Origin of the sequence: Roseateles sp. (assembly GCF_039929605.1) — a bacterium.
GTDB lineage: Bacteria > Pseudomonadota > Gammaproteobacteria > Burkholderiales > Burkholderiaceae_C > Pelomonas.
The window spans coordinates 1-49,366 of record NZ_JBDSQX010000066.1 but is presented as its reverse complement, the minus strand read 5'-3'; the positions used below and the strand labels follow the sequence as shown (position 1 = coordinate 49,366).

General features: G+C 68.3%; 41 protein-coding genes and 3 pseudogenes. 18 read left to right on the top strand and 26 right to left on the bottom strand.

From position 1 onward, the window contains the following. Together ABIS05_RS09310 and ABIS05_RS09305 are read right to left on the bottom strand one after the other, a co-directional pair. A partial coding sequence (locus ABIS05_RS09310) for a single-stranded DNA-binding protein (protein ID WP_348009477.1) occupies positions 1 to 393 on the bottom strand: 393 nt, incomplete at its 3' end. Positions 394 to 1,256: 863 nt separating this feature from the next. Next, positions 1,257 to 1,421: a hypothetical protein gene (locus ABIS05_RS09305; RefSeq protein ID WP_348009476.1), complete on the bottom strand. Its 165-nt coding sequence runs from the start codon at positions 1,419 to 1,421 to the stop codon at positions 1,257 to 1,259. Positions 1,422 to 1,508: 87 nt separating this feature from the next. Here ABIS05_RS09305 and ABIS05_RS09300 point away from each other — a divergent pair. The 10 genes and pseudogenes from ABIS05_RS09300 to ABIS05_RS09255 form a co-directional block, all read left to right on the top strand. Continuing rightward, positions 1,509 to 1,685 (top strand): annotated as a pseudogene (locus ABIS05_RS09300) (transposase); the annotation flags it as partial. 105 nt (positions 1,686 to 1,790) lie between these two features. Next, entirely contained in the window at positions 1,791 to 1,919 is a 129-nt protein-coding gene (locus tag ABIS05_RS09295; protein ID WP_348009475.1) for a hypothetical protein, read from the top strand. A gap of 15 nt (positions 1,920 to 1,934) precedes the next feature. Further along, positions 1,935 to 2,384, top strand: a pseudogene (locus ABIS05_RS09290) (substrate-binding domain-containing protein); the annotation flags it as partial. Between the two features lie 76 nt (positions 2,385 to 2,460). After that, complete coding sequence (locus ABIS05_RS09285) at positions 2,461 to 3,003, top strand: PEP-CTERM sorting domain-containing protein (protein ID WP_348009474.1); 543 nt, start codon at positions 2,461 to 2,463, stop codon at positions 3,001 to 3,003. Between the two features lie 275 nt (positions 3,004 to 3,278). Continuing rightward, positions 3,279 to 3,836, top strand: a complete 558-nt coding sequence (ssuE, locus tag ABIS05_RS09280; protein WP_348009473.1) for an NADPH-dependent FMN reductase — start codon at positions 3,279 to 3,281, stop codon at positions 3,834 to 3,836. A gap of 129 nt (positions 3,837 to 3,965) precedes the next feature. Then, positions 3,966 to 4,943 carry a sulfonate ABC transporter substrate-binding protein gene (locus tag ABIS05_RS09275; RefSeq protein ID WP_348009472.1) on the top strand — a complete coding sequence of 326 codons (978 nt, stop codon included), beginning with the start codon at positions 3,966 to 3,968 and terminating at the stop codon, positions 4,941 to 4,943. Next, a complete protein-coding gene (locus tag ABIS05_RS09270) occupies positions 4,940 to 5,893 on the top strand; it encodes an aliphatic sulfonate ABC transporter substrate-binding protein (RefSeq protein ID WP_348009471.1) in 954 nt (317 codons plus the stop codon). The genes ABIS05_RS09275 and ABIS05_RS09270 overlap by 4 nt, the downstream gene beginning before the upstream one ends. A gap of 1 nt (position 5,894) precedes the next feature. Further along, a complete protein-coding gene (ssuD, locus tag ABIS05_RS09265; RefSeq protein WP_348009470.1) occupies positions 5,895 to 7,067 on the top strand; it encodes an FMNH2-dependent alkanesulfonate monooxygenase in 1,173 nt (390 codons plus the stop codon). Between the two features lie 2 nt (positions 7,068 to 7,069). Next, complete coding sequence (ssuC, locus tag ABIS05_RS09260) at positions 7,070 to 7,837, top strand: aliphatic sulfonate ABC transporter permease SsuC (RefSeq protein WP_348009469.1); 768 nt, start codon at positions 7,070 to 7,072, stop codon at positions 7,835 to 7,837. A 1-nt stretch (position 7,838) separates the two neighbouring features. Next, on the top strand, positions 7,839 to 8,630 hold the full coding sequence (locus tag ABIS05_RS09255; RefSeq protein ID WP_348009468.1) for an ATP-binding cassette domain-containing protein: 792 nt from the start codon (positions 7,839 to 7,841) through the stop codon (positions 8,628 to 8,630). A gap of 39 nt (positions 8,631 to 8,669) precedes the next feature. Here the strand turns inward: ABIS05_RS09255 and ABIS05_RS09250 are convergent, their stop codons facing one another. Then, positions 8,670 to 9,032, bottom strand: coding sequence for a hypothetical protein (locus ABIS05_RS09250; RefSeq protein WP_348063243.1), 363 nt, complete (start codon positions 9,030 to 9,032; stop codon positions 8,670 to 8,672). A 132-nt stretch (positions 9,033 to 9,164) separates the two neighbouring features. Between ABIS05_RS09250 and ABIS05_RS09245 the strand changes: the two genes are divergently transcribed. Beyond that, positions 9,165 to 9,716, top strand: a complete 552-nt coding sequence (locus ABIS05_RS09245; protein WP_348009466.1) for a DNA-3-methyladenine glycosylase — start codon at positions 9,165 to 9,167, stop codon at positions 9,714 to 9,716. Here the strand turns inward: ABIS05_RS09245 and ABIS05_RS09240 are convergent. The 5 genes from ABIS05_RS09240 to ABIS05_RS09220 form a co-directional block, all read right to left on the bottom strand. After that, positions 9,687 to 10,598 carry a YihY/virulence factor BrkB family protein gene (locus ABIS05_RS09240; RefSeq protein WP_407074818.1) on the bottom strand — a complete coding sequence of 304 codons (912 nt, stop codon included), beginning with the start codon at positions 10,596 to 10,598 and terminating at the stop codon, positions 9,687 to 9,689. The genes ABIS05_RS09245 and ABIS05_RS09240 overlap by 30 nt on opposite strands. A gap of 173 nt (positions 10,599 to 10,771) precedes the next feature. Beyond that, positions 10,772 to 12,262, bottom strand: a complete 1,491-nt coding sequence (locus tag ABIS05_RS09235) for a tripartite tricarboxylate transporter permease (protein WP_348009464.1) — start codon at positions 12,260 to 12,262, stop codon at positions 10,772 to 10,774. A gap of 11 nt (positions 12,263 to 12,273) precedes the next feature. Beyond that, entirely contained in the window at positions 12,274 to 12,783 is a 510-nt protein-coding gene (locus tag ABIS05_RS09230; RefSeq protein WP_348009463.1) for a tripartite tricarboxylate transporter TctB family protein, read from the bottom strand. Positions 12,784 to 12,791: 8 nt separating this feature from the next. Next, complete coding sequence (locus ABIS05_RS09225) at positions 12,792 to 13,754, bottom strand: tripartite tricarboxylate transporter substrate-binding protein (protein ID WP_348009462.1); 963 nt, start codon at positions 13,752 to 13,754, stop codon at positions 12,792 to 12,794. 26 nt (positions 13,755 to 13,780) lie between these two features. Continuing rightward, positions 13,781 to 14,800: a porin gene (locus tag ABIS05_RS09220; RefSeq protein ID WP_348009461.1), complete on the bottom strand. Its 1,020-nt coding sequence runs from the start codon at positions 14,798 to 14,800 to the stop codon at positions 13,781 to 13,783. 129 nt (positions 14,801 to 14,929) lie between these two features. On the opposite strand from ABIS05_RS09220, the gene ABIS05_RS09215 reads away from it, so the two are divergent. Continuing rightward, the gene (locus tag ABIS05_RS09215) at positions 14,930 to 15,613 is read left to right on the top strand and encodes a response regulator transcription factor (protein ID WP_348009460.1); all 684 of its coding nucleotides are present in this window, start codon (positions 14,930 to 14,932) and stop codon (positions 15,611 to 15,613) included. 18 nt (positions 15,614 to 15,631) lie between these two features. After that, positions 15,632 to 17,044: a sensor histidine kinase gene (locus ABIS05_RS09210; protein WP_348009459.1), complete on the top strand. Its 1,413-nt coding sequence runs from the start codon at positions 15,632 to 15,634 to the stop codon at positions 17,042 to 17,044. Between the two features lie 12 nt (positions 17,045 to 17,056). Here ABIS05_RS09210 and ABIS05_RS09205 read toward each other — a convergent pair whose 3' ends face one another. Further along, a complete protein-coding gene (locus ABIS05_RS09205; protein ID WP_348009458.1) occupies positions 17,057 to 17,617 on the bottom strand; it encodes a hypothetical protein in 561 nt (186 codons plus the stop codon). Positions 17,618 to 17,742: 125 nt separating this feature from the next. Between ABIS05_RS09205 and ABIS05_RS09200 the strand changes: the two genes are divergently transcribed. After that, complete coding sequence (locus ABIS05_RS09200) at positions 17,743 to 18,075, top strand: thioredoxin family protein (protein WP_348009457.1); 333 nt, start codon at positions 17,743 to 17,745, stop codon at positions 18,073 to 18,075. Between the two features lie 235 nt (positions 18,076 to 18,310). Next, a pseudogene (locus tag ABIS05_RS09195) lies at positions 18,311 to 18,631 on the top strand (putative toxin-antitoxin system toxin component, PIN family); the annotation flags it as partial. A 584-nt stretch (positions 18,632 to 19,215) separates the two neighbouring features. Here the strand turns inward: ABIS05_RS09195 and ABIS05_RS09190 are convergent. The 3 genes from ABIS05_RS09190 to ABIS05_RS09180 all read right to left on the bottom strand — a co-directional run bounded on the left by ABIS05_RS09190 (position 19,216) and on the right by ABIS05_RS09180 (position 24,826). After that, positions 19,216 to 19,605, bottom strand: coding sequence for a hypothetical protein (locus tag ABIS05_RS09190; protein WP_348009456.1), 390 nt, complete (start codon positions 19,603 to 19,605; stop codon positions 19,216 to 19,218). 10 nt (positions 19,606 to 19,615) lie between these two features. Then, positions 19,616 to 23,848: an RHS repeat-associated core domain-containing protein gene (locus ABIS05_RS09185; protein WP_348009455.1), complete on the bottom strand. Its 4,233-nt coding sequence runs from the start codon at positions 23,846 to 23,848 to the stop codon at positions 19,616 to 19,618. 492 nt (positions 23,849 to 24,340) lie between these two features. After that, complete coding sequence (locus ABIS05_RS09180; protein WP_348009454.1) at positions 24,341 to 24,826, bottom strand: hypothetical protein; 486 nt, start codon at positions 24,824 to 24,826, stop codon at positions 24,341 to 24,343. A gap of 105 nt (positions 24,827 to 24,931) precedes the next feature. Here ABIS05_RS09180 and ABIS05_RS09175 point away from each other — a divergent pair, with 105 nt between their 5' ends. Then, the gene (locus ABIS05_RS09175; protein ID WP_348009453.1) at positions 24,932 to 33,511 is read left to right on the top strand and encodes a GH36-type glycosyl hydrolase domain-containing protein; all 8,580 of its coding nucleotides are present in this window, start codon (positions 24,932 to 24,934) and stop codon (positions 33,509 to 33,511) included. 71 nt (positions 33,512 to 33,582) lie between these two features. Here the strand turns inward: ABIS05_RS09175 and ABIS05_RS09170 are convergent, their stop codons facing one another. Further along, on the bottom strand, positions 33,583 to 33,786 hold the full coding sequence (locus tag ABIS05_RS09170; RefSeq protein ID WP_348009452.1) for a hypothetical protein: 204 nt from the start codon (positions 33,784 to 33,786) through the stop codon (positions 33,583 to 33,585). Between the two features lie 113 nt (positions 33,787 to 33,899). Between ABIS05_RS09170 and ABIS05_RS09165 the strand changes: the two genes are divergently transcribed. Then, on the top strand, positions 33,900 to 35,435 hold the full coding sequence (locus ABIS05_RS09165; protein WP_407074817.1) for a glycine betaine ABC transporter substrate-binding protein: 1,536 nt from the start codon (positions 33,900 to 33,902) through the stop codon (positions 35,433 to 35,435). Between the two features lie 8 nt (positions 35,436 to 35,443). After that, positions 35,444 to 36,244: a hypothetical protein gene (locus ABIS05_RS09160; protein ID WP_348009450.1), complete on the top strand. Its 801-nt coding sequence runs from the start codon at positions 35,444 to 35,446 to the stop codon at positions 36,242 to 36,244. A gap of 22 nt (positions 36,245 to 36,266) precedes the next feature. Here the strand turns inward: ABIS05_RS09160 and ABIS05_RS09155 are convergent, their stop codons facing one another. From ABIS05_RS09155 to bamA, 13 genes are all read right to left on the bottom strand, one after another. Further along, positions 36,267 to 37,784, bottom strand: a complete 1,518-nt coding sequence (locus ABIS05_RS09155) for a S1/P1 nuclease (RefSeq protein ID WP_348009449.1) — start codon at positions 37,782 to 37,784, stop codon at positions 36,267 to 36,269. A 77-nt stretch (positions 37,785 to 37,861) separates the two neighbouring features. Further along, a complete protein-coding gene (glgA, locus tag ABIS05_RS09150) occupies positions 37,862 to 39,322 on the bottom strand; it encodes a glycogen synthase GlgA (protein WP_348009448.1) in 1,461 nt (486 codons plus the stop codon). Further along, complete coding sequence (glgC, locus tag ABIS05_RS09145) at positions 39,319 to 40,581, bottom strand: glucose-1-phosphate adenylyltransferase (RefSeq protein ID WP_348009447.1); 1,263 nt, start codon at positions 40,579 to 40,581, stop codon at positions 39,319 to 39,321. Before glgC ends, glgA begins: the two co-directional genes overlap by 4 nt. A 181-nt stretch (positions 40,582 to 40,762) precedes the next feature. Beyond that, complete coding sequence (locus tag ABIS05_RS09140) at positions 40,763 to 41,932, bottom strand: DUF2325 domain-containing protein (protein WP_348009446.1); 1,170 nt, start codon at positions 41,930 to 41,932, stop codon at positions 40,763 to 40,765. 69 nt (positions 41,933 to 42,001) lie between these two features. Next, a complete protein-coding gene (gene hemP / locus ABIS05_RS09135) occupies positions 42,002 to 42,142 on the bottom strand; it encodes a hemin uptake protein HemP (protein WP_348009445.1) in 141 nt (46 codons plus the stop codon). Between the two features lie 126 nt (positions 42,143 to 42,268). After that, the gene (locus ABIS05_RS09130) at positions 42,269 to 43,039 is read right to left on the bottom strand and encodes an RNA methyltransferase (protein ID WP_348009444.1); all 771 of its coding nucleotides are present in this window, start codon (positions 43,037 to 43,039) and stop codon (positions 42,269 to 42,271) included. Continuing rightward, positions 43,036 to 43,746 (bottom strand): ribonuclease HII, encoded by a 711-nt coding sequence (gene rnhB, locus ABIS05_RS09125; RefSeq protein ID WP_348009443.1) that lies wholly within the window; start codon positions 43,744 to 43,746, stop codon positions 43,036 to 43,038. Before rnhB ends, ABIS05_RS09130 begins: the two co-directional genes overlap by 4 nt. A 234-nt stretch (positions 43,747 to 43,980) precedes the next feature. After that, on the bottom strand, positions 43,981 to 45,120 hold the full coding sequence (gene lpxB, locus ABIS05_RS09120) for a lipid-A-disaccharide synthase (protein ID WP_348009442.1): 1,140 nt from the start codon (positions 45,118 to 45,120) through the stop codon (positions 43,981 to 43,983). A 5-nt stretch (positions 45,121 to 45,125) separates the two neighbouring features. Next, positions 45,126 to 45,914 carry an acyl-ACP--UDP-N-acetylglucosamine O-acyltransferase gene (gene lpxA / locus ABIS05_RS09115; RefSeq protein ID WP_348009441.1) on the bottom strand — a complete coding sequence of 263 codons (789 nt, stop codon included), beginning with the start codon at positions 45,912 to 45,914 and terminating at the stop codon, positions 45,126 to 45,128. 10 nt (positions 45,915 to 45,924) lie between these two features. Then, entirely contained in the window at positions 45,925 to 46,401 is a 477-nt protein-coding gene (fabZ, locus tag ABIS05_RS09110; RefSeq protein ID WP_348009440.1) for a 3-hydroxyacyl-ACP dehydratase FabZ, read from the bottom strand. Continuing rightward, positions 46,398 to 47,423 (bottom strand): UDP-3-O-(3-hydroxymyristoyl)glucosamine N-acyltransferase, encoded by a 1,026-nt coding sequence (lpxD, locus tag ABIS05_RS09105; protein WP_348009439.1) that lies wholly within the window; start codon positions 47,421 to 47,423, stop codon positions 46,398 to 46,400. Before lpxD ends, fabZ begins: the two co-directional genes overlap by 4 nt. A gap of 23 nt (positions 47,424 to 47,446) precedes the next feature. Next, positions 47,447 to 47,971 carry an OmpH family outer membrane protein gene (locus ABIS05_RS09100; RefSeq protein WP_348009438.1) on the bottom strand — a complete coding sequence of 175 codons (525 nt, stop codon included), beginning with the start codon at positions 47,969 to 47,971 and terminating at the stop codon, positions 47,447 to 47,449. Between the two features lie 55 nt (positions 47,972 to 48,026). Next, the coding region (gene bamA / locus ABIS05_RS09095) for an outer membrane protein assembly factor BamA (RefSeq protein ID WP_348009437.1) at positions 48,027 to 49,366 on the bottom strand (1,340 nt) is incomplete at its 5' end.

Sequence of the window (49,366 nt, the reverse complement as noted above, 5' to 3'; positions counted from 1 at the left end):
CGTTTCGCCCTCGGCGCCCTGGCCACCATGGCGGCGGGCTTCGCTTTCGGCGCGGCTGTCGAGGTAGTCGATCTCCTCGGCGGTGAACGACATGCCGTAGACGGTCTCGCCGTTCTTCTCGTAGTTGTTGTTGCGCAGCCGGCCGACGATGTTGACGTGCGAGCCCTTGCCCATGTACTCGGCGGCGTTCTCGGCCTGCTTGCCCCACAGCGTCCACTGGATCGCGGTGGACTCCTCCTCGCGGGCTTCACCTCCATCACGACTCGCGCGCCGGGTGTTGCTGATCGCGGTCAGCACGCCCTTGGCAATCTTGCCCTCGCGTCCGTTGACGAATTCGAGCTTGACGGCGCCCACCAGATGCGCGTGACGTTGGAACACTTGAACGTTGGCCATGGCCATATCTCCTTGCGTGAGAGATCAGCCGGGGCCCGGTCCGGGTTTCCCTGAAAACTGATCCTCTCGCTCGGACTTCCTCGCACCCGCCCACGGGCGGGCGGGGGGTGGGCACGGCCCCTTCCGGCGGGAAGGGGTTGGGGATGGATGTTTGGACCCCGGCAGCCGAAGCAGTGAGCCGGTTTCCCGGCCCACCGCTATGAAGATCCCCCCACAAGTCCCCCTCACAAGGGACGGGGGCGCAGCTGGGGGGAGCGCGGTGGGACGACTGGCGCACGAGCTGCCCTCCTCCCCACGGGCGGCGCAGCGTCGCGGCCGATGTGCCAGCTTGCCTGGCGCAGCGGTTGCAGCGCAGCCGACCGAACGATCACGGGCAGCGGCGGCTCTGCGGCCGGCGTGACACCAAGGTAGCGAAGCGGACGACTGGCGCGACGGTCGAGCCGCTGATCGCTGGCTTGCATCCCTGAATTCAGCGGCCCGGCTGCGGGCTTGGCGGGTGCCCGGGGTGGCGATCTGGCCGGACCAGCGCGCAGCGCACTGAATCAAGACCGGTCAGTTCGCCAAGCAGGCCTTTCGCGCGCAGCGTGAAGGAAACAGCCTGCTGGCCCCCGGGCACGGGAACGGGCCGCCCCACGCTTCAGCCGGCAACGCCGGCCTGACCGTGTTGCGTCAGGGATCGCAGCCCGTCAGGGGCGAGACAACGTACCTCGGTGGCCCGACGCGCAGCGCAACAGCCCGGCCCCGCACAGCGGGGAGACGCCCAGGCCCACCGAGACCTGGCATAGGCGGTACCTCACCAAGCCCTGGCAGCACCTGCTCCAGCCCATCCGGTGTCAACCTCTCAAACCTTGGCAACAGTGGACTCACCCGCCGAAACGCCATTCATCCGCGAGGTCGTGCAAGCTGTCCTTGCCCCGCATCGTCTCGCCACGCTGGTCCTCGATGTCCAGCCGACCGTTCTTGCTGATGTAGCGGAAGTGCGCCGCAATGGCCTTCATGCCGCGCCCGCCGCCGGTCACCTTGACCATGACCCGCGGCGCACGCCGGACAACTGACCTTGCCCCCGAAAAACGTATCCCTTGCTGAGTGATTCAATTCAAGCAAGAGGAAACGAAATGACGAAGACAAAGACTGGCGCTGCCAGGGCGCGTTACACGCTGGAGTTCAAGCAAGAGGCGGTGCGCCTGGTCGAAGGCGGGCAGAGCATCGCAGCGGCGGTACGCACGCTGGGCGTGGTGGACCAGACCTTGTTCAACTGGGTCAAAGCCAGCCGGGCCGGCAAGCTCAGCGGCCCGGCTGGCGGCGTCGGCGCGGCGCGGCGCGCGCAGGCCGGCGAGGTCTTCGACGTCATCGTGCTGGCTGCCGATGCGATGGCTGCGCTCGCTTAGGAGAAGCTGGTGCAGGCGCCACAGCCCCTGGCCGCCTCCCCAGTGGCGATGGCCGTGCGCGAGGGCGCGCCGCAGCCCGAGACCCGTTCGGGCGCTGCGCTGCGCACCAGTCTGCTGGCTGCGAGCTGCATTGGCTAATCCACCGGCCCCAGCGGCCGCGCGCTGCTGCAACTGCTGGCGCGCATGGACCTGGCCGACACGCTCGCACCCGGCCTCGTGCAGGCTGGCGCGGGCGTGCCGGTGGGCCAGCTCATCGCTGCCGGCAAGGTCGAGATCGGCTTCCAGCAACTCAGCGAACTGCAAGACTTGGCCGGCATTACGTTACTCGGCGGCTTGCCACCCCGGCTGGAAATCATCACGACTTTTGCAGGGGCCCCATCGGCGGAAGCTTTTCCGGGCGGGCAGATAGTGTCTAGAGTTTGTTGGGATTGGTTGCACGCGCAGCACGTCAAGCGCGGGGAACAACAGGGGGAACCGAGCCGGATCGTTGCGAATTTATTCCAACAGAATCATATACATAGCTCGACTTTTCGATTCCCGCCGGAGGACCAGTGCGTTGCGTCCCCGGCGCCCCGCCTTCCGGGCGATGCGTCTGCAAACTAGGGGCGCGGCCTGGCTCACGTGCGGAGCAGACTGAACGGCTTGCACCTGATGCAGGCACATCTTCAGGAGACTCCCCATGGCAAAAATCTCGTTGTTCTCATTTCTGGGTCGTTCGGTCGCTGCCGCAGCGTTGACTCTGAGCTTGTCTCAAGCCGGGGCCACGCCGACCTCGTTGGAAGTGACGGGCGCGCTCTTCGACGGCTCTGGCAACAGGATCACGGCGCCCTTCATCACGTTCACGCATGGCATTTACAACAGCGCGAGCGGCGGAACCCTGCTGGCCCAGCTCGGACCCGAAAACGTGCAAGTGAACAACGGCTCGTTCCTGCAGGTGTTCGGGGTGGAGGATGCCCTCTTCGAAACAACCGCCTATCTCCAGGTCAACCTGAATGGGTTCGACATGGGGCCGCGCCTGGGAATTTTCTTCAACGGCAGCTATTTCTTCGCAAGTGGCGTGGCCTCCGGACCAGCCGATTCGCCCGTCTTTGAGCTGTACACCGGGCTGTCGGCACCCGTCCCGGAACCATCGACCTCGGCCTTGATGCTCGCCGGCGCAGCACTCGCCGGAATTGCAGTAGCGTGCAGGAAACGCACGGCACGTTCAAGCGCTAACAATTGATCGAGTGGCCCGGCATGCTCGGCACGAAGCCTGGGCCGGGTATCCGCGCAAACTGCGCGTGGGTGTCGAAAACCAAGCACCGCTTGCAGCGGCTAGTGTCGCGAGCAGAGCCATTCGCGATCAGCGCATGCGGCAGTGGCCGCTTCACGTCGATGCACGCGCCTGACGCCTCAAGCGCGCCAGGCACAGCGAACGAATAAGCATCCCCGCTTTCCTTCGTTCCGCGCAGAAGCGCCCTTCCCTATCGTGCAAAGCCTGAACACACGCAGGCCATCATGCACATCACCAGCATTTCCGGCAGTCCCAGTGAACGCTCGCGCTCGGCCTGGCTGACGCAGTTCGCGGTCACGCGGCTGGAAGGTTCGACGACGCGCAACGAGCACATCGCCGTGCGTGATCTGCCGGCCGCCGCGCTGCTGTTGGCGGACGCGCAGGAGCCAGCCATCGCCCGGGCCGTCGAGGCGATCGCCGCCGCCGGTCTCGTCATCATCGGCACGCCCATCTACAAGGCGGCCTACTCCGGCCTGCTGAAGGTCTTCCTGGACCTGCTGCCGCCCGAAGCGCTGCGCGGCAAGACGGTGCTGCCGCTGGCCACCGGCGGCAGCGCGGCACACCTGCTGGCGCTGGACTACGCCTTGAAGCCCGTGCTGTCGGCGCTGGGCGCGCGCCACGTGCTGGACGGCGTGTTCGCTACCGACGCCCAGCTGCAACGCCATGAATCAGGCGGTTATGTGCCCGCGCCCGAACTGCTCGCGCGGCTGGACCGCGCCCTCGAACCCATCGTTCCGGCAACGCAAGTTCGCATCGGTGCGGAGGTCAGCTGTCGGCGCTGAACACACCAGCCAACTCGACCTTTCCTTGTCTCCTCGCCACCTAAACGGGATCGGCGACTTCTTCCCGGCGCCCGGGCGCGGATCGGGTGTGACCGAGCGCCGGGACTTTTTTGCACAGGACAACAACACATGCGCTTCCGCTCCATCCTCCGCCTTGCCGCGCCGCTGCTCATCGCCGCCATCAGCTTCCACGCCTCCGCGCAGTCCGGCACGACGCTTCCCGGCACTTTGAGAATTGGCTTCCAGAAATCCGCCAGCTTGTTAACGCTGCAGAAGTCCTCGGGCTCGCTCGAAAAAAAGCTCGCGCCACTGGGCGTGTCCGTTAAGTGGGTGGAGTTCCCCGCCGGCCCACAGCTGCTGGAGGGCCTGAACGTCGGCGCGGTCGACGTGGGCTTCGTCGGCGAGGCCCCGCCCATCTTTGCGCAGGCTGCGGGCGCCAAGTTCGTTTACATCGGCTTCGACCCGGCCGCGCCTGAGGCGGAGGCCATCGTCGTACCCAAGGATTCGCCCATCAAGTCGGTGGCCGAGCTCAAGGGCAAGAAGGTCGCGCTGAACAAGGGCAGCAATGTCCACTATCTGCTCGTGAAGGCGTTGGAGAAGGCGGGCCTGAAGTACAGCGACATCCAGCCTGTCTACCTGCCACCGGCCGACGCCCGCGCCGCCTTCGAGCGCGGTGCGGTGGATGCCTGGGTGATCTGGGATCCCTTCCTCGCCGCGGTCGAACACCAGAGCGGCGCCCGCCTGCTGCAGGACGGCAAGGGCATTGCCAACAACTACGCCTACTACCTGGCCGAGCGCGGCTACGCACAGACACAGCCCAAGGTCATCCAGGCGCTGTTCGAGGACACGCAGGCCCAGGCCATCGCGCTGAAGAGCAACATCAAGGCCGCCGCCGCCGTCATTGCGCCGCTGCAAGGGCTGGCGCCCGAAGTCGTCGAGAAGAGCCTGACGCGCTACCAATTCGGCGTGAAGCCGCTGACACCCGCCGTCGCCGCCGAGCAGCAGAAGATTGCCGACACCTTCCACGCACTGGGCCTGATCCCCAACGCCATCCGCGTGGGGGACGCCCTGCCCGGCTCCGTCAAGGTCGCCGAGGCCACCAAATGAGCGTGCAGACGACGCGGCGTGCAGCCGTCGCCATCCTCGCGACGACGGCCTCCGTGTGGACCCGCGCGCAAGCCCCTGGGCAAGCGCAGCAGCTGCGCATCGGCTTCCAGAAGGGCTCCTTCAACCTCGCGCTGCTGAAGAGCTGCGGCTTGCTGGAGCAACGTTTGCCGGGCACGCGCATCCAGTGGACCGAGTTCCCCGCCGGCCCGCAGCTGCTGGAAGCACTGGCGCTGGGCAGCGTCGAGTTCGGCGCCACCGGCGACGCACCGCCCGTGTTCGCCCAGGCCGCCGGCAAGGACGTCGTCTACGTCGGCGCCGAGCCACCCAAGCCCGACAGCTCGGCGGTGCTCGTCAAGCCCGATTCGCCGCTGAAGACGCTGGCAGACCTGAAAGGCCGACGTGTGGCCTTGCAGAAGGGCAGCAGCGCCCACTTCCTGACCGTGCAGGCGCTCAAGCGCGCTCGTCTGGCCTGGAGCGACATCCACGCCGTCTACCTGCCGCCGGCCGACGCGCGCGCCGCCTTCGAGCGCAGTTCGGTGGACGCCTGGGCTGTGTGGGATCCGTATTACGCCGCAGCGGAAGTCACCGGCGAACTGCGCGCGCTGGCCACCAGCCGAGGCCTCACCAGCAACAACACCTTCTACCTCGCCTCGCGGGCGCTCGGCCGCGATACGGCGCTCGTGAAGACGCTGTTCCAGGCGCTGATCGACACCGATGCCCGAGCCCGCGCCGACCGACGTGATGCTGTGCAACGCTACGCCGACTTCGCCGGCCTGCCGCTGGCCACGGTCTACAAGATGGTCGAGCGCCGTGGCGCGGCGCCGGTGGGGCCGCTGACGGCGGAAATCGTCAAGGAGCAGCAGCTGGTGGCCGACTCGTTCACCGAGCTCAACCTCATCCCTCGAAGCATCCGCGTGGCCGACGCCATCGCCACTCCCATCAAGGCATGACATGAAGATCTTCTGGTTCATCCCCACCCACGGTGACAGCCGCTATCTCGGCAGTTCGCGCGGCGCACGCGTGGCCGACCATGCCTACTTCAAGCAGATCGCCATCGCCGCCGACAGCCTCGGCTACGAAGGCGTGCTGCTGCCCACCGGCCGCAGCTGCGAGGACTCCTGGGTCGTTGCCGCCAGCCTCATCGACGCGACCCGCAACCTGAAGTTCCTCGTCGCGCTGCGCCCCGGCCTCGTCGCGCCGTCGCAGAGCGCCCGCATGGCCGCCACGCTGGATCGCCTGTCGGGCGGCCGCCTGCTCGTCAACCTCGTCACCGGCGGCGACTCTGAGGAGCTGTCAGGCGACGGCCAGTTCCTGGGCCACGCCGAGCGCTACGAGCAGTCCGCCGAGTTCATCCGCATCTGGCGCGAACTGCTGACCCGTTCGCACACCGGCGAGCCGCTGGACTTCGACGGTGACCACCTCAGCGTCAAGGGCGGCAAAGTGCTCTACCCGCCCATCAACACGCCGTACCCGCCAGTGTTCTTCGGCGGTTCATCGGGCCCCGCGCACGACCTGGCTGCGGAGCAGGTCGACACCTACCTGACCTGGGGCGAACCGCCCGCCGAAGTCGAGAAGAAGCTGCTGGACGTGCGCGAGCGCGCTGCGGCACGCGGCCGCCAGCTGACCTACGGCATCCGCCTGCACGTCATCGTGCGCGAGACGGAAGACGAGGCCTGGCGCGCCGCCAGGGAGCTGCTGTCCGAGCTGGACGAAGCCACCGTCGCGGCCGCCCAGGCGCGTTTCAAGACCATGGACTCGGTCGGCCAGCGGCGCATGGCCGAGCTGCACGGCGGCCAGTTCGACAAGAACAACGTGCGCGCCGGGCTGGAGATCTCGCCCAACCTGTGGGCCGGCGTGGGCCTGGTGCGCGGCGGCGCCGGCACGGCGCTGGTGGGCAGTCCGCAGCAGGTGGCGGACCGCATCAAGGAATATGCCGACATCGGCCTGGAGTACTTCATCCTCAGTGGCTACCCGCATCTGGACGAGGCACACCGCTTTGCCGAGCTGGTGTTCCCGCTGCTGCCGCTGGACGTGCGCGAGAAGCTCAAGTCGCCCGCCCTGACCGGCCCGTTCGGCGAAGTGGTGGCCAACAGCTACGTGCCCAAAGCGGTCTCGGCATCCTGACCATGTTCTTGCGCCGCCTGACCCCCTGGCTGCTGCCTGCAGCCATCCTCACCGCCTGGGAGATCGCGTCGCGCAGCGGGCTGCTCTCCGTGCGCATCCTGCCGGAGCCGGCCGCCGTGCTGGCGGCATTCTGGAAGCTGCTGCGCTCGGGCGAACTGGCGCATCACGTCGCCGTCAGCACGGCGCGTGCCTTTTCGGCGCTGGCCCTGGGCGGCGGCCTCGGCCTGCTGCTGGGCCTGTTGACCGGCACCTGGCACCGTGCCGAAGCCCTCCTCGACACCACGCTGCAGATGCTGCGCAACATCCCGGCGCTCGCGCTGATCCCGCTGGTCATCCTGTGGTTCGGCATCGACGAGGCGGCCAAGCTGGTGCTGGTGTCGGTGGGCGTGTTCTTTCCGGTCTACCTGAACACCTTCCACGGCATCCGCAACGTCGACCGCGACCTCATTGAGATGGCGCGCAGCTACGGCCTCAGCGGCTGGCAGTTGTATAGACAGGTCATCCTGCCCGGCGCCCTGCCCTCCATCCTCGTCGGCCTGCGCTTCTCGCTGGGCCTGATGTGGGTGCTGCTCATCGTCGCGGAAACGCTGTCGGCCCAGGCCGGCATCGGCTACCTGACGATGAACGCCCGCGAATTCCTGCAGACCGACATCGTGCTTGTCGGCATCCTGCTCTATGCGCTGCTCGGCAAGCTGGCCGATGTCGTCGCGCGAGCGCTTGAGAAAGCCTGGCTGCCCTGGCACCGTGGCTATGCCCTTCAGGGGACTTGAAATGTGGCTCACCGAAATCGACACCCCCGTGCAACCGCGTGACCCGGTCATTGAAGACGCCGCACCCGCGCGGGGCACATCCAACGGCCTAGCGCTGCAACTGCGCGGCATCGACAAGTCCTTCGGCACCCGCCACGTGCTGCAAGGCCTGGACCTGAACATCGCCCCCGGCGAATTCGTCGCCCTGGTGGGCCGCAGCGGCTGTGGCAAGAGCACGCTGCTGCGCCTCATCGCCGGGCTGGATGCGCCGAGCGCCGGCACCGTCGAGGCCGGCACGGAACACGAGCGCCGGCTGATGTTCCAGGACGCGCGCCTGCTGCCCTGGAAACGTGTCGTCGACAACGTGGCCCTGGGCCTGACCGGCCACGACGCCAAGGCCCGCGCAATGCAAGCGCTGGCCCAGGTCGGCCTCGCCGGCCGCGGCGATGAATGGCCTGCAACGCTCTCGGGCGGCCAGCGCCAGCGCGTCGCCCTGGCTCGCGCCCTCGTGCACCGCCCACGCCTGCTGCTGCTGGACGAACCGCTGGGCGCGCTGGATGCGCTGACGCGCCTGGAGATGCACCGCCTCATCGAGCAACTGTGGCAGCGCCACGGCTTCACGGCGCTGCTGGTGACGCACGACGTGGCCGAAGCCGTCGCCCTGGCCGACCGCGTGCTGCTCATCGACCGCGGCGGCATCGCGCTGGACGCGACGGTGGCGCTGCCCCGCTCCCGCTCACGCGCCGCACCGGGGTTTGCGGAGCTGGAGGACCGGGTGCTGCGGCACATCATTGGCCATCCAGCGAACGCCTGAATCGGTTGCCCCACTATGCGAGCGTGATGGCTGCTTACCTCAATCCCAGAATCGCCACCACGCTCTTCCGGTCCCAAGCGCACTTGGTGTTACGGGTGCCGGTGCGGGTGCAGATGCAGTAGTCGCGATGGCGGTGGCTTGGAGAGCCCGATCTGCAGCAACCTCTTTGCTGAGCGCCACCAAGTCGCCGTCCAGCTGATCGCATTGCTCGGCCTCACCGCAAGCCACCAGCTTGATCTGGACGACCCGGTTGCTGCCTTTGTAACGAATGCATCCCACGTCCTGCACCTCGAACGCCTGGATCATTCGATGCATCTCCGCTGCATTCGACGGCTGCTTGCTCACATAGCAATGGCCGTCCGCCGTGTAGGCGAACACGTCGTCCGCCACTACGGTCGGCATGCCGCACGACAGGCAGCAGCCGTCTTCAACATAGAAGTCCCCGGGGGCGTTGTTCGGATGCGGCTTTCGCGCATGCTAGTCGCCTGCCGAAACGTCGAGCAGCACAATGGCCGCGCCCAAATTCCCCTGTAGATGACACCCAATTTCAATGAAAGCCCCGTTGCCCTCGCCCGGCAGTTGCTCGGCTGGACGCTACTGATTGACGGCGTCGGCGGCGTCATCGTCGAGACCGAGGCCTACGACGTGGACGACCCCGCATCGCACAGCTTCAATGGCCCGACCGCGCGCAACGGCGCCATGTTCGGCCCGCCGGGCACGGCCTATGTCTACCTGATCTACGGCCTGCACTGGTGCCTGAACTTCGTCTGCCGCAAGGCGGGCCATGGCGCGGCAGTGCTGATCCGCGCGCTGGAGCCGACGCACGGCCTGGATGTGATGCGGCAACGGCGGCACACGGCCGACATCAGGCTGCTCGCTGCTGGGCCCGGCCGCGTCGGTCAGGCGCTGGGCATCGACCGGGCCTTCGACGGGCTCACGTTGAATGCGCCGCCGTTCCAGTTGATCGCGCCCGCAGCGGCCGTCGACGTGGCCAGTGGCCCGCGCATCGGCATCACAAAGGCGGCGGAGCTGCCCTGGCGCTTCGGCGTGGCCGGCTCACCGTTCCTGAGCCGGCGCCTGGCTTGACGAGCCGGGCGCGACACGGCGGCGATCGGGGGCCGGCAGGTGGCGCCGCGAGCCCAGGCGCTGGGCATAGACCCAGGTGAACTCCGCGCCCACAAGGAAGATCTGCGCCGAGTAGTAGACCCACACGAGCACCACCGCCACCGAGCCGGCCGCGCCGAAGCCACTGGCGACGCCGGTCTTGCCGATGTACAGGCTGATCAGGAAGCGGCCCACGGTGAACAGCAGTGCCGTCACCGAGGCGCCCACCCACACGTCGCCCCAGCCGACCTTGACGCGCGGCATGACCTTGAAAATGAGCGCGAAAACCGCCGTGGTCAGGGCAAAACCGAGGACGACGTTGACGATCTGGGCCAGCACCTCCCAGCCCCCAAACCAGCCGCCCCACCATTTGCCCAGCGCCGCGACGGCGGCACCGGCGACAAGCGACACCGTAAGCAGAAAGGCGACGCCAAGGATCATGCCGAAGGAAAGCAGCCGGGAGCGCACCAACGCCCATAGCCCGCTGGACCCTTGCCGCACCGGCGCGCGCCAGATGCGGTCGAGCGAGTCCTGCAGTTCGCCAAACACCGTGGTGGCGCCGATGAGCAACACGACGACGCCGATGAGCGTGCCCATCACGCCGGTGCTGGGCTTGCTGACGCTGGCCAGCATGTCCTCCACGGCCTTGGCGGGCCCGGCACCCATCAGGCCGGCGATCTGACCGAACACCTCGCCGCGCACGGCCTCTGCGCCGAACACCAGGCCCGCCACTGAAACGATGATGACGATCAGCGGCGCCAGTGAAAACACCGTGTAGTAGGCCAGCGCCGCGCCCATGCTTGGCGCGTAGTCGTCCAGCCAGCATGAAAGCGACGACTTGATCAGGCTCCACCAGGTCGCCAGTGACCACCGCGACGCCTCGACCAGCGCGCCTTTGGCGCCTTCGGTGGGGGATTCATTCAAGACCTGGCTGGGTGGCATCACGAGGCCCCTGCATCAAAGGTGCAGGTGGCCAATCGATTCTGAGCACCCTTCAGGCGATGCCAGCCGGCGCGGGGCGCCTCCCGCTGTAGGCCTCAGCCCACACGGCGCCACAGCTTCCACAGTTTGGGCAACACCAGAATTGCAACCAGCAGGACCAGCAGGCCCAGCGACAGCGGCCGCTCGACGAACACGCCCCAGTGGCCGCTGCCGATGGACAGCGCATTGCGCCCCTGTGCCTCGGCCAGGGGCCCGAGGATCATGCCGACGACGACCGGCGCGGTCGGGAAGTCGAAGCGCCGCATGGCGACGCCCATCAGGCCCAGAGCCAGCATCAGGAAGAGGTCGAAGGCGCTCTGGCGCATGCCGTAGACGCCGACGGTGGCGAAGATCAGGATGCCCGCGTAGAGCTGCGGCTTGGGGATCTTGAGCAGCTTGACCCACAGGCCCACCAGCGGCAGGTTCAACACCAGCAGCATCACATTGCCGATGTAGAGCGAGGCGATCAGCGCCCACACCAGCGTCGACGAGGTGGTGAACAGCTGCGGGCCGGCCTGGATGCCGTAGTTCTGCAAGGCACTCAGCAGGATGGCCGCCGTGACCGAGGTCGGGATGCCCAGCGTCAGCAGTGGCACGAGGGTGGCTGTGACGGCCGCGTTGTTGGCGGCCTCGGGGCCGGCCACGCCTTCGATGGCGCCGGTGGTGCCGAACTCCTCCTGGTGCTTGCTGAGCTTGCGCTCGACGGCGTAGCTGAGGAAGGTCGGGATCTCCGAGCCGCCCGCGGGAATAGTGCCGAACGGGAAGCCGATGACCGTGCCGCGCAGCCAGGCGGGGATGGAGCGTTTCCACTCCGCGCCCGTCATGTGCACGCTGCTGAGCTTGTTGATCTCCTGCTTGCTGCGGCCCTCGTAGAGCGCCATGTAGAGCGTCTCGCCGACGGCAAACAGGCCCACGGCCACGAGCACGGTCTCGATGCCGTCCATGAACTCCGGCACGCCGGCCGTGTAGCGCACTTGGCCGGTGATCTGGTCCAGCCCGATCAGGCCCATGGCCAGGCCGATGAACAGCGAGGTCATGCCGCGCAGCGTGCTCTTGCCCAGCACCGCGCTGACGGTCGTGAAGGCCAGCAGCATCAGCAGGAAGTATTCAGGCGGGCCCAGCGTGACGGCGAAGTCCGCCACGACCGGCGCGAACAGCGTGACCAGCACCGTGGCAATCGTGCCGGCCACAAAGGAGCCGATGGCCGCCGTGGCCAGCGCCGCGCCGGCCCGGCCGCTCTTGGCCATCTTGAAGCCTTCCAGCGCCGTCACCATGGTGCCGGTCTCGCCGGGGGTGTTGAGCAGGATGGACGTCGTCGAGCCGCCATACATCGCGCCGTAATAGATGCCGGCGAAGAAGATCATCGACGCCGTCGGTTCCACCTGCGAGGTGATGGGCAGCAGCATGGCCACCGTCACCGCCGGGCCCAGGCCGGGCAGCACGCCGATGCCCGTGCCGATGACGCAGCCAAGGAAGGCCCACAGCAGGTTGATGGGCGTGCCGGCGGTGGCAAAGCCACCCATCAGTTGGTTCCAGAGATCGATCATGGGAGCAATCCTTAAAGCCAGCCGCTGGCTGTCAGGCCGGGCAGATTGATGGCGAGCAGCTTGGTGAACATCCAGAACACCGGGGCCGCGATGGCCACGCCGGTGAGGAAGTCGATCAGGCTGCGCTTGGGCCCGCCGCCGGCCCCGCCCTCGGCAACGCGCAGGCCGCGCACTGCCAGCGCAAAGCACAGCGCGCAGGACAGGATGAAGCCGATGGTCGTGATGAGGCTGGCGTTGGCGACGATGCCGGCCACCACCCAGGCCACGGCCCGCCAGTCGCCGCGCGCAGCGCCCGACGGTTCCTCCATCTCGCGGTAGCCACCACTGCGCGCCTCCCAAACCAGCCAGGCGCCGCAGACCATCAGCACGACGGACACCAGCCAGGGCAGCGCGTTGGGGCCGACACCGGCATAGCCCGCGTCAGAAGAGATGAAGGTGGCGCCCCAGGCCATGACGGCGCCGACGATGCCGACGCCAGCGCCGACCAGGGTCTGGCCGGAGGTGGAAGTGGTGTTGCTCATGGCCGGCCTCAGATCATTCCGCTTTTCACCATGATGGCGCGCAAGGCCGCGAACTCCCTGTCGACAAAACTGTCGAACTCCGGGCCGGCCAGCAGTGCCGGCGTCCAGCCGTTTTTCTCGATGGACTCCGCCCAGCTCTTGCTCTTGGTGGCCTGCACAACCATGTCGGTCAGCGCCTTGCGCTGCTCGGGCGTGATGCCGGGCGGTGCGTAGACACCGCGCCAGTTGCCGATCTCGACGTCAATGCCCAGCTCCTTCAGCGTCGGCGCGTTCAGGCCCTTGATGCGGGCCGGCGACGTGACGGCGATGGCGCGCATCTTGCCGCTCTCCAGATAGGGCTGGAACTCGCTGAAGCCGCTGCCGCCGATGGTGACGTTGCCGCCCAGGATGGCCGCCGTCGCCTCGCCGCCGCCGCGGAAGGGCACGTAGTTGATCTTGGAGGCATCCACGCCCTGGTCGCGGGCGATCATGGCCGCCGCGATGTGCTCGGTGGCGCCGCGCGAACCGCCGCCCCACTTGACGCTGCCGGGGTCCTTCTTGAGCTGGTCGACGACGTCCTTCATCGTCTTCAGCGGCGAGGCCGCGTGCACGACGAAGACGTTGTACTCGCTGATGAGACGAGCGATCGGCGTGGCCTGCGACAGACTCACCGGCGGCTTGCCGGTGATGATGCCGCCCAGCATGACGGCGCCCATGACGAGCAGCGCATGCGGGTCGCCCTTGCTGGCGTTGACGAACTGGGCCAGGCCCAGGGCGCCGGCCGCGCCGCCCTTGTTCTCGTACTGCACGGAGGACGCGAGGCCCGCATCCTGCAGCGCCTTGCCGAAGGCGCGGCCGGTGGTATCCCAGCCGCCGCCAGGGTTGGCGGGGATCATCATCTTCATGGGCACACCCGCCGCATGGGCCGAGAGTGGCCACGCGCCGGTGGCGGCCAGGGCTGCCAGGGACTTCAGGAATGTGTCGCGACGCATGCTTGTCTCCGTTGTGTTTCTAACCATCAGAACGAGTGGTAGATGCCGGCCTCGATGCCGCGCGAATCATCACCCAACGCAATTGACGATCCGCCCGGGATGAGGAAGCGGCCTGTCTTGCTATTGTTCACCTGCGACAGCGTCGTGTAGAGCGATGTGCGCTTGGACAGGTTGTGCACATAGCCTAGGGCAAACAGCTTGCCCGTGTAGTCCTCGCCGTTGGCGCTGTTGCGCGAATGGGCGTTCACGAAGCTCGCGCGGATGATGCCGCTGCCCAACGCGTAGTGCGCGCCGACGACGTAGTTCTTCTGCTCGCGCGTCGCCTGCTTGCTGTTGTGGACCAGGCCCAGCAGCTTGAGCGCGCCCACCGTGTAGCTGCCGCCCAGGTTCATGACCTTGAACTTGTCGCCGGCCAGCGTGTTGGTCGTCTCCGACATGGCGAAGGCGAGGTCCAGCCCGTTGCCCGCGTAGCCAACGCGCGCGCCGACGTAGCGGCCCGTCGTGCCCTCGCCGGCCGCCACCATGGCCTGGCCGTAGACGCCACCCAGGCCGTCGGGCAGGAAATAGCCGACCGAGTTGTCCGAGCGGACCACCGTCTTGGACGTGCCCGACACGCCGTCGAAGCCGTAGACCAGGTTGCTGGCCGCGCCCACGCCGTTGGTGCCGAAGGCGTTGAACTTGCTGATGTTCCAGAAGGTGGGCGTGTAGTCGCGGCCCAGCCGCACTTCGCCCGCGTCTTTGCTGGCGAGGCTGACCGTCGCCCGGCGCCGCCAGTCGCCGCCTGCACCCGTGTCGGGGCCGATGGCGCCTTCGAGGTGGAAGCTGGCGGTCAGGCCGTCGCCCAGGTTCTCCTGGCCCTTGAAGCCGATGCGGCTGGTCTGCAGGCCATCGATGCTTTCCAGGTTCAGCGTCTTGCTGCCGTTCTTCAGGCGCTGCACGCCCACGTCCAACACGCCGAAGATGGTCACGCTGGAGGCTTGCGCTGCGGCCAGCGCCGATGCGCCCGCCAGTGCCGCTGCGGCGAGCAGCTTCAATTGGAAGTTCATGGTTTGTCTCCTGTATCTGTCTTATGGGGAGCCCCATGCTCGACAGCGAGGCTGTCAATCGGCTGTCCACGGCGTCGGGGTAAACCTCAGCTCTGGCGTCGGGGTATCGCGGTGCTAGCCTGCCGCCCCATGAAGTTGCTGGTGATCGAAGACAACGCCGCGATGCAGACCACGCTGCAACGCTCCTTCGAGCGTCGCGGCTTCCGGGTAAGCATCTGCGATGACGGTGCCAAGGCCCTGGGCCGCTGGCGGGCCAGCCTGCCCGACGTCGTGCTGCTGGACCTCTCCATGCCCGGCCTCGACGGCCTGGACGTGCTGAGCCAGGCGCGTGCCGAAGGCCTCGCCACGCCCGTCATCATCATCACCGCGCGCGGCACGCTGGGCGACCGCATCCTGGGCCTGAACACCGGTGCCGACGACTACCTGCCCAAGCCCTTTGACCTGGACGAGCTGGAGGCCCGCATCCGCGCGCTGGTGCGCCGCCAGGGCCAGGCAAGCGAGGGCTTCCGCGCCGCCGACGCACCCAGCTTCTGCGGCCTGCGCGTCGATGTTGAAAGCGGCGCCGTCTATCACCAGGGCCAGCCGCTGGACCTGCCACCGCGCGAGGCCGCGCTGCTGCGCGCGCTGCTCGTGCGGCCCGGCCAGGCGGTGGCCAAGGACAAGCTCTTCGATCTCGTCTTCGCCGACGCCGCCGATGCCCAGCCCGATGCCATCGAGGTCGTGGCGTACCGGTTGCGCAAGCGGCTTGCCACCACCGGCGCCAAGCTGGTGACGCTGCGCGGGCTGGGCTACTTGCTGCAAGCCGATGACTGAAATTCGCGAGATCACGGCATGACGCAACGGCTGGCCGGCCTGTCCATGCGCAGCCGTCTGCTGTGGGGCATCCTGCTGCCCGTGGGCCTGCTGATCGCCATCAACACCGTCAGCCTCTACCGCGAAACGCTGCGCGCCGTGGACACGGCCTATGACCGCACGCTGCTGGCCTCGGCCAAGTCGATTGGCGAGTTGCTGGGCGTGGATGGCAGCGGCGAGCAGGCCAGGCTCGTGGCGGCCGTGCCCTATGCCGCGCTGGAAGCCTTCGAAACCGACAGCCGCAGCCGGCTCTACTTCAAGGTGCTGGGCTTCAAGGGCGAGATGGTGTCGGGCTATGACGACCTGCCCGCCTGGCAGGGCAAGCTGCCCGACCAGGGCGCCTACCCGGCGCTGGTCGATTTCTACGACGACAGCTTCCGCGGCGAGCCGGTGCGCATGGCCGTGCTGCTGCAGCCGGTGGCCGGCCAGACCGGCATGGGCCTGGCCACCATCCAGGTCGCCGAGACGCTGGCCCTGCGCCGCGGCCTGGCGCGCCAGGTCTTGCTGCACACGCTGTGGCGGCAGGCGGCGCTGCTGGCCGTCATCGCCATCGTCGTCTGGGCGGTGGTGCAGCGCGCGACGCGGCCGGTGCGCGAGCTCAGCGCTGCGCTGCAGGCCCGCGACGCCGACGACCTCAGCCCCTTGCAGGCGCCCGACATGCCGGCCGAGCTGGCGCCGCTGATCGTCGCCACCAACGACGCGCTGGCCCGCCAGGCCCGCCTGCTGGAGCATCAGAAGCGCTTTGTGCGCGACGCCTCGCACCAGCTGCGCACGCCGCTGGCCGTGCTGAAGGTGCAGGTGCAGTCGGCCCGCCAGGGCGACGTGGAGCCGCTGCAGGCGCTGGCCGAGATCGACATGACGGTGGCCCGCGCGACCGAGCTCGCCAACCAGATGCTGGCCCTGGCCCGCGCCGAGCAGATGCGCCAGCAGGGCGAGGCCATGCCCACGCAGGACTGGGCCGACGTGACCCGCGCCGTGGCGCTGGACCTGGCCCCGCTGATCGCCAAGCAGGGGCTGGACTTCGACATCCACACCCTGCCGGCTCCAATAGCCAGCCACGAGTGGGCACTGCGCGAGCTGACGCGCAACCTGTTGCACAACGCCATCCAGCACACGCCGGCCGGCGGGCGGCTGGGCATCGAGCTGTCGGTGCAGGCGCGCACGGCGCGGCTGGTCATCGCCGACGGTGGCCCCGGCCTCACGCCAGAGCAGCAGCAGCGCCTCTTCCTGCCCTTCGCCGTCGGCCACGCCAGCAAGGGCTCGGGCCTGGGCCTGGCCATCTGCCAGGCCCTGGTGCATTCCCTGGGCGGGCAGCTGGCCTTGAGCAACCGCATGGACGGCAGCCGCGTCGCCGGCTTGGACGCGCGGGTTGAATTGCCGCTGGCCGGCTGATCTCGGCCCGCCTTACTGTGCCGGGCGACGAATCACTTCGCCCGGTCTCGGCGGCGGAACGCCAAGGCCGCCCGACACCGAGTTCTGAACGCCTCGCAGCGCCCTGCGCATGGCCTCGTTGTAGCCCGTGCCATTGGCCGGCAGTTCCGGCCAGGCGAAGCGGATGGAGACGACAACATCGGCGACGTCGCATGTGGCATCAACGACTTGATATGTGACGCCGCCCTGGTCGGCGCCTTGCGAGTAGAGCGTCCAGGCACCCTCCTGGCTCACCACAGGTGAGGCGCTCCCGTACTGCACACCGATACGAGACGCCGCCTTCTTGCCCGCCTCCGTCTTCGTATCCATCAGCGAGACCGCGACATTGGTGGAGTGAGAAGTACCTTCGTCTGCAGCGTTGGCAATCTGAAACGCCAATGCAGAGACCGGCGGCTTGGTCTGTGCCTTCAGGACCGTCCATTCGTCAGGCACCTCGAACCGGACGTATCCCGTGGCGGTCACCACGGTCAATTCAACGGCAGTGGCGGGCGCGCTTGCCATTGCCAGCGCGGCGAGGAGGACGAAGAAACGCAATGGAGGCTCCCTGATGGCTGTCGCCGTTGGATGAAGGTTTTATCGCAACGGCGATCACCGTCAATCCGGCGGCCAATGCTGCCATGCCAGCGCCGGCCTCTGCCGCCATGGCACCATCCCGCCCCATGACCGTTCACGTCGCCTGCCTCTGCGCCGCCTGGTGCCGCACCTGTGAGTCCTACCAGCAAATTTTTGAAGCCGCCTGCGCCGAACTGCCGCAGGCCGGCCTGCACATCCGCTGGATCGACATCGAGGACGAGGCGGAGCTGATTGGCGACCTGGACATCGAGACCTTCCCAACGCTGCTGATCGCCGACGACGAGCACATCCGCTTCGCCGGGCCGCTGACGCCGCAGCCGGAGACGCTGAAGCGCGTGCTGCGGGCGCATCTGGCGGATGCAACGCCCGCGCGGGTGGCGGCTGAGTACGGCGAGTTGGCGGGGCGGCTCAGAGGCTGAACGGCGAGGGGAGCCGGCGTGTCGGAGGTGGTGGTCGGAGAGCGCCAATCGAGGCGCAAGACGCGACCGTAGCTTGGGCTGCGGCGGGTAGTTGGAACGACGAGTGAAGTGCCCCGGAGCGTCGGAGCGGGCATGTCGACTGCTCTCTCAACTTGCAGGGCTCGAGCTGAAGGCCCCTTGAAGTTCAAACTAGGGATTTAGATTTAGGACCTGACCCCGAGCCCGCGCAGTCGAGCTTTTCAGCAGCGCGGTGCTTCTCGATGAGTTGGCCAACACCCTGGCCTATGCGAAGTTCGCCAGCCGCATCGCTGGCTTTGGCACCAGCATTTCGGCGCTGGTGGCGCACTACACGGCGCTTGTCAACCTGGTGGCGCCGGCCAGCGTGCCACGCGTGGTGGCCGGCGACGCCGACGACGACCATGTGATCGCGGCAGCCGTGGCCGCCCGCGCTGAATTGATCGTCACCGGCGACCGCAAGCACTTGCTGCCCATAGGCTCGCACCGGGGCATCGCCATCATCGAGGCGACCGAGGCCTTGCGGCGACTCAGCGCCTGAACGCTCGCGCGTCGCCAATCCTTGCCGCTGACGCCGCAGCCAGAGACGCTGAAGCGCGTGCTGCGGGCAATCTGGCGGATGCGACGCCGACCCGGGTGGCGGCGGAGTATGGCGAGCTGGCGGGGCGCCTTAGAGGCTGAACGGGGAGGAGAGCCGGCGTACCGGAGGTGGCGATCCGAAAGCCGCCATCGAGGCACCAAGTGCAACAGTAGCTCGGGCTACGGCGAGCAGTTTGAACGCCGAGTGGAATGCCCACGGGGTGTCGGAGCGGGCATGCTGGATGGCTTCTCACGCTCTCGAGGCTCAGGGCTGACGGCCCGTTGAAGCTCAAGTTAGGGATTCAGATTTAGGACCTGACCCCGAGCCTCGGGGCGACGGCTGAAGGCATTTGGCACGGACCGGGGGCGCGAGCGCTGCCGCCCGCGCAAGGGCTTAAAGCCGCTGGGCCGGTGCCATGCACTCGGCGATCACGAACACGATTGGCGCGGGGTCTTCAGGGGCGAGGTCGGCGTGGAGGTTGAGCGATTTGCGCGGCTCGGCCTGCCACCCTCGACAGGAGGGCCGTTGGGGTCAACGACCCCAACCTACCGGGCTATGCGGATCTCTGCCTTATCAAAATTCATAACATACCTATCCATCGCATGACATGCGATTTCCAATCGATATTTGGCATCCGCCGAATGCGCAGGAAACACCTCGAAGTCATTTATCTTTTTCCCAAAAAGATGGCTCGCCGACACAGTCCATTCGCAATCAGTGGAACCGGCCAAAATGATGGCCGCGCCGAATTCGCCCGGGTATTCTGGAAAATCAACAAAGTTATTAAATACATCCCCAATAATAAAACATACACCCCCCGGCGCTGTTCGCGCCACGGAAATTATCGTTGCATCATGAAGATTCCCCAGGGACGCAAAGAATTGAGGTGGATTTTCGATGCATTCAAAAACCCCTTCGCTGAATTTTAATTTCATTCTTCCGTTCCTAACGACTTGCCGCGCCGCCAATCAGGAGCGCCGGAATGGTTATCTCCGGGAAGAATACGATGCCTGCTGCTGCTAAGCCAGCCATTCCAAGGGCTGCCCATGTACTGGAATTGTCGCCAGTGCTTTTGCCATCGGACTTCTCGTCGTTTGTGGGACATTGATCGCCTGGCGCTAGGTGCTTATCTCCACCGTTGTGATGCCAGTGATCTTTTCCACGCCAACCAGGAAAGCCAGGGCGCCCCTTGTGGAAATCGAGAACGTCTCCATTCCCGTTCGTCCATCGCTCTCCGTTCGGATCGCGATGAGATGAATCGGGTTTCCATCCCGGCGGGAGCCCGCCAGGAGTCGCAGGCAATTCAATCAATCCCGTCGGATCTGAAAACGCAGTCGGTCTACCTCCGACATATGCATAGGTGTTGACACCGCCCGCCAATCCAATCGGGTCAGACTGTGTATACCTCCCAATCGTCGGGTCGTAGTACCGATTCCAGTTGTACCAAAGCCCGCTCTCCGCATCCGAGTACTGCCCCGGGAACCCCAAATTCAGCCCGCCGATGTTGTCTGGCATCGCCGCGCGGCTGAACGAATGGTTCGACGCCCGCCACACCACTTGCGCCGCCGAGTTCGTGACAACCTCCGGTCGGCCCAGATGATCGTTGTGGCTGGCGTAGAAGGCCCCTCCGCGCATGAAGCCGATCATCTCGCCGCCCAGCCACACATAGGCCGTACTGCCCGCCGGCCCGCGCTCGTATAGCAACTCGCCGCCCGCGCCGTAGACGAAGGTGGTAACGCCCGCCGCCGTGCTCTTCCACAGCCGCTGGTTGTTGGGCCCGTAGCCGTAGCTGGCCACCACCGTGCCGCCATCCTTCACCTGCGCCAGGCGGTTGAAGCCGTCGTAGACGTAGGTGTGCGCGACGCCGGTGGGCGCGTTCTGCGTCATGTTGCCCACGGGGTCGTAGCTGAAGCTGCGGGTGGGGCCGCCGCCAGTGACGGAAGTTAGCCGGTTGGAGGCCGGGTCAGTGGTGTAGGTGTAGCTGCTGCCGTTGAGGTTGTGGGTCTGCCGGTTGCTGCTGCCGTCCAGGTAGAAGCCCTGGTTGGCGCCGCTGCGCACCACCGTGTTCAGCCGGTCCTGGGCGTCGTATGTGAAGCTGGACGATTGGCCCGAGCCATAGGCCGTGTCGTTGATGCTGGCGATGGTGTCCAGGTTGGGCGTGTAGGTGAACTGCAGGCCGTGCGCCGCGCCGCCGTTGAGCTCGATGAGCCGGCGGTCCATGTCCTGCGTGTACAGCCGCGGCAGGCCGTTGCCGAAGCGCCAGGCGTAGGGCTGGGCGGTAGCCGGCTGGTAGAACATGCTGTCGGCCACGACGAAGCTGCCCGCGCCGGCGTTGCCCAGCACCTTGCTCAGCCGGCCAGTGGCGTCGTACTGGAAGCTCAGCGACTGGCCGTCGGGGTAGCTCATGCCGCTGACGTTGCCGACGGTGTCGTAGCTCAAGCCCACGGTGAGCGACTGGCCCTGGGCCAGGACGGTCTGGCTGGCCAGCCGGCCGCCGGTCTCGTAGGCGAACTTCACGCTGCCGCCCGTGCCCGAGGCCGTGGTCAGGCGGCCCTTGCCGTAGGAGCCCTCGTCGTAGGTCAGGATCTCGGCCTGGCCGCTGCTGGTGCGCGAGGTCACGCGGCTGGCGGCATCCATGCCCAGCAATATTTGGCGACCGTCGGCGTAGCGTGTGGAGTACAGGCGGCCTACGGCGTCATAGCCGTACTCCGTCACGCCGGTGTCCGCGCTGGTGAGCCGGGTGACTTGGCCAAAGCCGTTGTACTGATAGCTGGTCCTGAGGCCCCGGGGGTCGGTGAAGGTGTCCAGCAGGCCGTCGACGTTGTAGCTGTAGCCACTGGTACTGCCGTCGGGCAGACGCTGGCTCTTGATCCGACCCAGCGCGTCGTAGTCGAACGTCGTACTTCGGCCGTCTGCTGTGGTCGCTGACTTGAGATTACGCGCGCCGTCATAGGTGAAGGAGGTGCGCTGGCCGGTGTGGCCGGTGACGGTCAGCGGCTTACCGGACAGGCCGTCGCGGGTCATCGTCTCCTCGAAGTACAACCCTGGGTCCGAATAGTCGAACGAACTGGAAGGAATGTTGCCCCAGGCTTCTGGCGGCGCGCCGTACGCGGTCAAGATCCTGGGTTTGACGACGTTGTCCCGCGTCCATCGCCAATTGACCTCGGAGACGTTCCCGTTGCTGTAGGTCGCCGTGTTGCGATGGCTTCTGACGCGCCGATTGTTGGGGTCCTGGTCGAAGAACGCCTCCTCACCGGTCGCGTCGGTGGTCTTCTGCAAGAAGCTATTGCTGTAGAGGAAGTCGGTACGGGCGCCGGTGGAATCCGATGCAAAGACCGTCCGGCCGTCGTTGTCAAACCGGCTGGTAGCCCATCCCACGTTGGCAATGGCGGTAGAGACCGTGTTGCCACGGCCGTCGTAAGCCATGGTCGTGGTCGTCCCGTTGGGGTCGGTATTCCAGGCCGGCAGGCCCATGGCGGTATAGCCGTAAGTCGTGACATGCCCCAGCGCGTTGGTCAGGGAGGTCAGGCGCCCCTTGTCGTCGTAAATGGCCGTGGTGACGGCTGCGCCCGAGGGCAGAGATTCCCGCGTGACGATGGAACTGGCAACGCCACTGGGGTGGAGGGCGTAGTCGTAGGTGACTGTGCGCGTCGCTCCGCCCGGCCTCAAGTCCTTGTGCGTCACCGACTGCAGCAGGTTGGGGAACATGGCGCCAGGGACGCTCACATAGCCGTAAACGGTCTGCTGGACAACCTGGTCATTGGCGTCGTAGACCGTGATCGACCCCGTCTGCGCACCGATATAGGTGTAGGCGGTCTTGCTCTGGGCGGGAGTGCCGGGGGCCACCGTTTTCACGAGAAGGCGGCCATCCAGGTCGAATGAGTAGGTCGTAACCGTGCCGTTCAGGTCCGTCGAGGTCGAGATGCGGCCGTCCACATAACTCTGCGTTGACGTCGCTGCGGAACACGCAGGTGCGGCGCTGTATTCCGTCCGAACAAGCTGTTTGGCGCCATTCATGGCAGCAAAGACGTATTTCGTTGCAACGCCACCATGGGTGACCGTGGTTGAGTCTGCGTCGTATGCGAGGGTGTCGGTGTCGCTGCGAATCACTCGACTGAGACTGTCGTACGAATAGCTTTTGCTATTGGCCCACGTGAGCAGATGCGGGGCGCCTGAAACGCTGTAGCCGTAAGAAGCCGTCGTCTGCCATTGGCTGGAGCCCGCAGGTGCGCTCTGCACGCCAACGAGCATGCCGTTGCCGTCGTAGGAATACTTCCACAGCGAGCCATCCTGGGCTGTGATTTGAGTGACGTGTACCCCGTCGCCCCACACGAAATTCAGCTGTTCTCCGAGGGCGTTTTGTACGGTAGATACACGGCCACTTTGCGCATCACGCGAAAACGTGTACTTGACTTTGCCGTTGCCGTTGCGACCGGAGATTTTTGTGATGAGGAATCTGGCCGGCATACCTGCGGGCCGGTACGCGGTGTACTCATACGTGGTGTCACCGGTGTAGACGCTCATCGTCGAGGAGCCCGATAGGGTGGACCGGGTGGCCCATACCTGAGAGCTCCCCGGGGTCCCCGAGTTTCTCAATGCACTCGGCAAGAAATAGTAGGCGACGCCGCCACTGGGCGGTACCCACTTGTAGAGGCGGTAACTGTCGCCGCTAGGCAGCGAGAAAGTGATGGCGTCGGCCAGATAGTCCACCGCAGCATCCAGACCGAAGTCCACGCTGGATTGCCAGTTCTTGCCGAAGATGTAACCTTGGTCCCACTTGTCTTCCGACCGGTAAAGGCGTTGGATACCCAGGCTCAACGCGGAAGCATGTGCGAAATCGGTTTGATACAGGCGTTTGTTGCCACTGGCCAGATCCACGGGCCGAGGAGAGATCGGCGTAGCCGCAGGAACAGTGGAGCAGCTCTGACCGGATTCCTTTTTGCCGTCGCCCGCTCCAATCACGTCGGCCTTGTAGGCTGGCGGCTGGTGGTACTGGCTCTCGTTCTGGGAGAAATAGTAATTGCGGACTACCAACCCTTCTGGCGACGAGTTCGACTTTCCTTCGACTGTCACCGGCTCCAGCACTGGATTCTTGGTGGTTCCCTCGGCCAGACCGTGCTCCGCAAGCGCGGCGAGGATTAGAACGAATATGTACTTGATGGAAACGCTAGAGGGCATGATTGTTCAATGCTTGCAAGACGATTCTGGGCTTGAGAGTGCGTTACCGATGCATCAGTTTGAGATGATCTGGCCACCGCGCGAAATGACGTCAAGCCAACCGTTTGGTCAGACCGATATTTCTATTTTCAGTCAAAAATTAACAAATCCATCCCTGAAGTGAATATTTGCGCCATTTTGGTCAGACCTCCGATGATCAGTGCTTAAAGCTGGGAAAGTAGCAGGTCTGACGCCAATGGCTTCTCAGACCCTGTTCGCTGGCAGAGGCGCCGTGAGAGCCGTCGGCGCCTGCGCGCCGTTGAACGGCCGACGGTCGCGCGCCGGCTGCGCTGCTGCGGCAGGCGGATGAAGCGATGTTTGCAAACAAGCGGGCTGGAGACGAGCACATCCGCTGCTCCCGGCCTCCGACCCCGCTGCCCTGAGCACTCACGCTCCCGCTCTTGCTGCGCGCGCATCTCGTCATGCAACGCAGGCGCTGGTGGCGGCCCGAGATCATCGAGCCGGCAGGGCGCCTGCGACTTCACCGGCAGGGACAAGCACCTTCCCCGGCGGCCATTGGCTCATGACGGGATAAGCCGCCGACGCCAGTTCTTCGGCCGACCAGTTGCGCGTCAGCCAGATCGTCATGGCTCCGGTGGTCAGATGCCACCACGACATATTCCGGCGGGGCAGCCTCCAAACGTAGTCACGGGCCATCCAGTACGCCAAGGTCTCGCCAGGGGTCACCGACGGTTGATCGCCCGACACAAGGCGCCACGCGACGCCATATGGACTCATCCGCTCCAGCTTGGGCTGACCCGTCCCGTGCACCAACCGCCACACCCAGGCCTGCTGCTCCGCCGTCACCATCTGCGCTGGCTTGGCCGGCATGGTGTCAAAACGGCTCAACCCCAACTCGTACAACAGCCACGGCGACAGCAGCACTACAACAGCGAGCACCCCTAGAAAGCCAGCCCCAAAATGCAGCAGTTTTCGCATGGTGCGCCAGTTTGCAGCATGTTGCCCTACCTGTAGGACTGCACTGACATCCGCTCGGCACGCATGCCGTCGCCGCACCCGCGCGCTCGCGTGGACAGTGCAAGCATGACCGAGCCGTCCCCCCTCACGCCCGCACCCCTGCCGCAAGACCTCACGCCTGCGGGTGCCGCGACCGACTTTCTCCGCGTGGCCGCAGGCCCCGGAGCGGCGGCGGCGGTGGTGCGGGCCGTGCAGTTCGGCGCCGAGCGCTTTGCCGAGCACGGCCGCAGCCTGGCCACGGCCCAGCGCGTCGAGGATGACAGCCGCAAGCCGCGCCCCTTCTTCCCACGCCTGAAGAGCAATCTGCAGGTCTGGGACGCCGCACTGGAGGTGCTGTCCGAGCACGGCCTGCAGGCCGACACCGACCCCGCCCACGCCTGGCTGCTGGACAACGCCCGCCTGGTGCAGCAGCAGCTCGACGAGGTGCTGCACGACCTGCCGCGCAGCTATTTCCAGCGCCTGCCGCGCCTGGCCGACGAGCCGCTGCAGGGCCTGCCACGCGTCTACGGCGTGGCCTGGGCCTGGGTGGCGCATGCCGACAGCGCGCTGGACATGACGCTGATGCAGCACTTCCTCGACGGCCATCACCAGGCCGAGGCGCTGACGCTGCGCGAGCTGTGGGCGCTGCCGTCCACGCTGCGCGTGGTGCTGGTGGAGAACCTGCGCCGGCTGGCCGAGCGCGCCGCCTGGCGTCATCTCGGGCGGCGCGGGGCTCAGGCGCTTTTCGAGGCGCTGCCGCAGCTGAAGCCCGATGCCGCGCGCCAGCAGCTCGCCAATTGGCAGGCCCAATGGCCGCACGACCCCGCCGTGCAGGCCCTGGCGCTGCGCCTGCATGAGCGCCTGGTGGACCGCGCCCTCGGCCAGCCCCAGGAGGATGAGGACCTTGACGGCCCCGAGTCCTCCTGGGTGGCGGCGCGCGACTGGATCTCCGGCCTGCTGCCGGACGCTGCCGCCGCCCAGGATGCCGAGCAGACCGAGTGCGCGGCCGACCACCAGAGCATCCGCAATGCCATCGGCAGCCTGCGCCGCCTGGGTGCGGCCGACTGGGCCAGCCTGTTCGAGGCCGTGCACCCGGCGCTGAAGGCGTTGAACCGCATCGACATCTACCGCCAGGAGCAGGACAGCAGCCAGGACCGCGCGGTGCACGCCATCGAGGCTCTGGCGGCCCGGCACCGCCTGCCCGAGGCCGACGTGGCCGAAGTGCTGCGCGGGCTGTGCAACGACCCGGCCTGGGCGGCCGACGCCGCCGAGCGCGCGCCGCTGCACTGGCTCTCCCGTCGCGGCCGGCCGCAACTGCTGTCGGCGCTGCGCATCCGCGATTTCTGGGCCGAGCGCGCAGCTGCGCTGCTGCTGCGCCACCGCACCGCCGTCTACCTGTCCAGCCTCGCCGGCCTCAGCATCGCCGCGATGACCTTCCTGCTGGCGCTGGGCCTGCCCCACGACGCCGGCTGGCCGATGACGGTGGCCGCCGCGCTGCTGGCCGCGCTGCCGGCCAGCGAGGCCATCGTCGCGCTGGCCAACCGTCTGATCAGCGAAAGCTCCCGGCCGCTGCGCCTGCCACGGCTGTCCTGGCCGCAGGGCATCCCGGCCGAGTCACGCACCCTGGTCGTCATCCCCTGCATGCTGACGCGCGCCAAGGGCATCACGACGCTGCTGGCACAGCTGGAGCGACACCACCTCGCCAACCTGGAGGGCGAGGCCCAGTTCGCGCTGCTCAGCGACTTCGGCGACGCTCGGAGCGAGCACTTGCCGCAGGACAAAGAGCTGCTGGCCCGGGCGCAGGCGGGCGTCGCGGCCTTGAACCAGCGCCACGGCCCGAGCTGCGGCGGCCTGCCGCGCTTCCTGCTGCTGCACCGCCAGCGCCGCTGGAGCGAGACCGAGCAGAAGTGGATTGGCTGGGAGCGCAAGCGCGGCAAGACGGAGGCGCTGGTGACGCTGCTGGCCGCTGACCCTTCAACTTTGGCAGAAGACACCCTGCCCGACCGCTTCGTCGATCTCGGTGCGCTGTCCACGCCCGCGCCCGGCATCCGCCACCTCGTCACGCTGGACAGCGACACCGCCCTGCCCCCGGGCACCCTGCGTGAGTTGGTGGCCATCGCCGCCCACCCGCTGAACCGGCCGCGGGTGCAGACCTCCGCACGCGGCGCCATCACCGTCGTGCATGGCCACGGCATGCTGCAGCCGCGCATCGCCACGCCGCTGGCCACGGCCGCCGGCAGCTCCACCGTGCACGGCACCTGGTTCCACAGCCTGTTCGCCGGCCAGCCGGGGCTGGACCCGTACAGCACCGCCGCGTCCGAGGTCTACCAGGACCTGTTCGACGAAGGCAGCGCCACCGGCAAGGGGCTGATCGATGTGCATGCCGCCGCGCAGGTGCTGGCCCACCGCCTGCCCGAGGGCCAGGTCTTGAGCCATGACCTGCTGGAAGGCTCGCTGATGCGCTGCGCCGGCGTCAGCGACGTGGTGCTGGTGGAGGCCGCGCCCATGCATGCCGACGTGGCCGCCGCGCGCATCCACCGCTGGACGCGGGGCGACTGGCAGCTGTTGCCCTTCATCAACCATCCACGCCGCTGGGGCCTGCGCGCCGTGCATGTGTGGAAGATGCTGGACAACCTGCGCCGCAGCCTCGTCGCACCGGCCTCGCTGCTGCTGCTGGTCACGTCATGGCTGGGCCTGGGCCTGTCGCCGGGCTGGGCGCTGGCTGCCGTGGCGGCGGCCTTCGGCGTCGGGCCGCTGATGGGCGCGCTGGCCGCCTGCGCGCCGGCGCGTGACCGCATCTCGCTGCCGCGCTTCTACCGTCAGGCCGCCATCGAGCTGAGCCGCACGGCCGCGGGCACGGTGTGGCACCTGGCCATGCTGCCGGCCACGACCTGGCTGCAGCTCGACGCCATCGCGCGCGCCGTCTGGCGCCAGAAGGTCACGCGGCGCGGCCTGCTGGAGTGGACGACGGCCGACGCCGCCGAAGCCGCCGCCCGCACCGACTGGCTGCCGCTGTGGCGCCAGCACCGCAAGCTCACGCTGGCCGCCGGCGTGCTCATCACGCTGCTGGTCAACGCCAACTTCGTCGGCCTGGACGTGGCCTGGCACATCGCCCTGCCGCTGCTGGCCGCCTGGCTGCTATCGCCGCTGTGGATCGCGCTGGCCAGCCGGCCGCGTGCCCGGCCGCGCCGCGAGGCCATCGACGACGACGGCCGCCACTACCTGCTGGGCGTGGCGCGCGACACCTGGCGCTGGTTCGAGCGCTGGGTCACCAAGGACGACAACGACCTGCCGCCCGACAACGTGCAGTTCGACCCCGACACGGCCATAGCCCACCGCACCTCGCCCACCAACATCGGCCTCTACCTGCTGTCGGCCTGCTGCGCGCGCGAGTTCGGCTGGCTGCACGACGTGGGCCTGGCCGAGCGCGTCAAGCGCACGCTGGACACCGTCGACAAGCTCCCCAAGCACCGCGGCCATCTCTACAACTGGATGGACACGCAGCGCCTGACCGTGCTGGAGCCGCATTACGTGTCGGCCGTGGACAGCGGCAACCTGTGCGCCCACCTGCTTGTCGTGGCGGCGGCCTGCGAGGGCTTTGCGCGTGGCGGCGACGGCTTCCCGCCGCCACCCGAAGTGGCACAGGCGCTTGACGAGGTGGCCAACCGGGCCCGCGCCATGGCGCTGGCGCATGACTTCCGCTGGCTCTACGACACGCAGCGCCGCCTGCTGCACATCGGCGCCGTCGCGCCCCCGGGGGTCGAGCACGGTGGCGAGCGGCTGGACCTGAACCACTACGACCTGCTGTGCTCCGAGGCGCGCCTGACCAGCCTCGTCGGCATCGCCAAGGGCGACCTGCCCGCCTCGCACTGGGGCGCTTTGGGCCGGCCCTTTTTCTCGCGCGGCACCGTGACCGGGCTGAAGAGCTGGTCGGGTTCGATGTTCGAGATGCTGATGCCGTCCCTGGTGCTGGACGAACCCGCCGGCAGCGCGCTGGAGGAAGCGGCGCGCGCCACGGTCATGGAGCAGATCCGCGCCGGCCGCGCCAAGGGCCTGCCCTGGGGCGTGTCCGAGAGCGCCTATGCCAAGCGCGACGAGAGCCTGGCCTACCAGTACGGCCCGCAGGGCAACGCCGCCCTCGCGCTGCGCGACACGCCGCCGGAAGAGATCGTCATCGCGCCCTACGCCAGCCTGATGGCGACCATGGTGATGCCGCGCGCGGCCGTGGCCAACCTGCGCCACCTGCAAGCCCTGGGCGCACGCCACGAGCATGGCTTCATGGAGGCGCTGGACTACACCGCCAGCCGCCAGCCCGAGGCGCCGAGCGACAGCGAGGACACGCCGGCCCGCGTCGGCCCGCGCCTGCAGCGCATCGGCACGTCCATGAGCCACCACCAGGGCATGGCCCTCGTGGCGCTGACCGAGGTGCTGTGCGGCGGCGCGCCGCAGCGCTGGGCCGACGCCGAGCCGCGCCTGTCCGCCGTGCGCTGGCTGCTGCACGAGCGCGCCCCGCACGAGGTGCCGCCATTGCGGGAACCTCCCGCCACGCCCACGCGCGCCACGCCGCGCCGCGCCCACATCTCCCTGGTCGTGCCCGAGACGCGCGGCCGCGCCCTGCCCGCCACCGCCTGGCTGGGCCATGGCCGCCTGACCGCCATGCTGCGCGAGCACGGCGGCGGCGCGCTGATGTTCGGCGAGCCCGGCGCGCAGGTGCTGGTGAACCGTTGGCACGACGACCTCGCGCAGGACCTGCTCGGCCACCACCTGCATCTGCGCGACCTGGACACGCCCTGGCCCGCCCATGCCAATGCCGATGGCCACTGGCGCGGCGGGCCCGAGGTCACCCCCTGGCGGTCGCTCACGCTGCGGCCCACGCCCGGCCCGCAGTGGCGTTACAGCGCCCGCCTGCACCCGGCCAGCGCGCAGTTCAGCGCCGAGGGCGAGCAGTTGCACGCGCAGACCGAGGTCTGGGTGGCGGTGGAGGACGACGTCGAGCTGCGCCGCATCACGCTGCGCAATCTCTCCGACCGCGAGCGCCGCCTGGCGCTCGTGTCCAGCTTCGAGCCCGTGCTGGCCCCGGCCCGCGCCGACCTGGCCCACCCGGCCTTCGGCAAGCTCTTCCTGCAGGCCCGCTGGGCGCCCGAGCAGCGCGCCCTGCACTGGCAGCGTCTGCCGCGCGGCCACAAGGAGGCGCCGCTGCACGCGGTGCACGCCCTGGTCGGCGTGGAAGTGGAAGGCGGCGCGCGGCTGGACCGCCTGCAGGCCGGCGCCGACCGCGCCCACTGGCTGGCCCGCGGCGGCCGTGCCGGCCAGCCCGGCGGCGCCATTGCCCGCGCTGACGCCAAGGCGCTGCGCAGCGGCACCCTGCCCGGCCTGAGCACCGCGGCCGGCGCGCTGGACACCGGCAACGACCCCATCTCGCTGCTGCACCTGGCGCTGACGCTGCCGCCCGGCGGGCGCATCACGCTGACCATCGCCACCGCCGCCGCGCCCGAGGCGCAGACGCTCAACCACGCGCTCGACAAGCTGGCCCAGACGGCCCTGCGCGAGCGCACGCTGATGCTGGCCCACACCATGGCCGGCGTGCGCACCCAGGGCGCCGGCCTGGCCCCGGGCGCCTGGCGCGCCGGCCTGGCGCTGCAGACGCTGCTGACCTCGCAGGCCGCGCGCGACGGCGTGCCGGCGCTGGAGGGCAGCTTCCAGCGCGACGCACTGTGGCGCCACGGCGTGTCGGGGGACGCGCCCATCATCCTCATCCGCGTGGCCGACACGACCGGCGTGCTGATGGTGCGCGAGCTGTGCGCGCTGCTGCAGGCCCAGGGCAGCCCGCTGGCGGTGGACATCGTCGTGCTGGACGCCGAGCCGGCCTCCTACCTGGCGCCGGTGTCGCGCGCGCTGCGCTCACTGGCCGAGCAGCAGCAGCGTGGCCGTGCGCGGCTGCATGTGCTGTCCGACGGCGCCGTGCAGGACGACACCCGCTTCGCTCTCAACCTGCTGGCCCGCGTGCGCTGGTTTGCCGACGGCCGGCCGCTGGCCCAGCAGCTGGAGCGCATCACCGCGCCGCACGAGCAGGCCGCCAAGGCCCGCCGCGCCGCGCTCGCCACCCATGTGCTGTGGCAGCACGCCGAGCCGGGCGCCACGCAACCCACGCACGACTTCGACGCCGCCAGCGGTGCCTGCGTCTTCGAGCTGGCACCCGCCAGCCAGCCGCCGCGCCCCTGGGTCAACGTCATCGCCAACGAGAGCTTTGGCTGCCAGGTGTCGGAGCGCGGCGCCGGCATGGCCTGGGCCGGCAACAGCCGCCTGCACCAGATCACGCCCTGGTCCAACGACGCGCTGCTGGACAGCCCGGGCGAGTGGCTGATCCTGCACTGCCTGGACAGCGGCTGCGCCTGGCTGCTGGGCCGCGCCAGCGCCCACCAGCCCGTGGCCCACCTGCCCGGCGCCACGGCCCTGGCCTTCACGCTGCCCCACCTCGTCGTGCGCCTGCGCTGGACGGTGGACGCCAGCGCCGCCGTGCGCCAATGCCAGGTCGAGCTGCATGCCGCGCCCGGCAGCGCGCCGCGCCGCCTGCGCCTGCTGGCCGGCGCGCAATGGCAGCTGGGCATGGACAGCAGCGCGCGCCGCAGCGTCGTCACGCGCATCGAGGCGCCGACCCCCAGCAACGCCAACGACGTGCCGCTGCTGGTGCTGGCCACGCAGGCCGACGGCCTGAACGGCTTTGGCGGCCACACCGCCTGGCTGGCGCTGCGCCCGACGCGCGGCGGCGACGTGACGCCCGACCAGGTGGAAAGCCTGGCCGAGGACCATGCGCTGTGGCCCTGGCCCCATGAGGCCGGCTTTGCCGCCGACCTGAACCCGCCGCGGCTGTGGAACGCCGCCATCGAGGCCAGCGGCGACCGCCGGCTGTTGTTCGACGACGAAGGTCGCCTCGTCATGCCGCATGCGCTGGACGGCCAGGCCGGCCCCCACACGGACGCCGCCGCGCTGCTCGCCGTGCCGCTGCGCCTGGAGGCCGGCCACGCCTGGCACGCGACCGTGCTGCTAGGCCATGCGCCCAGCCTGAACGCGGCGCGCGAGCGGGCCCGCGAGGCCTGGAAGGTGGACCCGCTGCTGCGCCTGGCCGCACAACGCCAGGTGTGGCGCAACTTGAGCGCCCCGGTGCAGGTGGCCACGCCCGACGCCGGCTTCGACGCCCTCGTCAATCACTGGCTGCCCACGCAGGTGCTGGCCTGCCGCATCTGGGGCCGCGCTGGCTTCTTCCAGGCCGGCGGCGCCTTTGGCTTCAGAGACCAGTTGCAGGACGCGATGGCCCTGGTGCAGCACGCGCCCGAGCGCCTGGCCGAGCAGATCCGCCGCCACGCCAAGCGCCAGTTTCGGGAAGGCGATGTGCAGCACTGGTGGCACGAGCCCGCCGGCGCCGGCGTGCGCACCCATTTCGCCGACGACCGGCTGTGGCTGGCGCTGGCGCTGGCCCTGTATACCGAACGCACCGGCAACACGGCGCTGGCCGATGAGCAACTGCCCTTCATCGAAGGCCGGCCCGTGCCCGAGGGCGCCGAGGACATCTATGAAACGCCCTTCGTCAGCGCCGACACGGCCAGCCTCTACGAGCACGCGGCGCGCAGCATCGACATCAGCCTGCCCGTAGGCATCCACGGCCTGCCGCTGTTCGGCACCGGCGACTGGAACGACGGCATGAACCGGGTCGGCGCCGAGGGCCGGGGCGAGTCGGTGTGGATGGGCTTCTTCCTGTGCGCCTGCATCGACGCGCTGCGGCCCATGGCCATCGCGCGCGGCGAGAAGGCCCGCGCCGAGACCTGGAAGCAGGCGCGCGACAAGCTCTCCGCCGCGCTGGACGCGAACGCCTGGGACGGCGAGTGGTATCGCCGCGGCTGGTTCGACGACGGCTCGGTGCTGGGCACGCACACGGCCAGCGAATGCCGCATCGACCTCATCGTGCAGGCCTGGGCCGTGCTCACTGGCGCCGCCCGGCCTGAACGCGCCGCCCAGGCCCTGGACAGCGCCTGGCGCGAGCTGCACGACCGCGACGCCCACCTGCTGCGCCTGCTGTGGCCGCCGTTGAAGGACCACCAACCCGAGGCCGGCTACATCCAGGCCTACCCCGGCGGCGTGCGCGAGAACGGCGGCCAGTACAACCACGCCGCCACCTGGGCGCTGATGGCCAGCGCCCAGCTCGGCCAGGCAGACCGCGCCTGGGCGGCCTTCACGGCCATCAGCCCGGCCCACCGGGGTGCGCACGGTGCCGTCTACGGGCTGGAGCCGTTTGCCGTGGCAGGCGACATCGAGACTGCCCAACCCCACGCGGGGCGCGGCGGCTGGAGCTGGTACACGGGCGCGGCCGGCTGGCTGCTGCGCGCCGCCGTCGAGTCGATCTGCGGCGTGCGCCTGCGCCATGGGCAACTCACCGTGCAACCCTGCCTGCCGCCGCACTGGTCCCAGGCGCGGGTGCGGCTGGATACCGGCGGGCGTAAGGTCGAGGTGCTGGTGCAGCGGGCCGCGCCCCAAGCCAAGGTGCCGGCGGGCTACACGCTGCTCGTTCCGGGCAGCGCCCTCATGCTGGCCGAGGCTGAGGGCGAACTCAAATTGTGGGTGCCGACGTCAGAACGGGCTGCCGCGCTGCGCGCCGAGCCGGCGCTGGTTTGAAACAGATCGGCAAAAAAGGAAAGCGGCCCCGCAGGGCCGCCTTTTCCTTCGGCAAGGTTTGCCGCTTTTCGCTAGGCCGAGACGCCAAGAAAGAGCGCCATAACCAGGCCACCCAGCAACACGGTGGTAAACAGGCGCTGGCCGACGACGGCGTCAATGGCTTCCAGCGAGCACAGGGCTCGCAGGCTGCCGTCGGACACGGTGCGGCATTGGCGCAGGTGCGCACCAAGGCTTTCCAGATGCTGACGCAGCAAATGATCGGTAGCGCGGGACATCTTGTGCTCCTTCCTGAAGGGTTAGCTTACAACTCTAGGCGCGCCGTCGTGCCTTTGCATCCGGACACGAGCAAAAGTTCGGGTAGGACCACGCCTACTTTGGCTGAGGCAACATGGCGGCCATGACTGCCCACCTGCTGCTCCGCCTCGTCCTTGCGGCTTGCGCCTTGGCAATAGCAGGCAATTCCCATGCCGAGCCGATCAAGGTCGGCTCCAAGCGCTTCACCGAGAGCTATCTGCTCGGTGAGATCGTTAGCCAAACCCTTGCCGGCCAGGGCATTGCCGCCGAGCACCGCCAGGGCCTGGGCAACACCGCCATCCTCGCCACGGCGCTGCAGCAGGGGCAGATCGACCTCTACCCCGAGTACACGGGCACCATCGTGCGCGAGTTGCTCAAGCGCGAGTCCGCCGCCGACGCGCAGGCGCCGCTGGAGCAGATCAACGCCTGGCTCAAACCACTCGGCCTGAAGGCTGCCGTGCCGCTGGGCTTCAACAACAGCTATGCGCTGGCGATGCGCGAGGCCGACGCGGCACGCTTGGGGCTGACGACGCTCTCCGACCTGGCCACCAAGGCGCCCCAGCTCAAGCCTGGCCTGTCCCACGAGTTCATCGCCCGTGCCGACGGCTGGCCGGCGCTGCAGCGCGCCTACGGCCTGACGCTGGAGCCCGGCAGCGGGCTGGACCACGGCCTGGCCTACCAAGCGCTGGCCGGTGGCCAGGTCGACCTCATCGACGTCTACACGACCGACGCCCAACTGGCCCGCCAGCCGGTGCGCGTGCTGCGCGACGACCGCGGTTTCTTCCCCCGCTACGACGCCGTGCTGCTGATGCGCGCGGCGGTGGACGACAAGCCGCTACAAGGCCTGGCTGGCCGCCTGCCCGAGGCACGCATGATCCAGCTCAACGCCGCCGCAGAGCTGGAGAGCCGGCCGTTTGCAGATGTGGCGCGGAGCTTCCTGGAGGCCGCCCCTAGCGCCGCGCAGCCCAACGGCTTCATCGCGCGGCTGCTGGCGCCCGATCTCCCCAAGCTGCTCGCCCAGCATCTGACCCTCGTCCTCGGTTCGCTGGCGCTGGCCGTGGCGGTGGCCGTGCCGCTGGGCATCGCGGCGCATCGCCTGCCGCGCCTGGCCGGGCCGGTCATGGCCACCGTGGGCCTGTTGCAGACGCTGCCCTCGCTGGCGCTGCTGGCCTTCCTGATCGCCATCGTCGGCCGCATCGGCTTCGTGCCGGCGCTGCTGGCCCTGTTCGTCTACGCGCTGCTGCCCATCGTGCGCAACACGCATGCCGGCTTGGCTAGCGTCTCCACGGGGCTGACGCAAGCCGCGCTGGCCCTGGGCCTGACGCGCAGCCAGGCGCTGCGCAGCATCGAGCTGCCGCTGGCCCTGCCGACGCTGATGGCCGGCGTGAAGACTGCAGCCGTCACCAACGTCGGCACCGCGACCGTGGCGGCCTTCGTCGGCGCTGGTGGCCTGGGCGAGCGCATCGTCGCGGGCCTGGCCGTCAACGACAGCGCCTTGATGCTGGCCGGCGCGTTGCCGGCCGCCGCACTGGCCATCGCCGTGCAGCTGGCCTTCGATGCGCTCGAACACAGGGTCATGCCGAACCTGCGCCAAGATGGCATGCAGCGATTGGGAAGTGCCGAGGCATGAACAGAGCGATGCGATCAAGCGTGTGCGCGGGCTGGCTGCTGGTCTCGGCCATGGCCGCCGAGGCCAGCTGCACGCGGCCCATCGAGGTGCCGATGTCGCCCATCGGCCTCAGCGTCACTTTCGACGGCGAACGGGCCGGCGGCATCTATCCCACGCTGCTGCGCGAGCTGGCTGCCACCACGGGCTGCGAGTTCCTGATCAAGCGCGTGCCGCGGGCGCGGCTGCAGAAGATGTTCGAGTCCAGCCAGGCCGACTTGCTGCTGCCCGCGTCCGCCTCGCCGTCGCGCGACGGCGACGGTGAGTTCGTGCCACTGATCCAGGTGCGCGCCAGCCTGCTGACGCTGACCCGCAGCAAGGCGCTGCCGCAATCGCTGGCCGAGTTGATCGCTCAGCCCGGCTTCAAGCTCGCCGTCGTGCGCGGCTTCACTTTCGGCGCGGAGTACGACCGGATGGTGGCGACGCTGCGCGAGCAGAAGCGCCTGATCGAAGAGCCCGATGCCGTTGGTGTGGCGCGCGCGCTGCGCATGGGGCTGGCGCACGGCACCGTCATGGCGGCGTCGATCTTCATCGGCACGCTGGTCAGCGACGCCACCCTTACGCCGCTCATCAAGCAAGTCAGCGTGGACCCGCTGGAAGGCCTCGGCTGGGCGGAAAGTGGCGTCTACCTGTCACGCCATTCGCTCGCCGAGGCCGACCGCCGCACGCTGCGCCTGGCCTTCGCGCAAATGGCCAAGACCGGGCGGCTGTGGCAGCTGTTCGTCGACATGTACCCGCCGGGCAGCCTGGGGGTCAGCATCCGGCCCTACTGACGGCACTCGGCACGTAACGGCGTCACGGAATCCGGTAGAACGGATTAGGCAGAAGAAAGGCCTTCTCGGCGTAGCCGCCGGCGAGGTCGCTGGGCTGGTCGCCCATCGTCGCGAGGACCTGGTAGCCCTGCATGACGATGCGGGCACGCTCCCCGGCCTTGAAGCTCGCGGCTGAAAACGCGCTGTGCGTGCCGTCCGGCCGCAGCACCACGCCGGCCCAGCCGTCGTAGCCGGCGCTGCGCAGGTTGGCCTCGGTAACAGCGCGCTCGGCCTCCTTGCGGCCGGTGATGAAGAACACCGCCACGCCGGCGCTGCGCGCCGCCTTGTAGAGCTTGAGCGTTGCGGCAACGGCGGGCGCGCGGCCTTGCGCGTCCCACGCCAGCGCGCCACAGGCCGTGCCAGGCGCGGCCGCGCAGTCGCCGTTGACGATGTAGCCGAAGTCGTTCTGGGCCATCTGCGCCCAGTTGTCCAGCGAGGTCTCGTCGATGTCGAGCACCAGCGCCGGTTTGGCGACCTGCTTGGCGCGCGCCAGCACGTAGGCGGAGGCAGCGTCGGCGGCCTCGGCCTGGTCACGTGCGTAGCCACCCTCGTGATAGGCCTTGAACTGGGCCTTCAGCTCGCCCAGGTTGGTGGTGGGTTGCAGGCCCTTCTCGGCATGGAGCCAGTGCGTGGTGGCGGCGGGCGCAGGGCAGGCGCCCGGCGCGAAGCTCTCGTTGAGCAGGCGGGCCAGGCGCACGCCGCCGAGCGCGAGTTGCTGGTCCAGCACGGGCAGCACGGCGGCGTAGTAGGCGTCGTCGATGCTGCCATCGGCGGGAATGAGCTGGTCGTTCCAGATCAGTTCGCCCACGGCGTGTGACTGGATGGCCCAGTCGGCGGGCTGGTCGGCGCCGCTCTTCAAGTCGAAGTCTTGCGTGGCCAACAGCGTCTTCTCCAGGCGGTCGACATAGGCGCCCCAGTCCCAGACCGTGCGGCGGATGAGGCCCGAGTCCCACAGCGAATGCAGGTTGCCGCTCTCCAGCGCGCAGGCACCCTTGCAGGTCTGGCCATGCAGGCTGCCATGCACCTTGAAGCCGTTGCCGCCTTCCAGGTCACCCGTGGCGTGCAGGGGCTGGTGCAGGTCGCCCACGAAGTGCACGACGTAGCGCAGCGCTTCGCGCCGGGCCTCCTCCGTCGGGCCGCAGCGCAGGTTCTGCTGGGCGCGGCGCAGGGCGTTGACGATGCAGTCCCCCTTCTCCGTCGGCGCGCAGTGGGCCTTCTCGTCGTAGTCGTGCACGCCACGCGGGATGTCGACGAAATGCAGGTTGAAGTCGCTCTTGCGCTCGCCGCGCACGTCGTCGGCCCAGCTGGCCACCGAGGCCAGGCTGGCGCCAGACTGCAGCTTGGCAACGCCGGCAGCAGCGGCGGGCGTGAGCCGGCGCTGCGCGATCTCGGCGACGATGGAATGGCCCTCCTGCCCCCACGCATGGCACCACGTCGGCATGAGGGCGAGCGCGGCGATGGCGCCGAGGCGGCGAAACAGAATCAGGTGGGGTGCGCTCATGACGTGGGGCCGGCGGAAAACCGGCTAGTTTGCACCGCTGCGGCCGGAGCGGCGGGAAGTCAGCGACCCCATTTGCCTCAGCTTTGACTCAAGCTGCGGTAGATCTCGACGTAACGCTGCGCCGCCTCGTCCCACCCGAAGCGCTGCCCCATCGCCGCCTTTCGCACCCGCGCCCAGTACTCGGGCCGGCTCCACAGCGCGAACGCCCGCCGCAGCGCACGGCGGTAGGCGTCGGCCGTGAAGGCGTTGAAGACAAAGCCGGTGGCGGTGCCGGCGGCGAGGTCTTCGAGCGTCGTGTCGACAACCGTGTCGCCGAGGCCGCCGACGCGGTGGACCAGCGGCAACGCGCCGTAGCTCAGGCCGTAGAGCTGCGTCAGGCCGCAGGGCTCGAAGCGGCTGGGCACCAGCACCACGTCGCTACCGGCGTAAATGCGGTGGGCCAGACCTTCGTCCATGCCGGTGCGGCGGGCGATCTGGGCGGGATGCCGGGCGGCTGCGTCGCCAAAGGCGGCATCCAGGCGGGCATCACCGCTGCCGAGGATGACGAGCTGGCCACCCGCGTCGATCAGGTCGTTCAGCGCTTCAAGCACCAGTGGCAGGCCCTTCTGCTCGGTGAGGCGGCTGACGATGCCGAAGACCGGCACGTCGGGCGTCACGGGGAGGCCGAATTCGCGTTGCAGCGCGGCCTTGCAGGCGGCCTTGCCGCTCGCGTCGCCGACATGGAAGCGGGCCGCGATGGCGTGATCGTTTTCCGGCGACCAGATGCCATAGTCGACGCCGTTCAGGATGCCGTGCAGCACGCCCGCGCGGTGACGCAGCAGGCCGTCGAGGCCGCAGCCCTGCTCGGCGGTCTGGATCTCTTTCGCGTAGGTCGGGCTGACCGTGGTGATCGCGTCCGCGAACTGCAGGCCGGCCTTCATGAAGCTGACCTGGCCATAGAACTCCAGGCCCTCGACGGCGTAGTGCGTGGGCGGCAGGCCGAGCTCGCTGAACTTGTCGGCGGCGAACAGGCCCTGGTAGGCGAGGTTGTGCACGGTGAAGACGCTCCGTGCCTCGGTGCGGCGGCGCGAGCGGCTGGCGTTCACATGCGCGCAGGCCAGGCCCGCATGCCAGTCGTGGGCATGGACGATGTCCGGCCGCCAGGACGGGTCCACGCCCTCGGCCAGGCGCGCGGCGGCCAGGCCGAGCAGCGCGAAGCGGCGGTGGTTGTCGGCGTAGGCCACGCCGGCTGCGTCGGCGTAGGGGTTGCCGGGGCGGTCGAACAGGCCGGGCGCGTCGAGCACATACACAGGCACGTCAAAGCCCGGCAGACGGCCGCGCAACAAGGCCGCCCTGCCCTCGCTCCAGGGCAGCGCCACGGGGGCAACGGCGCATTCGTGGTTCAGCGCATCGCGGATGGCGGGGAAGCCGGGCACGAGCAGGCGGGGTTCGGCGCCGGCCGCCATCAACGCCGCCGGCAGCGCGCCGGCCACGTCGGCTAGGCCGCCAGTCTTCAGCAGCGGAAACAGCTCCGCGCTGACCTGGAGAACACGCGTCACAGCCTGGCCAGCATCTGCTTCGTGATGAGCACGACCCCGTTCTCCGTGCGTTCGAAGCGGGCCGCGTCCAAAGCCGCGTCTTCACCGACGACGAGGCCGTCGGGGATCTCGCAGGCGCGGTCGACGATGACCTTGGTCAGGCGGCAGTGGCGGCCGAGGCTGACGCCGGGCAGCAGCACGCTCTGGTGCACGTTGCAGAAGGAGCGGATGCGCACGTTGTTGAACAGCACCGACGACACGACGTGCGAGCCCGAGACGATGCAGCCGGCGCTGACGATGGCGTTTACCGTCATGCCGTGCATGCCGTTGTGGTCGGGGATGAACTTGGCGGGCGGCAGCTGGCGCTGGTAGGTCCAGATGGGCCAGTCGGTGTCGTAGATGTCGAGTTCGGGGCTGATGGAGGCGAGGTCGAGGTTGGCGGCCCAGAATGCGTCGAGCGTGCCGACGTCGCGCCAGTAGGGCGTGGCGCCGTTGGGGTTGCTGATGCAGCTCATGCCGAACGGGTGGGCGACGGCGCGGTCTTCGGCCACGATCTTGGGGACCACATCCTTGCCGAAGTCGTGGCTGGAATTCGGGTCGGCCAGGTCCTCGGCGAGCATGCGGTAGAGGTAGTCGGCGTTGAAGATGTAGATGCCCATGCTGGCCAGGCAGACGCTGTCGCTGCCGGGCATGGTGGGCGGGTCGGCGGGCTTTTCCAGGAAGGACGTGATGTGGCGCTCGCCGTCCACGGCCATGACGCCGAAAGCCGTGGCCTCGGCCTTGGCCACCTCGATGCAGCCCACGGTGCAACCCGCGCCAGTGGCGACGTGGTCGGCCAGCATGTTGGAGTAGTCCATCTTGTAGACGTGATCCCCCGCCAGCACGACGATGTACTCGGCGCCGGTGCTCTGGATGATGTCCAGGTTCTGATACACGGCGTCGGCGGTGCCGCGGTACCAGCTGTCTTCATCCACGCGCTGCTGGGCGGGCATCAGGTCGACGGTTTCGTTCAGCTCGGCGCGCAGGAAGCTCCAGCCGCGCTGGATGTGGCGCAAGAGCGAGTGGCTTTTGTACTGCGTGACCACGCCGATGCGACGGATGCCGCTGTTGACGCAGTTGCTGAGGGCGAAGTCGATGATGCGGAACTTGCCGCCGAAGTAGACGGCCGGTTTGGCGCGCGAATCGGTGAGCTGCTTCAGGCGTGAGCCGCGGCCGCCGGCCAGGACGAGGGCGATGGCACGGCGGGACAGCTGATGCGGCGAAAGTGCGATGGGGGGCATGGGACGACTGCAAGTGACGGGCTGCCTCCAGTCTGCTTGGGCGACCGGCCTGCCGCCAGGGGAATTCCCCGCAAAACTACACCGTGCCGGGCTGAATCATGACGCTGACCGGCCGGGCAGAAGCACACCGAGCCATGGGCGCCAAGCAGCACCGCCACTTCCGGGTGGAAGGGCCTCGCCTTCAAGCGGACGCCGTCGCCGCCTGCGCCAGCGCGCGCTCGAAGGCGCTGCGGCTGGGCGTCTCGACGAAGACGCAGCGCTTGCCGTGGCGCTTGCAGTGGTCTTTCACGCGCCAGTAGGCGTCGTGGCTGATGCAGCCGGTCTGGCAGATGACGAGGTCGGCCGCCGCGAGCTGCGGCTCCAGCTGGGCCGGCTTGTGCTCGTCGCCGCCGTCGTGATGAAGGAACTGCGCGCCGCAGCCCTCCACGGCCTGGCGGTACTGCGGCACGCTGCCGCCCCGGCCGCCCACGCATAGGATGACGCGATGCTCCAGCCGGACCGGCTCGGCCACGAGCGCGGGCTCGACGGGCTCCGCGGCCTTGGGCGGCTCGGCCACCATCGGCACGCGCGCGCTCAGGCGGCTCGCTTCACGCTGCAGCGCCTGGTTGCGTTCGATCTGCTCGGCCAGACGCTCCATCAATGCCTCGCGCTCCGGCAGGTCGGGCCGCGCCGCCTGCCAGCACTGCAACTGCTCCTGCGCCTGCGCGAGCTGGGTCTGCAGGCTGATCTGCGCGGCACGCAGCTGCATGCGCTCCTGTTCCCAGGCCTGCTGCTCGCGGGCACGGTCCTGGCTCCAGGCCGTCACGCGCTGCTGCACCTCGCCGTAGTCACGCGCCAGGGCGTGATGCTCGGCGGACAGCTCGCGGTGGGCAGCCAAGTCGACGCGCTGCGCGGCGCCGACCTGGTGCTGCAGCATGTGCACTTGGCCCAGCACGCGCATCTCCAGCCATTCGTCGCAACGCGCATGCGTGAGCGTGGCCCACAGCGCGCCGGCGATCTCGCTCTGGGCCGCGCGGTTGCGCCACCAGGTCATCAGCGTGTCGCGGCACTTGGCCTGGGCAACGCTTCGCAGGTCCAGCGAGAAGCGCTGCTCGAGGTCCTTCTGCAGCGCCTCGGCCACCGCGTTGCGGCGCGCGGCGGCGGTAACGAGGCTGCAGTGCAGCGTGTAGTCGTCCTCATCGCCCTGCAGCACGAGCAGCTTCCTGGCCAGCACGCGCACGCGCTCCAGCGGCACGCAGACGCCGATGACGGGGCAATGCGCGTGGCTGCCCAGCTCCCAGAGGCGGCGGCGGCGCGAGCCGGCAGGGAGGGCAGGTGGCGCGGCATGCGCGGCGCAGCAGGGCTCGGCCATTCGAAGGCTTTCGGGAATGGCGCGGGCGGGCGGCGGCTGGCTGGCGCGGGGGAGGTCGAAAAAGACGGCTTACTTGGTCAGGATCAGCTTGCCCAGAGACGTGACGCGCAACCGGTAGACCTGCTGCCGATGCACGATGTGGACCTCGCCGCGCGGGCCGAGCAGCGTGGCGCTGTCGATGTGACGGGGCTGGCTTGCGCCAAGGCTCACCGCCGCAGGCTGAACTGACGCCTGAGCGAGCGCTGGGGGCAGATTGGGGTCAACAAGCATGATTCCACTGTAATGAGAATCATTCTCGATTGCAAGCCTGTCGATGTCCCTCGTGCCCGCGACGGCTCAGCCGCGCTGGCGTTCGCTCTCGTAGAGGCAGATCGCGGCCGCTGCAGCCACGTTCAGCGATTCCTCGCCACCCGGCTGAGGGATGCCGACGGTGAGCGCGCAGCGCGCCATCAGCGCCGGGGACACGCCCTGCCCTTCGTGGCCCATGACCCAGGCGCAGGGCGAGGGCAGCGAGACGCGGTGCAGCTGATGCTCGGTGTGCGAGCTGGTGGCGACCATCGGCACCGCCAGCGCCGCGAGGTCGTCCGCCACCAGGCCCTCGACGAGACGCAGGCCGAAGTGCGCGCCCTGCCCCGCGCGCATCACCTTCGGCGACCACAGCGCCGCCGTGCCCTTGATGGCCAGCACCTGCCGCACGCCAAACGCAGCCGCGCTACGCAGGATGGCGCCGACGTTGCCGGCGTCCTGCAGGCGGTCCAGCACGACGCTTGCTGCGTGCGGATCGATGGCGGGCACCACGGGCAACGTGAGCTCCGCGCCGATCTGCGCCGGCGACTCCAAGCCGCTCAAGCCCTTGAACAGCGCCACCGGCACGACCAGCGCACGCGGCGCAGATTCAGCCAGGGCGCTCAAGGCCGCGTCCTGCATCGCACCCTCGGTGATGACGATGAGCGCTGGCTGCCAGCCTCGCTGCAGTGCGGCGCGCAGCAGATGGTCGCCTTCGATCCACACACTGCCGATCTTGCGGTAGCCGCTGGCGTCGGCACTCAGCTTGCGCAGGCGCACCAGGGCCGGGTTGTCGCGCGAGGTGATGTGGTCGAGCTTCATGCCAGCGGGTTGATCGTCACGTCCACGCAGACCTCACCAGCCGGCGACGGGCCGTCCCGAGGCGGCTGAGCCCCCTCGGGAGGCAGCGGCGTACTCGGCGCGTGGGGGCAGTCTCTGACCGGCGCAAAGCTGCGGCGGTGCCAGGGGCTGGCGCCATGAGCCTTTAGCGCGGCCAGGTGCTCGCGTGTGCTATAGCCCTTGTGTTTGGCAAAGCCGTACTGCGGATAGCTCTCATGCATCTGCTCGCAGAACAGGTCGCGCGCCACCTTGGCAAGGATGCTCGCCGCCGAGATGGCCTGCACCTTCGCATCGCCCTTGACGATGGCCTCGGCCGCCATCGACAGTACTGGCACACGATTACCGTCAACTCGCACCAGCGCCGGCCTGAGCCTGAGGCCCGTCACCGCGCGCTGCATGGCCAGCATGGTGGCCTGCAGGATGTTGATGCGGTCGATCTCCTCGGGCGACGCCTGGGCAATGCTGCAGCACAGTGCCTTGGCGCGGATTTCATCAAACAGCCGCGCGCGTTTGGCGGCCGTCAACACCTTGGAGTCGGCCAGGCCCTTGATGGGTTGCAGGTCGTCCAGGATGACGGCGGCGGCGAACACCGGCCCGGCCAGCGGGCCACGCCCGGCCTCGTCCACACCGGCGATGAGGCCGATCGTGGGGTTCCAGTCCAGGCTGACCTGTTTAGGGGCTGTTGGCATATGAATCGTCCCCACGCTGGGGCGGCCAAGGGTGCAGAGCTAGGCGCAGACCGCAGCCCAGGCTGGCCGCCTGGGCAAGGGCTGCAACAACGCGCTGCGCCCTTGGCCGCCCCAGCCCGAAGGGTGAGGCCCCGCCCAGGGCCCACTCGTTGTTGCAAGTACTCGCCGGGTACCCGACCCGGCTCCGCCTTGCGCCTAGATTGGGCCCTGGGCGGGGCCTCACGTGGGGACGATTCATATGCCAACAGCCCCTGCACCAATGAGCGTCGCGATGGCATCACTGGCGCGCTGTGCGGTGTCTTGCCGCAGCAGCTCGTGGAGTTGGACAAAGCGCTGGTGCAGCGCGGCGCAGCGCGGCGCATCGGCGAGCAGGGCCTCGGCCTCGCGGGCCAGGTTCTCGGGCGTGCAGGCGTGCTGGATCAGCTCGGGCACCAAGAACTCGCGCGCCAGGATGTTGGGCAGGCCCACCCAGGGCAGCAGGCCCCGGCCCTTCATGCGCCACCAGTTCAGCGCATTCATGCGGTAGGCGATGACCATCGGCCGCTTGAACAGCGCGGCCTCCAGCGTGGCCGTGCCGCTGGCCACCAGCGTCAGGTCGCAGGCGGCGAGTGCGGCGTGGGACTGGCCGTCGACGAGCTGGATGTCCGCGCCGCCCACCAAGGGTTCGACCAGGCCACGCAGGCCCGGCACCACGGGCATGACGAAGCGCCGGCCCGGCTTGGCCAGCAGCCGCGCCGCACCAACCAACGCGGGCGCGATGTAGTTGATCTCGCTCTTGCGGCTGCCGGGCAGCAGCGCGATGACGGTGTCGCCTTCGGGCAGTTGCAAGGCCTCACGCGAAACCGCACGCGGCGGCTCCATCGGAATGGCATCAGCCAACGGATGGCCCACGTAGGTCGCGCCGATGCCGGCCTTGTGCAGCATCTCGGGCTCGAAGGGGAACAGGCACAGCACGTGGTCGGCCGCGCGCCTGATGGTCTCGATGCGCTCGGGCCGCCAGGCCCAGATGGACGGACAGACGAAGTGGACCGTCTTGATGCCCGCCTCGCGCAGCCGCGTCTCCAGGCCGAAGTTGAAGTCGGGCGCGTCCACGCCGATGAAGACGTCGGGCCGGTTCGAGATGAGGCGCGTGCCGAGCTGCTTGCGGATCGACAGCAGCTCGCGGATGTTCAGCAGCGCGTCGACGTAGCCGAAGATGGACAGCTTGCTGTGCGGCCACCAAGTCTCGAAGCCCTGCGCCATCATCTTCGGCCCGCCGATGCCTTCGCTGCTAAGCGCCGGCCAGCGCGCACGCAGGCCCTGCAGCAGCAGACCGGCCAGCAGATCGCCGCTGGCCTCGCCGGCCACCATGCCGAGGCGGGGCGCGGTCTGCATGCCGGTCAGCGAACAATGCCGCGCATGGAGGCGGCGAGAAAGTTCAGCATCAGGTCGATGTCGCCGTCTGCGGCACCGCTGTCGCTGCCACGCAGCGCCGCGATGCCCGCCTTGGCCTCGTCCAGCGTGTGCCCGCTGCGGTAGAGCAGCTTGTATATCTGGCGGATCACGCCGATGCGCTCACTGCTGAAATCGCGGCGCTTGAGGCCGACGATGTTGACGGCCCGCGCCGCCAGCGGGTTGCCGTCCACGGTCATGAACGGCGGCACGTCCTGGGCCACGTGGGCCTGGAAGCCGATCATGGCGTGGTCGCCGATGCGCATGCGCTGCAGGATGCCCGTCAGCCCGCCGATGGTGACCCAGTCGCCCACCCGCACATGGCCCGCAAGCGTGGCGTTATTGGCCAGCACGCATTCGTTGCCGATGACGACGTCGTGGGCCAGGTGGCAGTAGGCCATGATCCAGTTGTCGTTGCCCACCGTCGTCTCGCCACGGTCCTGGACCGTGCCGATATTCAGCGTGCAGAACTCGCGGATGGTGTTGCGGTCGCCGATGACCAGCTTCGTCGGCTCGCCGGCGTACTTCTTGTCCTGGTTGGGCGCGCCGATGGAGCTGAACTGGAAGAAGCTGTTGTCGCGCCCGATGGTCGTGTGCCCGTCGATGACGACGTGCGGGCCGACCTTGGTGCCGGCGCCGATCTTCACGTGCGGGCCGATCAGCGTGTAAGCGCCGACCTCGACCGACGAGTCCAACTCGGCGGCCGGGTCGACTATTGCCGTCGGGTGGATGTTCATGCGCGTGAGCTCACGCCGGGATCTTTCGCATCGTGCACATCAGCTGCGCCTCGGCGGCCAACTGCTCGCCCACCAGCGCGCGGCCGGTGAACTTGTAGACGCCGGCCTTGGCGCGGTCCAGCGTGACGTCGAGGATGAGCTGGTCGCCCGGCTCGATGGGGCGCTTGAAGCGGGCGTTGTCGATGCCGGCGAAGTACACGACGGAGTTCTCGTCCAGCACCGTGTCCGTGCTGGCCAGCGCCAGCAAGGTGGCCGCCTGCGCCATGGCTTCGAGCACGAGCACGCCGGGCATGACCGGGCGGTGTGGAAAGTGACCGAGGAAGAAGGGCTCGTTGATCGAGACGTTCTTGAACGCGCGGATGCGCTCGCCCTTGATGACCTCGACGACGCGATCCACCAGCAGGATGGGGTAGCGATGCGGCAGGCGCCTGAGGATTTCGTGGATGTCCATCGTGATCGGGGTCGCCATCTTCGTTGTCTCAGTCATTTCTTTTCCAGCGCGCGCACACGCTCTCTCAAGGTATGGAGTTGGCGCAGCGTCGCTGCATTCTTTTGCCAGCTCGAATTTTCTTCGAAGGGATAGGGGCCGCTGTAGACACCCGGCTCGCCGATGCTGCGCGTGACGGTGGTGGCGGCCGAAATGTGCACGCCGTCGACGAAGGTCAGGTGGCCAACGATGTTGGCCGCGCCGCCGATGGTGCAGTTAGCGCCGATGCGCGTCGAGCCCGCCACGGCCGCACAGCCGGCCATGGCCGTGTTGCGGCCGATGTGCACGTTGTGGGCGATCTGGATCAGGTTGTCGAGCTTGACGCCGTCCTCGATCACCGTGTCGGCCAGCGCGCCGCGGTCGACCGTGGTGTTGGCGCCGATGTCGACGTCGTCGCCGATCATCACGCGCCCGGTCTGCGGGATCTTGATGTAGACGCCCTTCTCGTTGGCGAAGCCGAAACCGTCGGTGCCGATGACGGCGCCCGAGTGGATGATGCCGCGCGCGCCAATCTGGCAGTAGGCGTGGAAGGTGACGTTGGCGAAGAAGTGCGTGCCCTCGCCGACGACCGCCTCGCGCCCGATGTAGCAGCCGGCGTCGATGACGGCGTGTTCGCCGATGACCGCGCCCGCCTCCACCACCACCTTCGGTCCGATGTGGGCCGTGGCGGCGATCCGCGCGCCCTCGCCGATGAAGGCGGTCGGGTGCACGCCCGCCGGCGGCACGATGGCCGTCAGCGAGTGGAAATACTGCGCCGCCCTGGCGAAGTACACATACGGGTTCGGGGTGACGATGCGCGCGCCGGTGTAGCCGGCGGCGATGAATTCGTCATCGGCGGGCGAGACGATCAATGCCGCCGCCGCCGTCCCCAGCGCCTGTGCGCGCAGTTTGCTGTTGCTCAGAAAGCTGATGTGCGAAACGCCGGCGTCCGTCAATGGCGCGATCCCGGTCACTTCCAGGTTCGCGTCCCCCATCAACTGCCCGCCGAAGCGTTCGACCAATTCTCCCAGTCGAGTGCCCATCGGGGTATCCAATCTTGTGTGATTTATTTGTCTTTATCGAGCGCCGCCAGCACCTTGTCGGTGATGTCGATGCGGGGGCTCGCCCATACCGCGTCCTGCAGCACGATGTCGAAGCCTTCCACGTTGGCCATCTGGCGGATGATCTTGGTGGCGCGGTCCGAGATGGCCTGGCGCTCCTCGTTGGTGCGCTGGCTCAGGTCCTCGCGGAACTCGCGCTGGCGGCGCTGGTATTCCTTGTCGAGCTCGAACACGTCGCGCTGGCGCTTGACGCGGTCGGCCTCGGACAGCGCCGGCGCTTCCTTCTCCAGCTTGTCGGAGGCCGTCTTCAGCCGCCCGGCCATCTCCTGCATGGCCTTCTCGCGGCTCTTGAACTCCTCCTGCAGCTTCTCGCTGGCCAGCTTGGCCAGCTTCGATTCGTTGTAGATGCGCTCGGGGCTGAGCCAGGCGATGCGCGAGGCCGAGGTCTGGGCCTGCACCGGCGCCAATGCACTCCATCCCAGCGCGAGCACGGCGAGATATTTGGTCAATGTAACGGATGCAGTCTTCAACTTGTTTCTCCGAGGTAAATATTAATGCCGTACTCTGTTAAAACCGGGAACCGCATCAGAAGCCGCTGCCCATCTGGAACTGGAAGCGCTCCAGGCGGTCGCCTTCCTTGGCGTTCAGAGGCTTAGCATAACTCAACTTGAGCGGACCGACCGGGGAAATCCAGCTGATGCCCAGGCCGGCCGAATAGCGCAGCTGCTGCAGGCGCATCTTCTCGCCTTCCTGGTACACCTGGCCGCCGTCGACGAAGCCGAACCAGCGCAGGCTGCGGTCCTGGCCCGAACCGGGGAACGGCAGCTGCAGCTCGGCGTTGCCGATCAGGCGCGAGGCGCCGCCCAGCGCGTCGCCGTAGCGCGGATCGACCGCGCCCAGCGAGGAGCTCAGGTAGCCGCGCACCGAACCGATGCCGCCGCCGTAGAAGTTCTTGAACACCGGGTACGAGCTGTCGCGCAAACCGCGGCCGTAATCGACCTCGCCCTTCAACGCCAGCGTCACCTTCGAGAACAGCGGCTTGTACCACTGCTGTTCGTAGACCGCGCGGTAGTACTTCTGCTGGCCGATAATGTCCAGTTCCAGGTTGACGCGCTGGTAGCGGCCAACCGTTGGCGTCAGCGCCGAATCGCGGCTATCGCGCGCCCACGCCATCGTCAGCGGCACCGCGTTGGTCCGGGCGCTGCCGATGCCGCTCTGGATGCCGGTGATGTCGCGTACGTACTGCTGGAAGCGGGTCGGCGACGAGGCATCGGTCTCGATGGTCGAGCGTTCCAGGCCGATGCCGAAGAACACCGTGTCGACTTCGGAGAATGGCACGCCGTAGCTCACGCGCCCGCCCTGCTGCTTGATCGTGTAGTAACCGGTGTTGAGCGCCGGCGGTTTCATCGTGCGCAGATAGATCTCGTACGAGCGCGAGACGCCGTCGTCGGTGTAATACGGGTCGGTCTGCGAGAACGAGATCGTGCGGCTGTACTTGGACGTGTTCAGTTCCATGCCGACGGTGGTGCCCGAGCCGGCGAAGTTGGCCTGCTGGATCGCCGCCTGGAAGGTGAACTTCTCGGACTGCGAGAACGCGCCGCCGATCTGGAAGTTACCGGTCGGCTTTTCGACCACGGTCAGGTTGACGTCGACCTGGTCGGAGGTGCCCTGCGCCTCCGGCGTGTCGATGGTCACGTCCTTGAAGTAGCCCAGGCGGTCGACGCGGTCGCGTGACAGCTTGATCTTGTTGGCGTCGTACCACGACGACTCGAACTGGCGGAACTCGCGGCGAATCACCTCGTCGCGCGAGGTGGTGTTGCCGGCGATGTTCATGTGGCGCACGTAGGCGCGCTTGCCCGGATCGATGAAGAAGGTGAACGCCACTTCGCGCTTGTCGCGGTTGATGTCCGGATTGGCGTTGACGT

Bases quoted from the DNA above. Each gene is read 5' to 3' on its own strand.
- ABIS05_RS09200 (WP_348009457.1), top strand. From the start codon at position 17,743: ATGACCGTTCACGTCGCCTGCCTCTGCGCCGCCTGGTGCCGCACCTGT.
- ssuC (WP_348009469.1), top strand. From the start codon at position 7,070: ATGTTCTTGCGCCGCCTGACCCCCTGGCTGCTGCCTGCAGCCATCCTC.
- ABIS05_RS09275 (WP_348009472.1), top strand. From the start codon at position 3,966: ATGCGCTTCCGCTCCATCCTCCGCCTTGCCGCGCCGCTGCTCATCGCC.
- ABIS05_RS09235 (WP_348009464.1), bottom strand. From the start codon at position 12,262: ATGATCGATCTCTGGAACCAACTGATGGGTGGCTTTGCCACCGCCGGC.
- ABIS05_RS09285 (WP_348009474.1), top strand. From the start codon at position 2,461: ATGGCAAAAATCTCGTTGTTCTCATTTCTGGGTCGTTCGGTCGCTGCC.
- ABIS05_RS09180 (WP_348009454.1), bottom strand. From the start codon at position 24,826: ATGCGAAAACTGCTGCATTTTGGGGCTGGCTTTCTAGGGGTGCTCGCT.
- ABIS05_RS09245 (WP_348009466.1), top strand. From the start codon at position 9,165: ATGACACCCAATTTCAATGAAAGCCCCGTTGCCCTCGCCCGGCAGTTG.
- ABIS05_RS09160 (WP_348009450.1), top strand. From the start codon at position 35,444: ATGCGATCAAGCGTGTGCGCGGGCTGGCTGCTGGTCTCGGCCATGGCC.
- ssuE (WP_348009473.1), top strand. From the start codon at position 3,279: ATGCACATCACCAGCATTTCCGGCAGTCCCAGTGAACGCTCGCGCTCG.
- ABIS05_RS09155 (WP_348009449.1), bottom strand. From the start codon at position 37,784: ATGAGCGCACCCCACCTGATTCTGTTTCGCCGCCTCGGCGCCATCGCC.
- ABIS05_RS09215 (WP_348009460.1), top strand. From the start codon at position 14,930: ATGAAGTTGCTGGTGATCGAAGACAACGCCGCGATGCAGACCACGCTG.
- ABIS05_RS09225 (WP_348009462.1), bottom strand. From the start codon at position 13,754: ATGCGTCGCGACACATTCCTGAAGTCCCTGGCAGCCCTGGCCGCCACC.
- fabZ (WP_348009440.1), bottom strand. From the start codon at position 46,401: ATGACTGAGACAACGAAGATGGCGACCCCGATCACGATGGACATCCAC.
- ABIS05_RS09250 (WP_348063243.1), bottom strand. From the start codon at position 9,032: ATGCCGACCGTAGTGGCGGACGACGTGTTCGCCTACACGGCGGACGGC.
- ABIS05_RS09185 (WP_348009455.1), bottom strand. From the start codon at position 23,848: ATGCCCTCTAGCGTTTCCATCAAGTACATATTCGTTCTAATCCTCGCC.
- ABIS05_RS09170 (WP_348009452.1), bottom strand. From the start codon at position 33,786: ATGTCCCGCGCTACCGATCATTTGCTGCGTCAGCATCTGGAAAGCCTT.
- ABIS05_RS09130 (WP_348009444.1), bottom strand. From the start codon at position 43,039: ATGAAGCTCGACCACATCACCTCGCGCGACAACCCGGCCCTGGTGCGC.
- ssuD (WP_348009470.1), top strand. From the start codon at position 5,895: ATGAAGATCTTCTGGTTCATCCCCACCCACGGTGACAGCCGCTATCTC.
- ABIS05_RS09210 (WP_348009459.1), top strand. From the start codon at position 15,632: ATGACGCAACGGCTGGCCGGCCTGTCCATGCGCAGCCGTCTGCTGTGG.
- ABIS05_RS09165 (WP_407074817.1), top strand. From the start codon at position 33,900: ATGGCGGCCATGACTGCCCACCTGCTGCTCCGCCTCGTCCTTGCGGCT.
- ABIS05_RS09305 (WP_348009476.1), bottom strand. From the start codon at position 1,421: ATGGTCAAGGTGACCGGCGGCGGGCGCGGCATGAAGGCCATTGCGGCG.
- glgC (WP_348009447.1), bottom strand. From the start codon at position 40,581: ATGCCCCCCATCGCACTTTCGCCGCATCAGCTGTCCCGCCGTGCCATC.
- ABIS05_RS09190 (WP_348009456.1), bottom strand. From the start codon at position 19,605: ATGAAATTAAAATTCAGCGAAGGGGTTTTTGAATGCATCGAAAATCCA.
- ABIS05_RS09175 (WP_348009453.1), top strand. From the start codon at position 24,932: ATGACCGAGCCGTCCCCCCTCACGCCCGCACCCCTGCCGCAAGACCTC.
- lpxB (WP_348009442.1), bottom strand. From the start codon at position 45,120: ATGCAGACCGCGCCCCGCCTCGGCATGGTGGCCGGCGAGGCCAGCGGC.
- rnhB (WP_348009443.1), bottom strand. From the start codon at position 43,746: ATGCCAACAGCCCCTAAACAGGTCAGCCTGGACTGGAACCCCACGATC.
- lpxD (WP_348009439.1), bottom strand. From the start codon at position 47,423: ATGGGCACTCGACTGGGAGAATTGGTCGAACGCTTCGGCGGGCAGTTG.
- ABIS05_RS09230 (WP_348009463.1), bottom strand. From the start codon at position 12,783: ATGAGCAACACCACTTCCACCTCCGGCCAGACCCTGGTCGGCGCTGGC.
- ABIS05_RS09255 (WP_348009468.1), top strand. From the start codon at position 7,839: ATGTGGCTCACCGAAATCGACACCCCCGTGCAACCGCGTGACCCGGTC.
- ABIS05_RS09270 (WP_348009471.1), top strand. From the start codon at position 4,940: ATGAGCGTGCAGACGACGCGGCGTGCAGCCGTCGCCATCCTCGCGACG.
- ABIS05_RS09140 (WP_348009446.1), bottom strand. From the start codon at position 41,932: ATGGCCGAGCCCTGCTGCGCCGCGCATGCCGCGCCACCTGCCCTCCCT.
- lpxA (WP_348009441.1), bottom strand. From the start codon at position 45,914: ATGAACATCCACCCGACGGCAATAGTCGACCCGGCCGCCGAGTTGGAC.
- ABIS05_RS09220 (WP_348009461.1), bottom strand. From the start codon at position 14,800: ATGAACTTCCAATTGAAGCTGCTCGCCGCAGCGGCACTGGCGGGCGCA.